Genomic DNA, 57,671 nt, shown 5'->3' on the forward strand with positions numbered 1-57,671 from the left:
GGCTGAACGGCCGAGCATCGATGGAAAAAGTGTGCGCGAAACCAGCACGCCTGTTCTTGTTATCCTCGCCAGCCACAACCCATCTGCTCCTACCGGGGGCCGACGGGTGGCGAGAGGATACCAACGGCAGTGCAGCACACACCGGACACCGGGCTCGTGGCCGCCGCGTCCGCCGGGGACCAGCGGGCCCTGGACGACCTGGTCGCGGAGTGCCTGCCGCTGGTCTACAACGTCGTCGGACGGGCGCTCAGCGGCCATGCCGACGTGGACGACGTGGTGCAGGACACCATGCTGAGCGTGGTCGACAACCTGGACGGGCTGCGCGACGCGGAGCGCTTCCGGTCCTGGCTCGTCTCGATCGCCATGCAGAAGATCCGCGAACGGTGGCGCCGGCAGCAGACCCGGCCCGCTCCCGGCTTCCTCGACGAAGTGCTGGGCGTACCCGATCCGGAAGCGGACTTCGTCGACCTCACCATCGTCCGGCTGGAGCTGTCGGACCAGCGACTGGAGATCGCGGAGGCCACCCGCTGGATCGAGCCGGCCGAACGTGACGTGCTGTCACTGTGGTGGCTGGAGGCCGCCGGCGAGCTCAGCCGGGCCGAGCTCGCCGAGGCGCTCCGGCTCACCCCGCAGCACACGGCGGTACGGGTGCAGCGGGTCAAGGAGCGGCTGGAGGCGGCCCGGGTCGTGGTCCGGGCGCTGCGCTCCACCCCGCCCTGCCCGGAGCTGGCCGCGCTGACCGGGGCCTGGGACGGGATCCCGGCAGCGCTGTGGCGCAAGCGGCTGGTACGGCACACGGCCGACTGCCAGGTCTGCTCCCGGCACCGGCAGAACCTGCTGCCCCCGGAGGGGCTGCTGGCCGGCCTCGCCCTGGTGCCGCTACCGCCGGCCTTCTCGCTGAGCCCGGCCGTCCACGGAACCCTCGGCCATGCCGTCACCTCGCACGGGGTCACCGCCCACGCCGCCGCCCACGCCGCCGCGGGCCTGGGCGGAAAGGCCGCGCATCTGGCGCGGTACCTCATGGCGAAGCCCGTCGCCGCCGCGACGGCGGGCGCCGTGGCGCTGGGCGGCGGTGCCGCGGCCGGGTACGCCGTCCTCGACCGGCCCCCGCACCGGGCGCCGCACCAGGTCACCGCCGCCCGACTGCCCAGCGCTGTCCCGGCGCCCAGCGCCGCGGCCACGTCCGTTGCGTCACCCAGCGCGTCCCCCACCGCCGCACCCGCTCCCGCCGCCCCGGTCTACGGCCGGACCGTGGACCGCCCGGACAGCGCCCCCGCCACCACCGCCAGGCCCGGACCGCTCCCGGTACGCCCGCAGACCGCGCCGCTCTCCCTCTCGGGGACATTCGGCGCCGCGCACCCCGGCCCGACCGGCGAGATGTACGTACTGGACCACCGGGGCGACAACCTCACCGTCACCGGTCGCGGCTACCTCCTGGTGCGCTGGCAGCTGCCCACCCTCGGTCAGATCCTCCCGCCCACCTGGACCGGTCTCACCGGCAAGCTCTTCCATGTCGCCTCCGGCGGCGGTCGGCGGATGGACGACCGCGAACAGGGAACGACCGTCGCCGGCACCTGGATGGGCGACCGCGACCACGGCTACGACACCCTCGTCGCGGGGGGCCAGCAGATGTGGCAGAACGAGTACTACTACCTGGACGGCACCGTCACCCTGCACCTCGACCAGGCAGGCCTCCGCTACTCCCTGATCGTCGCCCCCAGCACCTGGCAGGCCGTCAACGACGACATCGACCACGCCCCCGACCCCGCGGCCGGCCTGGTCCGCTACGGCCTGGTCCGGGACACCGGCGACGACGCCGCGCCGGTGCCGCAGTACCTGACCAGGTCGAGCCCCGCCGACCCCTTCTCGGTTCCCCAGCTGCCCCATCTGTCACAGAATTAACAAAGGCCCGCAGAAACCTGTTATCCCGCGGGCCCCGGCCCCATCTCCCATGGTGAGCGTGGATTCGCGCCGACCGCCGGGAGAAGGAACCGCATGAGCAAGCAGACCGGGACGCACCGGATTCGCCGCGGACGGGTGGTGGTCGCGGGATCGGTGGCACTGGCCGCCGTGGGTGCGCCGCTTCTCGCCTCGCAGCTGCAGGCGTCCGCGGCCACCACCGACATCACGGCCGCGATCAGGGCCGGGCGGAACGTCACCCTCACCGGTGACGCGGTGGTGAACCTACCGACCGGGACGACCACCTACGGCGGCGTGATCAGCGGCACCGGCACCCTCACGGTCAACGCCCCCGGCGGCTCCGGAACCCTGGTACTCACCAAGGACAGCGACTTCACTCTGCCGCCGTCACGCCGGCACCAGACGGTGACCACCGCGGGGGCCCACCCGATGACCACGGTCGCCGACCCCGACGATCCCGCGGTGACCGTCAGCCGCGGCGCCACCCTGCAGTACGGCAGTACCGGCTCCACCGGCATCATCGGCCACTACCCCTACGGCACCCCCGGATACGCGCTCAACGAGGACAACATCCGGGTCGACGGCACGCTGGTGCTGAAGACGGTGAACCGCAACTACAACCTCGGCACCATCAGCGGCTCCGGACTGGTCGTCCAACCGCGGTTCACCTGGGGCACGCTGGACCTGGCCGGCACCCACCCCTTCAGCGGCGTCCTCTACAACGGCACCGGAACGGCCTTCGCCAAACCGTGGTACCCGCTGTCCCTGCCGAACGCCAAGGCCATCGTGAACGAGGGCTCGGCCATCGTCGGCACCCCGTACGACTACACCCTGAGGCTCCGTCAGAACTTCTACGAGGACCAGTACGGCAACGACATCAACTTCCACACCGCCGCCGGCGGATCCGTCGTCGTCAGCGGGGTGTACAGCTACGCCGACCAGGGAGTGCCGGGCAACCCCTCGTTGAGCGACCCCGCACTCAACCTCAGTACGTCCGTGGCCAACCGCAACACCCGCGGCGTCAACATCGAGGGCGCGCACGTCCAGTGGGGCGACGGCAGCACCAGCCGGTTCTTCCTCCCGGCCACGCCCGCCAACTCGTACATCAACATCCACGACAACGGCACGCTGGACTTCGACTACAACGGGCCGGTCACCCTGGACACCCCGATATCCGGCGGCATCTACCACAATTCGCTCAGCACCCCGGCATACGGCGACATCGGCCTGGTGGCCCACCCGGGCAACGCGGTGACCTTCGCGACACCGATGAACTACCACGGCACCACCACCATCGGCACCGGAGCCACCCTGACCCTCGGCACCGGAGCCGCCGGCGGAGACTCCGCCCTGCTCACCGGGACGGCCGCGGACACCGTCGACGACCGGGGCACCCTTGTGGTCCGCAACACCGCCGAGGCCGTGTCGCTGTCCCGGATCAGCGGCCCCGGCTCCCTGGTCCAGGCCGGCTCCGCCGCCACCGCCCTGACCGGGCACACCTCCTATACGGGCGCCACCGTCGTCTCCGCCGGGACCCTGAAGGTCACCGGCGGCAGCCTCGCCACCAGCAGCGGCATCGACCTCACCCGGCCGGGAGCCGTGCTGGACCTGCGGAATGCCGGCGACCAGACCATCCGCAGCCTGTCCGGCGTCCAGGGCAGCACCGTCCTGCTCGGCGCCAACACCCTGACCGTGGACACGACGTCGTCCACGGTCTTCAGCGGCCGCATCGTCGGCGGGACCCTCGACAAGACCGGCAGCGGCTCACTGACCCTCACCGACAAGGCCGTCCCGGCCGGTCACGGCTGGACGACCGGCCCGGCCACCCGGGCCACCGCCGCCGCGCACCCGGCCGCAGGCACAAGCAAGCCCGGCGGCCCGGCCACGGCAGCCGGGGGCGCGGCAGCGACCAACCCGTCCGCTGCTCCCACCACCGCAGCGGCGTCCGGGGATCTGGCACAGACCGGAAGCTCCCTGCCCGCCCTCGGTACGGCCGGTGCGACCGCCGCCCTCCTCGCGACCGGTGCCGCCCTGCTCCTCCGCAACCGGCGCAGGTCGGCGGCCAGGGCCGGCGGCGGCCACCGTCGGGTGACGGGCCGTCAGCGATAGACTCGGACATAGTCGGCCGAGAAGCTGATCGGGCTGGTGGAGGTCGGTGCCGAGTGGTACTCGCCGGCGCTGATCGACAGGTTGAGGATCAGGTAGGCGGACCAGTTGGCGCCGACCCCGGAGCCGTCCGAGTAGACCTTGGCGCCGTTGACGTACCAGTCCACCGAGTTGGCGCCGTAGTAGGTGCCGATGGTGACCCAGCTGCCGGGGGCCACCGAGGAGGCGTTGGTGTAGTAGTCCTGGCCCGACTTGACGTGGTTGGTCAGCTCCAGCAGGTTGGCGTTGTCGGGGTGGTACTCGAAGGAGTCGATCTCCCCATTGCCGTCCTTCCAGGTCCACAGGGCCGGCCAGGCGCCGGTGCCGGTCGGCAGCTTGACCCGGGCCTCGACGTAGTCGCCGGTCTTCACCTGGAAGCCCTCGCTGGACCCCTCGGTGGTGAGCATGCCGGTGGTCCAGGCCTGCCTGCCGTTCTCCAGGGTGTGCGAGGACGGCTGGGCGGTGAACGTGGCCACGCCGCCGGCGACGCTCACATCGTTCTGGTCCAGCCAGTCGAGCTTGTTGTCGTTCGGGTTGTGGGTGCCGTAGGCGTAGGAGCTGCTGGTGCCGCCGACCCAGCGGGAGCCCCAGGAGATCGGGCTGTTGAACTCGTCCGACCAGGTCAGGGACTTCCCGGCGGCCGCTGCGGCGGTGCTCGTCGCGCCGGTCGTCGTCCCGGTCGTCGTGGTCGAGCCGCTGCCGGACGTGCCGGTCGGGGTGCTGGTGGCCGTGGAGCCGGATCCCGCCGCGGCGCCGACCTTCAGCGCCTTGGAGGCCAGGTTGTGCCAGGCTCCGGCGGTGTCCCGCCAGAAGCCGAACTCGGTGTAGGTCCCGGCGGGCAGCTTACGGCTGCCGGTGGTGATCGAGACCCCGCCCGGGCAGATCCGGACATGGGACGCCGAGCCGGGGAAGTCCAGGTTGTCGCCGGCCGAGTCGCGGACGCCGACACCGAGCGTCGCGGCGGTGAAGCAGCGGCTGGAGTGGACGGTGAGTCCGGCCCTCGCGGCGGTGCCCGCGGTCATCGAGGTCGGGGTGAGCCGGTCCTGGGTGACCCTGGTCGCGGCCTGGGCGGGGGTGGCGAGCGAGACGGCGGCCAGCGCGGCGGCGCCGGCCATCCCGACCGCCGCACCGAGGCGTGCGGAGGCTGTGGCAGGTATACGCATGAAAGTGTTCCTCTGCGACGCCTGCGAGGTGAGCTGTCGGGTTCGGGCACGAGGATGCCCGGTCGCGGTCGTGAGTGGAGCGACTTCACCCCTAGCCGGACGGCACCTGATGACGGCGCGTGCACCGGCGACTACCTGGGTCCCCCGCTCCTGCCCGTGGACTGTTTCGAGGTCCTGCCACCGGGTGGACAGGATTCGGCGTCCCGGCGGAGAGGTCCGCGTGCTGCGGAGCCTGCAGGCTAAGCAGGCCTTTCGCCCGGAGGCAATGGAATGTGCCCGGGTTCACATAGGCCTTATACCGGACATCCCCTACCCAGCCGCTTCCCGGTGCGCGGAATGCCGGCGGCCACAGCCCGGTTGTCGTCCCTGCCCCTGCAGTTTTTCGTACGACCGCTTTGACCGATCCAGGAGTCCGCACGTGACCAGCAGTTCCTCCGCCGCCCGGGCGGCCAAGATCCTCTCGCGACCCGCCGTCCTGGGCGGGCTCACCGTCCCGAACCGGATCGTGATGGCCCCGATGACCCGGATGTTCTCCCCCGGGGGCGTCCCCGGTGCGGACGTGGCCGCCTACTACGCCCGCCGCGCCGCCGCCGGTGTAGGGCTGATCGTGACCGAGGGCACATACGTGGACCACGAGTCCGCCGGGCAGAGCGACAGCGTCCCGCGCTTCCACGGCGAGGAGCAGCTGGCCGGCTGGGCGAAGGTCGCCGAGGCCGTGCACGCGGTCGGCGGCAGGATCGTCCCGCAGCTCTGGCACATCGGCATGGTCCGCAGCGCGGGCCAGCCCCCGTTCGCGGACGCTCCCGCGGTCGGCCCCTCCGGCATCCGGCTGGACGGCACCGAGGGCGTTGGCAGGGCGATGACCCAGCAGGACCTGGACGACGTCATCGCCGCGTTCGCCCGGGGCGCCGCCGACGCCGAGCGGATCGGCTTCGACGGCGTCGAGCTGCACGGCGCCCACGGATACCTGATCGACCAGTTCCTCTGGTCCGGCACCAACCGCCGCGCCGACGGCTACGGCGGCGACCCGGCGGCACGTACCCGCTTCGGGGCCGAGATCGTGGCCGCGGTGCGCGCCGCGGTCTCGCCGGACTTCCCGGTGATCTTCCGCTTCTCGCAGTGGAAGTCCGACAACTACGACGCCCGGCTCGCCCACACCCCGGCCGAGCTGGACGCACTGCTCGCCCCGCTGGCCGAGGCCGGCGTGGACGCGTTCCACGCCTCCACCCGGCGCTACTGGCTGCCCGAGTTCGACGGCTCGGAGCTGAACCTGGCCGGCTGGACCAGGAAGCTCACTGGCAAGCCGGTGATCACGGTCGGTTCGATCGGCCTGGACGGCGACTTCATCCGCGGCTTCCAGGGCGAGGGCGCCCCGGTCCGCGGCATCGACGACCTGCTGGACCGGCTGGAGCGGGACGAGTTCGACCTGGTCGCGGTCGGCCGCGCGCTGCTGCAGGACCCGGAGTGGGCCGCCAAGGTCCTGGCGGGCCGTTTCGACGAGCTGGCCCCTTACCACCCGGCGGCCATGCGCAGCCTGGTCTGAGCCGACAGCCACCGAGGCCCTGCCGTCCACCCCCGCCGTTCCGAGCGGACGGGGTGGACGGCAGGGCCTCGTCATGGCCAACCCTCCGACGTGGAAAGGGTTCTACCGGCGGACGACCGGCTCCGGCGGCATCCGTCCGACCCCTTGACTGCGGCCATTGGTCTGGACCATCGTGTGGGAGCCGCGGCTGAACACCCCCACACACCTCAGCAGCACGTGCTCGGTGCTGCCCCCACGCTGAGGAGTCCACGCCGATGAGGCGTTCCCTGCTGTCCTTCACCGCGGCCGCCGCCCTGGCCGCCGCACCCCTGCTGGTCCCCACCAGCGCCCAGGCCGCCTCCGGACTCACCGGGCTGATCGCGAACTTCGCGGTCACCCAGAGCTGGCAGGGCGGCTTCGAGGGCGCCTACACCATCACCAACGACACCAACGCGACGATCAACACCTGGTCCCTCGTCTTCGACCTTCCCGCCGGCGAGGCCGTCACCAGCGCGTGGAACGGCACCCTCACCCGCTCCGGCTCCACCTACACCGTGGCTTCGCCCAGTTGGGCCTCACCACTGGCCCCCGGCGCGACCGCCGACGTGGTCGGCATGGACTTCTCCACCGGCGCCACCCAGACCCCGCCCGCCGACTGCACCATCAACAACCAGCCCTGCCAAGGCGTCCCGGCCGACACGGTCGCGCCGTCAACACCGACCGGACTGACCGTCAGCGGAACCGGCCCGGGCTCCGTCGCGCTGTCCTGGAAGGCCTCCACCGACAATGTCGCGGTGGCCGGCTACCACGTGTACGAGGGCACCGCGCTGGACGCCACGGTCACCGGCACCACCGCGGACCTCACCGGGCTGCTGGCCGGCAGCAGCCACACCGTCAGCGTCGCGGCTTTCGACGCGGCGGGCAACGAGTCGGCCCACTCGGCCGCGGTGACCGGGGTGGCCGGCACCGGATCCGCCCCCGGCGCCTCCGCGCCCTACGTCGACCTCGGCGCGTGGCCCACACCCAGCCTGCCGCAGATCACGGCGGCGACCGGGCTCAAGCAGCTGTCGCTGGGCTTCATCATCAACGGCGGTACCGCCTGCACCGCCAGCTGGTTCGGCGCCTACGACCCGGCCTCCGGCTGGGACAAGGCCGACTTCGACGCGGTCCGGGCGGCCGGCGGCGACATCCGGCCCTCCTTCGGCGGCGAGAACGGCACCGAACTCGCCCAGTCCTGCACCACCGTCGCCGCCTTGGCCGCGCAGTACCAGAAGGTCGTCGACGCCTACGCGCTGGACCGGATCGACTTCGACATCGAGGGCAGCGCGGTCGCCGACCACGCCTCGATCGACCGCAGATCCGCCGCGATCGCCCAGGTGCAGGCGGCCCAGCGGGCCAAGGGCCGGGACCTGAAGGTGACCCTGACGTTGCCGGTGCTGCCCAGCGGGCTGACAGCGGACGGCCTCTACGTGCTGCAGTCCGCCAAGAACGCCGGCGTGGTGGTGAACGCCGTCAATGTCATGGCGATGGACTTCGGCGACTCCACCGCACCCGCCCCCGCAGGCAGGATGGGCGCCTACGCGATCCAGTCCGCGCAGTCCACCCAGGCGCAGATCAAGCAGGTCTGGACCGGACTGACCGACGCCCAGGCCTGGGCGATGGTCGGGGTCACCCCGATGCTGGGCCAGAACGACGCCTCCGACGAGGTGTTCGGCCTGGCCGACGCCCAGCAGCTGATCACCTTCGCCCAGCAGAACCACCTGGGCGAGCTGGCCTTCTGGGAGGTCACCAGGGACGCCAACGCCTGCACCGGCGGGCTCTCCCAGTGCACCGACATCGTCCAGACGCCCTATCAGTTCTCCAAGATGTTCGCCGGCTTCACCGGCTGACGCAGCGCCAGGTGAGCAGGGACTGCGGGCGGCTTCCCCCGGTCCCTGCTCCGAAGGGGTCCGGCCGGACGAGTGCGGTCGGACGAGTGCGGCCGGATGGGTGCGGCCGGATGGGTGCGGCCGGATGGGGTGCAACCACACGGAACCGGCGCGGCACTGGTCCTGGCGCCGCCACCGCTGACTAGCGTCCATCGGGTGATCATCTCCCTCCGCTTCCCCGTGAGCCTGTGCGTGACCGCTCTCGCCGGCGGCCTGCTCCTCGGCCCGTCCGCCGCTGCTCTGACGCCCCCTCAGTTCACCGCCGCCGTGACCACGCGTGCCACCGGCTACAGCGGGAATCCGGTCGCAGGCAGCAAGGGCTTCGGAGTGGTGGTCCAGAAGAACGCGGTGCTGGGCAGCACCGAGTCCGAGGGCCCGATCGCGATCGGCGGCAGTCTGCGCTTCGGCCCCGGCTACAACGTCGCCGTCCACGACGCCGGGAGCTACACCGCCCCGGGCGACAGCAGGCCGACCGCGCTCCTGGTCGACGGCTCGGTCGACTTCGCGGGCAGTTCCCCGAGCGGCGTCCTCAAAGTGCTCTCCGGCGGTTACCTCAAGCTGGGTTCCCTGGCCGGGACCGACGTCCTGAACACCGACAGCAACGGGGCCTCGGTCAACACCCAGGCGGTGGTCTCCGGCGCCGCGTACAACAGCGTGCCGCGCATCGAGCTCAACAGCCAGCAGCCCCTCGCGTCGGTCGGCCCGCACCCCGGCCTGATCGACTTCGACTCGCTGTTCGCCGCCTACCGTGAGCGCTCCACCGCGATGGCCGGCTGCGAAACCAACGTCACCCTGCTGGACGGCAACGAAGTGCCGCTGCCGGACCAGAAGGTGATCCCGGCCGGCTCCAACATCAAGATCCATCTCTCCCGCGCGCACACCAACGTCCTGCACCTGACCGGGGCGATGCTCAACCACATCTCCGAGTTCAACTTCCTGGACCAGCCCAGCAGCAGCGGACCGCTGCTGATCGTGGTGGACACCACCGGCACCGGCGGCACCTTCACCTGGCACACGCCCAATATGGCCGGCCTGCAGAAGAGCGCGATCGGCTCCCTGCTGTGGGACTTCCCCGACGCCACCGACATCACCGTGGCCTCCGGCGACAGCGTCGAGGGGACGATCTATGCGCCACGGGCCAAGCTGACCGACCTCGCCCCCTCCAACATCGAGGGCGACATCATCGTCCGGGAGCTGCTGCACGGACCGCTGGAGGCCTCCGGATCCGCCGTCAACGCGGGCGAACTGCACTACTTCCCCTTCACCGCCACGATCGACTGCGCCGGCAACGACACCGACGGCTCCACCACACCGGGCCCGGTCCCCTCGCGCACCCCCGTCTCCCCCACCAGCGGCCAGAGCACCCCGGGCGTCCCCGACAACGACCAGGACGACCACGGCGACCAGGACCTCACCGGCGGCACCGGTCAGCACCGCCCTGACCTGGCCGCGACCGGCACCGGCAGCACCCAGCTGACCACTGCCCTCGCGGCCGTCGCCCTGTCCGGCCTCGGCGCCACCGCCCTGGTCCTGGTCCGCCGCAGCCGCAGGGGTCGGCACGAGTGACCGCCGGCCGTTCATCCGGGTGAACCAGAACGCTCATTGAGTGTGCATCAAGTGGTTACTGACGGGTATTCCCTTTCGATCCACGAGGCTCTAGCGTCCATGTCGTCCTGAACTTGTCCAGACAAGATGACGATGACGTTTGGAGTCCCGATGATGTCCAGCATCTCCGCGCGCAGGCTCGGCCACGCCCTGACCGCCACCCTCACCGTGGCCGGCCTGGCCGCCGCGCCCGCGCACGCGGCCACCACGGCGACCGCTCCGGCCTCGCTGTCGGTGTTCGCCTGGAACGTGGACCTGGGCACCGCCGTGGTCGACACGGTCGAGAAGGAGAACGCCGCCGGACGCACCCCCACCGTCGAAGCGGTGATCCGCAAGCACTCCGCCGACGTGGTCATCCTCGACGAGGCCTTCAACAACACCTCCGACGGCCAGATCCCGGCCGCCCTCGCCGACCTCTACCCGTACGCGACGCCGGTGGTCGGCAAGACCTGCTCGGGCGGCGGCTGGACCGGCATCAGCGGCGACTGCTCCAACTCGCCGTTCGTCATCAACGGCGGAACGCTGATCCTGTCCAAGTACCCGATCCTGGCCCAGTACGCGCACATCTTCTCCAACTCGACCTCCGGCACCTGGGACTACAACGCCGACAAGGGCGCGGACCTGGTCGAGCTCAATGTGAACGGCGCCCACACCTGGGTGGTCGGCACCCACCTGCAGGCCGACCAGTCGGGCACCTCGACCGCCACCACCCAGCAGACCCGACTGGCCCAGCTCGGCGAGATCCGGACCTGGACCGACCAGATCGCCGGCACCTCCGCACCCGTGCTGATCGGCGGCGACCTTAACGTCGAGTACTACGGCGGCGCCTCCCGCGGCGACTACGCCAACGCCCAGACCGCCGTCGGCGGCGTCCTCGGCTCCCCGGCGCTGGACCCCTCCCAGAGCCTGCGCACCATGGACTGCCCGGTCTCCTCCTGGTGCCAGTACATGTCCGGCGTCGAGTCCTTCTCCAGCACCTACCAGGACGACCTGGACTACCTCGGCTACCTCCAGGACGGCGCCCGCCCGGTCCCGACCGCACTGCCCACCGTCCAGGTCGACTTCGACCCGCAGTCCGGCTGGACCACCGGCCAGCTGGACACCAACGCCCCCAGCGACCACTACCCCGTCCAGGCCACCTACCAGCTCCCCTGAGCCGACCGGCGGTGGGAGCGAGCAGCGCCGAGAGCTCCCCGCACCCACCGCCGCCCAGGCCCGCAACGAACCGCCCCGGTCACCGCACTACCGTGTCCGACCATGAACCCCGAAGCCTGGCTCGCCGAGACCCGCGCCTCCTACGACACCGTCGCCACCAGCTACGCGGACCAGGTGCGCCACCTCCTCGACCAGACACCCTACGAACGCGCGGTCCTGGCAGTCTTCGCCGAACTGGCCCGGACGACGGGCACGGGACCGGTCGCGGACGTGGGCTGCGGACCCGGGAGGATCACGGCGCACCTGAGCGGACTGGGCCTGGACGCCTTCGGCATCGACCTCTCACCCGCGATGGTGGAGGTCGCCCGGCGTGAACACCCCGGCCTGCGATTCGAGGTCGGCTCCATGACGGAGCTCGACCTCCCCGACGCCTCGCTGGCCGGCCTGGCCGCCTGGTACTCGCTGATCCATGTCCCCGACGCCGGGATCACCCCGGTCCTCGCCCACTTCCGACGCGTCCTTCGCCCCGGCGGCCCCCTCCTGATCAGCTTCCACGTCGGCGACGAGTCGCAGCTGAAGACCCAGGGCTACGGCGGCCACCCGATGCACGTCCACGTCCACCGCCGCCGACCCGACCAACTCGCCACCTGGCTCAAGGAGGCCGGTTTCACCGTCGAGGCCCAGCTGACGCTCACCTCGGCCGAGAGCAGGCGCGGAGGAATCCTCTTCGCACGCCGCCGGCCCGACGCCTAGCGAGGTCCAGCACCGCTGGACAGTGCAGGCCGCAGCTCCGCGCGGAGCCTGTTCGTCGTCTCGACGGGCAGGCCAAGGTTCGCATGGCGGAGCTCTGCCGAGTAGGTCGCGATGAGGGCGAGGTCCCGCAGCTGGCGGCGAAGCTCCGCGACGAGCGCCTCGTCGAGGTCGGGAACGTCTCCCCCCTCTTCGGCGAGTCGCTGCAAGGCCTGGTCCACGGCGTCGACCGCTCGGCTGCTCACCACGCCGGCAAGGTCCCGGCAGCCGAACAGGTACGCCATCGCGGCATACAGGGTCGCCGCCGCGGCGTCCTCGTCCGCGTCGTTGGGCCCGTTCTGGCCGTCGTTGTGGCAGTACTCGCTCAGCAGGTATTCGCCAATACCGCGCTTCACCTCGTCGAATGCGGTCGAGTCACCGAGGACGCCCTCCCATACGGCATTCAGCAAGGGACGCAGACCGAGCGTGAACGGCGCCCGCTCGTCCTCGGGCAAGGCCTCGTGCCCGCTCATCAGCCGCTCCGCGACACAGGCGGCGAAAACACAGCGTTCGTCCCACGAAGCGACTTCCAGGCGCTCCGCCACCGTCGTCGCCAGGTCCTGCCAGCTGCCCACCGAAGCCCACCCCAGGGTCGCGAGACCGACGCGCTCGCGCCGGTGACGGCGATCATCGCACCCACCGCCGCAAGGCCGCCCCCGTCGGGGACCGCCGGCCTGCGGCCCCCCGGGTGGGGGGCCGCAGTACGCCGGGCCGCTGGGTGTCAGCTGAGCCGGATCACCTTGTGCATGCCGAGGAAGGCGTGCGGGATGCCCGACTTGTCGTCCGGGATGAAGCACAGCAGGGCGTAGTGACCGCCCCGCGGGTCGAAGTGCAGCAGTTCGATGCGGCCCGGCGACATGGCGGCGGCGCCGCGCTGGGCATTCTCGGCGAAGGGGTTGGGCGCGGTCTTGCCCTGAGCGGTGAGGTCGAAGTACTTCTGCAGGGTGGCGTCGGTGACACCGTTGTTCACTCGCGAGAACAGTGCCTCGTGGATCTCGTCCGCCCGGTTGCGGATCAGGATGGTGGAGTCGGTGTCGATGTGCCGGGGCGCGATGAAACGCGGGCCGTTCTTGGTCTCCACCTGGGTGATCGTCGCGCCGAAGGCGGGGGTGTCGGTGTCGAAGGTGCCGTGGACCAGCAGCTTGTGGGCCGTCACCTTGCCACCGGGCACGAAGAGCTGGTTGAAGTCGAAGAAGTAGTACGTGCCGGCCGTCAGCGGAATGCTCACCGACACGAAGGTGGACGGCTCCACCGCCGCACCGCCGACGACCGTGGCGTCCCGGGCGGCAGCACGGATCCCGGCCGCGGAGGTCGACGGAGTCTGGCTCGTCGCCTGGCGGAGATCGGCGAGCAGGCGGCTGAAGCTGACGCCCTTGTGCAGTTGCACGCCCTGCAGCGTGTGTCCCTGCGCGTCATTGGTGGTGGTCCGGAAATCGATGAACCCGGCATGGACCCGCGAGGGCAGCGAGAAGCCGCTGCTGCTCATGTGCACCTTCACCAGCCGCGGGCCCAGGTCCGCCGTCCACCCCGCAGGCGGCCCGTCGGCGAAGGCGGCAGAAGCCGGCCCGGCGGCGAGCGCGCCCGCGGCGAGCCCGACGGCGAGAGCCCGGGGCAGGCGACGCCCGTTACGGAGAGCGCGCAGACGTCTGCCTCTGAGCAGGGTGGAGAGTGGCATGAAGGGTGTTCCTTTCGAGTAGCTGACCTGACGAGACGTCATCTGCCTTGCATGACGCCTGCGGAGGCGTACCACCGGAGCTACCCTCGCAAATCCTCCGAGCGGGTGAATCAACCCCACGAGCAGTGAACTGATATGACTAATCCCACCTTCCCGATCGGCCTCGGCAGTCCCGGTGGCTCCGGCCGCGCGGGCCAGGCGCATCCCGTGCCGCGGCGGGGGAAGTCGGCAGGTCAGCGCGGGGGCAGGTCTCGCGCACGCCGTTGGTCAAGCTTCCGGCGGCCGACGGTTGTACTTCTCGATGGTGGCCTTCGAGGTGGAGGAGTCCTGGAACACCAGGGACCAGGGGCCCGTGTTGACGTCGAACTCCTTCCCGAAGCCGATCCACTTACCTGTCATGCGTCGGCCGGTCGGTTCAGCCAGGAGCTGAAGGGCACCGTGGTAGCGCGCCCCGGCGTAGTACCCGTCCGTTGCCGTCTGCTCGACCCAGGTGCCGGTCACCACGTTGCGGTCGATCGTGAGGTCCAGTGACAGGGGTGAATCCGGGTTCAGTGACGCGTCCGGAAGCGAGCGGCCGGTGAGGTGGTTGCCGTGCTGCACCAGGACCACATAGTGGCTGCCGCGGAAGGTGTCCCCGCGCCCCGAAGAGAAGTACTCGTACGTGCTCAACCACACCCCGGAGTAGGTGAGTGCACCGGCCGGCACGGAGTGTGCCACCGGCGCGCCAGTGTCACCGCCGCCCTCCAGGTCGTGCCCACCGTGGCCGTCCTCGCGGACCCGGGCCATCACCAGAGGCATCCGGAATCCCAGCGCTTCCACGGACAACCCGGTGAGCGCCATCAGGGCACGGGCGTAGACGGGACGCGGGTAGGCGACCACGCCGGCTTCCCAGCGCTGGACGAGGCGCTTGCTGGCGTCATTCGGCTCCCCCGACTCCCTGCCCACGCGCCGCAGTTCGCGGGCCAGGTCGTCCTGACTCAGTCGTAGTCCTACGCGGACTGCCCGGAGGGTGTCGTTGGGTGTTGCCGTGACAGTTGCCATGCGATCACGGTAGCTCCTCGCACCTGCCCAATGACACCGGTTTGACGCCCCGTCCGACGCCTCACCGACACCAGCACGGACGTCGCGGTTCGACGCCATGGCGCAAGACGCTTGGACCATGGCCGGAAGGCGCCGCATGGCTTGAGGGAGTGTGGAGATGAACGGGTGGACAGGGACGGCGGTGCCGCAGGAGCACGCGGAGAGGGACATGGCCGTCCACCCCACGGGGATACCACATGCGATGTTCGAGCGGAGCCTGGGAGTATGGCGGGCGCTGGCCGACGACGGCACGCTCATCACGGGCACGAACGGCACCCCGCTGGGTTTCCGATGCCTCGACGCGGCCCAGGCCGCTGCCCGTGACCACAACCGAGTACGCACATCTGCGACCCCCGAACTTCCCTCTGTCGGCTCCTACGTCGTAGATATCCGATCCGGCCGCATCGCCGTCCTCCGCGACCTGATCGAGGGCACGCTGTACCTCCGCCCCGGTAACGGCGGCCGCGAATGGGAGGCCATGCCCTCGCACGTTCGGCTGGCAACGCCCCGTGAGTCACTGATGCACAAGGTTCAGGACCTCAACGCGGAGAGCCGCCGTCGGACGGACTGAAGCTTCCTTCCTGGCCTCGTCAGTGGATCGGAGTCGGAACATCGGGTGGCGTCATCAGAGCCAGGATCAGCCGAGGCAGATCGTGTTCAGAAAGTCCTCGAAGGCCTGGTTCGTGCGGTCGGCGTCGCCGGTTGCGTCGAGGTCCATGAGCAGGCCCCGGATTACGGCGAGTACGACAGTGGCCAGCTCGGGACGGCCGAGGGTGCGCATACCCTCCTCCAGCGGGGCGAGCCAGTCGGTGGTCGCGATGCGTCGGAAGCCTGGCCACAGCGGTTCGCCGGCGGTGTCGTGCAGTCGGCCGAACATGCGCAGGTAGGGCTGTCCGTGCGGGCCGGTCATGGTGGACCAGGCGTGACTCAGGGTTGCCGGATAGGGCTCTTCGGGCCGGACTCGCAGGAGGTCGGTGAAGCCCTCGACCTGGCGTTGTCGGGCTCGTTCGAGCACGTCGCGGAGGAGGCCGTCGCGGGTGCCGAAGTGGTAGATCAGCATGCGTTTGGAAGCACCCGTGGCGGTGGCGAGCGGGCCGAGCCGGTCGGGGAGCCCGTGCTCAAGAGCGTAGTCGGTGCACACGTCGAGAAGCCGCTGCCTGATCTGTGGCTCCGGCCGCCTACCCATGCTCGCCACCGTTTCACGTAACAACCGGTACGTCTACCGTTCTCGGTAGCCGACCGGAACAAGACCAGGAGCTCGCGATGAGGGTCGTTTTCGTGCATGGAGCATGCGTCAAGGACGGATCGTGGTGGTGGCACCGCACCGCCGGACTGCTGGCCGAGCGGGGCGTCGCCAGCGAGGCTCCCGCCCTGCCGAGTTGCGGCGAGACGGGTGGGCCGACGGGCGCGCACGGCCCGGGATTGACAGAGGACGTGGCCGCTGTCCGTGAGGTACTGATGGCGAGCGACGAGCCGACCGTCGTGGTCGCCCACAGCTATGGCGGTATCGTCACCGCGGAGGCGGTAGCCGGCGTCGCGGCGGTCCGCCATCTGCTGCTCGTGTCCAGCTACCTGCCCGAGGTCGGCCAGAGCCTCTCCTCGTTCGGAGCCCCTGAGCCCGCCCCCTTCCTCCATCTCGATCCCGAAGGCGGCACGTTCACCGTCCGGCCGGACGCCCTGGCCGGTACGTTCCTCCAGGACTGCGGTCCCGAGATCCAGCGGCAGGCCATGGACAGGACGGCCTGGCAGAGCCTGGCGGTCCTCCAGCAGCCGGTGAAGTCCGCGGCCTGGCAGCACCTCCCCACGACGTACCTCGTCTGCGCACAGGACCGGGGCACGCCCGCCGCGCTGCAACGCGAGTTCGCCGACCGGGCGGACCGCGTTGTGGAACTGGACGCCGGCCACCATCCGTTCCTGTCCCGACCGGCCGCCGTCAGCGACCTGGTAATGAGGGGGCTTGGTACTGCGTAGCGTCGGTGCGATTCGAACGCACACTGGACCGGTCCTGAACCGGCTCCCTCTGCCGTTGGGGTACGACGCCGGGGTGATCGACGGGAATCGAACCCGTGCAACCGCGACCACAGCGCGGTGCTCTACCATTGAGCTACGACCACAGTGCGCCGCCAGGGAATCGAACCCCGCTAGCCCGAAGGCGCAGGCTTTACAGGCCCGCATGTGTCCCAGCACTCAACGCTTGGTGGCACCGGTGGGATTCGAACCCACGACATCCAGGTTATGAGCCTGGCGAGCTGACCGACCTGCTCTACGGTGCTGATGAAAAGCCTACGGACCAGCGCCGTTGCGGGCCACGGATTTTCTGCCGATCCACCCTGACCGGCTGCAGCACCATTGCCGCCGATCGGATGAACTGCTCCCGCACGCCTGAGGCCTAGGGACTCTGCCCCCCGTGCGCGGGGTGATAGTGGTTGCTGGCCGGCGTGGAAAACGCCATGCCGCGCGAACGGCGAGGCTCAGCAGGCCCAGGGCAGTCGCACTGCTTCGAGTTCACCGTCGGCCAGAAGGGCCTCGATCAGGAAGCCGGGCCCGGCGACCTTGGTGGCCCACAGGTCGTAATCGGTGCACACGACCCAGGAACGGTCCTCGGCCCACAGGTTGGACGGGCTGAAGTCGATCTCCGGATGGTCGTACAACTCCTCGGCGTCGCCGAGGACTCCTGCTTGTACGTGCAGGTTGTCGAAGTCGTGTGCTCCGAGCATCAGCGGACTGTAGTAGGCCAGGCAGCGGGTGTCCGCTCCCGCAGGGCTGTGCGCACACAGCAGCCGTACCAGCCGGTTCCAGGACTCGCGGTCCAGACTGCCCTCGGTCGGCGGAGCGATCGAGACGGGCCAGCTGCCGTTGATCCGGACGGAGGGGAAGGAACGAAAGCAGGGCAGGCGGCCCTCAGGGGCCACCGGATCGCCGCTGCGCTCCACCAGCTCGGCCCAGCGCAGCCGCCGCCACCCCTGGCCGGGGTGATCCGCGCGACCCAGTCTGCCCCCGGTGACCGTCGTCTCGGCAGTCAGATCGATGTCACCGACGATCTCCATGGCCGCGGTCCCGTCCGCGACCATGGCTCGATGAACGTCGTCGTACGAGAGGCCGGCAGGGGCGCGGTCGTGTTCGTACATGGCGTTCAGCACCCAGGCCGCATCCGGCAGCGGGGGCGGCATGAAGCCTGTGAGGCCGTCATCCTCGGCGATTTCCCGCAGCCAGTCGGTGGCACTGGACGGCGCGAGCGACCACCTGTCCGAGAACGACATCGACGGCTGATGCATCCCGCCAGGATCGCAGGCTCGGGCGCACAACTCACGCAGCGCAGGCGAGATCGAACATGACAGGGCCACACGATCGAGTGGCTCGCAGGGTCAGAGACCAGGGGCCCTACGCACAGAAGGTGATCACTGAGTCGTCAGGGAACAATTTCAACGGCGTCTCCGAGGCCGGCTATGCCCCCGACGAGGAGCGGAACGCGAACCAGCCGGTCGAGGCCGGCCCGGCCCCGGCCGCGGCCCCGCCCCCGGCCCCGGCCCCGGCCCCCCCGGGCGACCGAGTTGCGGCAGCCCGGTGCGCTGTGATGCTGAGGGGAGCAGGCGGAGCAGGGCGACGCGGTGCCGGTACAGCCGGCAGTTCGGAGACGGAAGGGTGGCCGAGATGTCCGGGAGACCGCCGGCGCCGACCGACACGGCGCTGCTGGACGCCCTTTTCCACGAAGCCCTGTCGGGACTGTTCGTCCTGGACGACGAGCTGCGCGTGGTCCACTTCAACCACTCCGCCCGCGGCATCCGGGGCCTGCCCGACGACGACGTCCGCGGCCACCTGATCGCCGAGGTCGCCCCGGAGCTGATCACCGATGAGGTGACGGATCTCGCCCGTGCGGTGCTCGCCTCCGGCACGGCCGTCCGCGGTCGGCTGGTGCGCGGCTTCCCGCCGACCGACCCGACCCGCGAGATGGTCGCCTCGGTGTCGTTGTTCCGCCTGAGCGACACCGAGGGACAGGTGCTGGGACTGGCAGCCGTGGTCGAGGACGTCACCGAGCGCGAGCAGGCGCTGGAGCGGCTGGCCACGCTGCACGAGGGCCACCGTGCCATCGGCTCCACCCTGGACCCCGCCGCCACCGCGGACGAGCTGGCCGTCGTCGCCGTGCCGAGGTTCGCCGACACCGCGGTGGTGGACCTGCGCGACGACGCGCTCCGCGGCGAGGAGCTGCGGCCGGGACCGGTGGACGCCGCCCTGCCGTTGCGCCGGGTGGCGTACCGGTCCGTCGACGCGGCGCGGGCCGGCAGCGTCGAGCTCGGGGACCTGACCACGGTTCCGTTCCCGACGCCGTTCACCCAGAGCCTGGAGGACCTGCGCCCCCGGCTGCTCACCGGGCTGGACGGCCGGGCCGGTGCCGATCAGTGGCCCTACCTCCGCTCCCCCGGCGCCGGCCAGGTCGACGACGCGACGGTGGACTCGCTGATCGTGGCTCCGCTGGCCGCGCACGGCGTCCTGCTCGGGCTGGTCGGCTTCTACCGCGGCCCGCACCGGGAGCCGTTCACCGGCCTGGACCTGGAGCTGGCCGGGGAGCTGGCGGTCCGGGCGGCGATGAGCGTCGAGCGGGCCCACAGCTTCATCCGGCAGGCCTCCATCGCGACCGCGCTCCAGCGCCACCTGCTGCCCTCCCCGCCACCGCCGCTCGCCGCACTCAGCACCGCCCACCTCTACCTGCCCGCCGGCACCGGCGGCGCCTGGTACGACCTGGTCCCGCTGTCGGGGGCGCGGGTGGCGCTGGTGGTGGGCGAGGTCGGCGGCCACGGCATCGGCACCGCCGCGGCGATGGGGCAGCTGCGCACGGCCGTGCAGACCCTGGCCGCCCAGGACCTGGCTCCGGACGAGCTGCTGGGCCGACTCGACGAGACCATGCAGCGCTTGGCCCGGGACAGCGGCGGCGAGCCGGACACGGCGTCCTGCCTCTACCTGGTCTACGACCCGGTCACCGGCAGCTGCGACGGTGCCAGCGCCGGACACCGCACCCCGCTGGCACTGGGCCCGGACGGCGCCGAGCTCCCGCTCGACGTCCCGATCGGCGCGAGGCTGGGGTCCGGGGAGGCAGGCTACCCCTCGGCCCGTCTGCAACTGCCCCCCGGCACCCTCCTCGCCCTGGCCACGGACGGCCTGCGCACGGACGGCCTGCGCGCCGGCGCCGACAGAGGTGCGGGCGGAGACGGCCAGAACGGAAACGGGCGGAACGGAGAGGGGCAGAACGGAGAGGGGCAGAACGGAGACGGGCGGAACGGAAACAGTCACCGCCTCGCCCAGGTGCTGGCCCAGCCCGAGCACGACCTGCAGGCCCTGTGCGACGCCGCCGCCTACGCCCTGGCCACCGACCGCCCCGAGCAGGACGCCATCCTGCTGCTGGCCCGCACCAGCGTGCTGGACGCCGACCAGGTCGCCCACTGGACCCTCCCGGAGGACAAGTCCATCGTCTCCACCGCAAGGGATCTGACCCGTCATCAACTCACCGCCTGGGGCCTGCACGATCTCGTCGACACGACCGAACTGATCGTCAGCGAGCTGGTCACCAACGCCATCCGCTACGGACAGGGGGCGGTGACCCTGCGCCTGATCCGGGCCGGGACCCTCTCCTGCGAGGTCTCCGACGCCAGCAGCACCGCCCCGCACATGCGGCTGGCGGCCGACGGGGACGAGGGCGGCCGCGGCCTCTTCCTGGTCATGCACTGCAGCAGCCGCTGGGGCACCCGGTACAACCCCCGCGGCAAGACCATCTGGTCCGAGCAGCCCCTGCCCCCGGGCGACCCCGAACCAGCCTGAGGGCGGCCGCCGGACCCCGGAAGCACCAGATCCCGGAGCCGACAGAACCGGAGCCGACGGACGGCCCCCCCAGGGGCCGACGACCCTCGGCCCCCGGAGCTACGGCTCCTCCTCCGCCGCCGGGCCCTCCAGGGGGAACTGGACCGGGCTCAGCAGGTACTGCGACCGCCCCGGGCCGGGTCGGTTGCCCATCCTGGGCACGATGGCCGCGCGCAGCTCGCCGATCAGCTCGTCCAGTTCTGCCGGGCTGAGCCAGAGCGCATGCTGCCGGTACCCGACCTGGTCGGCCACCGGATCGGCCTGCCCCCGGTCCAGGTAGGCGTTGAACTCGGCGATCAGGGCGGTCATCGCGGTGGCGAAGGCCTGCCGGTGGTCCTCCGGGGTGAGCGAGCGGACCGCGTCGGCGCCGATCACGGCCCGGTCCTGCCGCAGCCGGTAGTGGCGCTCCAGTGCGCCGCGCACCTTCCGCTCCTCGGCCACTTCCAGGATCCCGCCTGCCACCAGCAGGTCGATATGCCGGTAGACGGTGGCCTTGGAGGCCTCGGGGATCCGGGCCCGGAGCTGAGTGGTGGTCAGCAGCCGTCCACCCCCCATCGCATGAACGATCCGCAGCCGGATGGGGTGGGCCAGAAGTTCCAGGGAATCCATCCACAGATGGTCTCACATCTGATACCGTTCTCATTCATGAGACAGGATGATGCGAGCCCAGCACGGACACGGAATGTGGCGCGGGACTTCGCCGCACTGCTGCGGACGGAGCGTTTCGCCGACACCGTGAGACTCTTCGCGCCACCGCTGCGAGCCGCGGTCTCCGCGGAAGCGCTGCGGCTGGCCTGGGTCACCCAGACGGCCGCGCAGGGCCCGGTGTGCGCGATCGGCGAGCCGACGGTCCTTCCCGACAGGTCCGCCGGAGCAGACGGAGCGGACGCAGCCGACGGCTCCCCGGTCCGCTTCCGCATCCCGGTGACCTGCGCGGACGGCGGCTTCACCGTCGTGACCTCGGTCGGCGGCGACGACCTGCTGCACGGCCTGCGGTTCGCCCCGCACGGCGACGCCGAGTGGCAGCCGCCGCACTACGCGGACCCGTCCCGCTTCACCGAGCGGGACGTCCAGCTCGGCACCGGCCCGCTCGCCGTGCCCGGCACGCTCAGCCTCCCCGCCGGTCCCGGGCCGTGGCCCGCCGTGGTGCTGCTCAGCGGCGGCGGCGCCTTCGACCGGGACGGGACCAGCGGTGCGAACAAGCCGCTCAAGGACCTCGCCTGGGGTCTCGCCTCACGGCAGGTGGCCGTCCTCCGCTTCGACAAGGCCTCCTTCGCTTACCCGGACCAGATTCCGTCGGACCCCACGATGTCCGGCGAGTACCTTCCGCCGGCCCTCGCCGCCGTCCGGCTGCTCCGGCAGCAGTCCGAGGTGGACCCGCAGCGGATCCACCTGCTCGGCCACAGCATGGGCGGCCGGGTGGCACCCCGGATCGCCGCCGCCGACCCGTCGATCGCCGGCCTGGTCCTGCTCGCCGCGGATGCCCAGCCGATGCACGAAGCAGCCGTCCGGGTGGCCCGCTACCTCGCGACCCTCGACCCCGGCCCGAACGCGGACAACGCGGTCGCGGCCCTGGTCGGGCAGGCCGCACTGGCGGCGAGCCCCGACCTCGCCCTCGACACCCCGTCGGAGCTGCTCCCCTTCGGCTTCCCCGCGGCCTTCTGGCTGGACGGACGCGACTACGACCCGGTGGCTGCGGCGGTCGGGCTCACCGACCTCCCCATGCTGATCCTGCAGGGCGGCCGGGACTACCAGGTCACCGAGGCCGACGACCTGACCCGCTGGCGGCATGCGCTGGCGGACCGACCCGAGGTGACCATCCGGCTGCACCAGGACGCCAACCACTTCTTCTTCGCAGGCAGCGGCCCCGCCACCCCCGCCGAGTACGCCCGGCCCGGGCACGTCGAAGCGGCGGTGGTGGAGGACATCGCCACCTGGCTCACCCGGCGGTAGGAACGGACCGGGCGGACCGACGGGCCGTCGGTCGGCGGCCCGGCCGGCGGGCCGTCAGGGCTTGACCGCGGCCAGGCGCACGGTGATGCGCGTCCCGTGGGCGGCGGTGCTGCCCGGCGCGGGTGACTGGGCGCAGACATGCGCGGGCGCGAATCCACTAACCGGACAGCCGCCGTGCACCACCGCTCCGACCTGGAGTCCGGCCAGTCGGGCACTGGTCCGGGCCTCCAGCAGGGACTTCCCGGACAGGTTCGGGGTGACGCCGTTCGGCTTGGCCCCACCCGCCGCCGCCCCGAGCGCGAGCGCCGCCGCGACGGCGACGGCGAGCACAGCGCCGGACACGGCCACCGCTCGGCGGCGCGATGTCGGTACCGGGCGCCGGGGCGCCTGCTGAACCGTCGACGAGAACGGCTCGCGGACCGTGGGCGGCAGCGGCTCCCGGACCGTCGCTTCATCACGCGGGGTGCGCGCACCGAGCGCCGAGGTCCCGGGCACAGCCGCGGCAGCGGCACCGGAGCCCAGTGCCGCCTCCACGGCCGCGCGCATCTCCGCGGCCGTCCGGAAGCGGTTCTCCCTGTCGCGCGCCAGCGCTCTCAGTACCAGCCGCTCGCAGTCCCCGCTCAGCGCGGAAGCGTGCGACGACGGGGGCGGCGGGTCCTCCCCGAGCCGCCGCCAGGCCACCTCCAGCGGGGTGCCGCCGGCGAACGGAGTACGGCCGGTGAGCAGCTCGTAGAGCAGGCAGCCGGTGGAGTAGAGGTCCGAGCGGGCGTCCACCGGCAGGCCCTCGGCCTGTTCCGGCGAGAGGTAGTCCGCGGTGCCGATGATCATCGAGGCCTGGGTCAGGGCGGTGGCGTCGCCGTTCATCGGCCTGGCGATGCCGAAGTCCATCACCTTGGTCCGGCCGTCGCCGGTGAGCATCACATTCGCCGGTTTGATGTCCCGGTGCACGATCCCGCGGGCATGCGCGTAGTCGAGGGCGTCCAGGATGCCCGCGGCCAGCTCCAGCGCCTCCCGTTCGGGCAGCGGGGCGCTCTCCCTGAGGAGTTCGGCCAGGGTGGAGCCGTGGACGTGCTCCATCACCAGGTACGGGAGCAGCATCCCGTCGACGGTGTCCTCGCCGCAGTCGTACACCGCGACCACGCCGGGGTGGTTCAGCGATGCTGCCGAGAGCGCCTCGCGCCGGAACCTGGCCAGGTACGTGGGGTCGACGGCGATGTCCGGCCGCAGCAGTTTCACCGCGACCGGCCGGTCCAGGCGCAGGTCACGGGCCAGATGCACTTCCGCCATACCACCGCGTCCGAGCAGCCCGGAGACCAGGTAGCGCCCGCCCAGCACATGCTCACCCACCGGATCCGCACCCCTCTGCGCTCGCTCCGCCGACACCGGTGCGGACCGTAGCCGGGGATCTTGTGAAAACCCGGTGGAACGCAGCGGCCCCGCGCAGCGGTTGCTGCGCGGGGCCGCCCGGCTGACGGACCGGCGGGCTGACGGCAGGTCAGCGTGCCGTCAGGGTCCAGAGGTGGTCGGCGGTGCCGTTGTCGTCCCACTGCAGGACCTGGGCGCCGGAGGAGGTGCTCATGTTGCTGACTCCGAGGAGCAGCCCGCTGTTGTAGTTGGCGATCTTGTACTGGCCGCTGCCGGCCGGGATCAGCTGCCACAGGTGGTCGGCGGTCCCGTTGTCACCCCAGATCAGCGCGGTGCCGCCGTCGGAGGTGCCGGCGTTGGTGATGCCGAGCAGCAGCCCGCTCGCCTTGTTGACGATCTTGTAGAGGCCCGATCCGGCGGCGGTCAGGGTCCAGGACTGGTCGGTGCCGGTGCTGGAGGTGGCCTGGTCGACCAGGGTGCCCTGGGCGGTGCCGGCGTTGGTGGTGTCCAGGGCCAGACCGCTGTTGACGTTCTTGATCTGGTAGGTCCCGGCCAGCGAGGTGTCGGTGCCGCTGGGCGTGATCACCAGGTGGTAGCCGTCGGAGGCGTTGGTCGCGACCGGCACGGTGATGGAGCCGCCGCTGACGGTGTAGTCGGCGTCGGAGATGGTGATCGGAGCGGAGACCGCGGTGGTGCGGCCCTTGGACGGGGTGTACTCCAGCTTGGCGTGCACGGTGCCGCCGAACGCGCTGAGCGAGCTCAGACCGTTGACGGTCACCGCGCTGGAACCCGCACCGCCGCCGAAGACCACGCTGACCTGGTTGCCGGCGCTGTTGACCGAGGCCATGCCGTCGATGCCGGTCTGTGCGGGCGGCGTGGTCGTCACCATGTTCCCGCTCATGTCGCCGTACCACTGGTACAGCCAGTAGGCGCCGTTCGGGGAGCCCCCGGTGTCGGTCAGGGTGTCACCGAGGGTGCCGTAGTGGTTCCAGAAGGCCATCTCGGCGTTGTTCACGCCGGCCCGCTCGAACTTGGCGGCGTAGCCGACCAGCGCGCCGGGCACGCCGACCTCGCTGGTGGTCCCGTACTCCTCGATGGCGATCGGCCGCGGGCTGAGGCCGAGGCTGGTCTCCAGGTTGCGGTAGGCGGCGACGTGCGCGGCTATGTTGGCGTCGCCCTGGAGCTCGTGCCAGCTGATGATGTCCGGGACGGTTCCGCTGGCCTTGGCGTCGGTGAGGAAGGTGGTCATCCAGCTGAGGTTCCAGGCCGAGTAGCTCGGGCCCTGGATGGGGGTGCTGGAGTCCTTGGACCTGACCTCCTTGTAGGTGGTGGCCCAACCGGCGTCGAAGCTGCCGGCGTTGGTGGTGTCCCAGGTCCAGTCCGGCTCGTTCCACAGTTCGTAGGCGCTGATGTTGCCGGCGCCGGACGCCTTCACGGAGGCGACCTGGGTGTCGACGGCGGACAGCCAGTTGCTCCAACTCACCCACTTGTAAGGGAAGTTCGGGTACCAGTCCGGCATCCGGACGACCACCTTGGCGCCGGCGCCGGCGGCCTCGGACGCCACCTTCAGCGCGTCGCCCGCCGGGGCGGGCTCGCCGTTGGGCAGCTGGGAGCCGCCCGGAGCCATCTGCACAAAGGTGTTGGGGTGCAGCGGGGCGACCACGCTCGCGGCCGGGGTCCCCGAGTTGGCCAGGCCGTAGAGGCTGCCGGTGGCGACGTGGGTGACGGTGCGGAACGGCTGGTTGGCGTTGACCACCAGGGTGGTGGCGCTGCTGGGGGCCGCGTGCGCCGAGGTGGCGCCGAGGGCGGTGGCCGAGACGGCCATGGCGAGGGTGCCGAGTAGGGCTGTCGCCCTGACTGCGGGGGTACCTGCGGTGGTCACGTGGTGCTCTCCTGACTGGTGCCGGGTGGGGTGGGGGTGGTGCCAATTGCGGAGGAGCGGTACGGGGGGTGCGGCGGCCCGGGACGGGGGGTGCGGGACGGCTGTTTGGCGCGGGTTGTGCATGGTCGGTCGCGCAGTTCCCCGCGCCCCTACGTGGGTGCGACTTTTTCTCAGCGGTTCAGTTGCAGCCCCTCGGGGGCGCGCGGGTGCGCCCCGCGGTCAGTCCTTGACCGCGCCTGCCGTCACGCCCGCGGCGACATAGCGCTGGGCCAGGACGAGCAGCAGGGCCGCCGGGATGGAGGCCACCACGGCGGTGGCCATGATGGCGTTCCACTCCTGGTTGTTGTTGCCGATGTAGCGGTAGATGCCGAGGGTGATCGGCTGCATGGAGCCGCCGCTGTCGAGGGTGTTCGCGAAGACGAAGTCGGACCACGCCCACAGGAAGCTGAACAGCGAGACGGTCACCAGCGCGTTGCGGCTGACCGGCAGGACCACCGACCAGAAGGTGCGGATGCTGCCCGCGCCGTCGATCAGCGCGGCCGCGGTCAGCTCGTCCGGGATGCCCGACATGAACGCGGTGAAGATCATCACGCCGAACGGGACGGCGATGGTGGAGTCGGCGATGATCAGGCCCCACCAGGAGTTCATCAGACCGAAGTTGAGGAAGATCCCGTAGAAGCCCATGGCCATCACGATGCCGGGGATCATCTGCGCGATCAGCAGCACCATCCCCAGTACGCCGCCGCCGCGCGGGCGGAGCTTGGCCAGCGCGTACGCCGCCGGGGCGGAGACCGCGAGGGTCAGCGCGACGGTGCCCAGGCCGATCAGCAGGCTGGTCAGCAGGTACGGCAACTGGTCGTTGAGAACGGCCTGGTAGCCCTGGAAGGTGGGGTGCAGCGGGAACAGGTCCGGCGGGTCCTTGCGCATGTCCTGCTGCGGGGTCAGCGAGACATTGATCATCCAGTAGACCGGGAACAGCATCAGCGCGGTCAGCACGACACCGACTGCGGTCCGGACGCGTGAACGCCGGCGCGGGGCGGACGCGGGAGCGGGTGCGGGGGCCGGGACGGAAGCCGGGGCGGGCACGGTGGCGGCGGTCATGCGGCCTGCCTCCTCTGGACGCGGATGTAGAACAGGCCGAAGACCAGGGCGATCAGGATGAGGATGTTGCCCACCGCCGCCCCGGGGCCGAACTGCGGGAGCAGGGAACCGAATCCGAACCGGTAGGACCAGGTGGCGAGGGTGGAGGAGGCGTTCCCCGGACCGCCCTTGGTCATGATCCAGATCAGGTCGAAGACCTTCAGCGTGTAGACCAGGCCCAGCAGCAGGGTGATCGCCGAGACCGGCCGCAGCAGCGGGAAGGTGATCCGGCGGAACTGCTGCCAGCTCCCCGCGCCGTCCAGCGAGGCCGCCTCGTACAGCTCGCCGGGGATGTTCTGCAGCCCGCTGTAGAGGATGACCAGGTTGAAGGGGATGCCGATCCAGATGTTGGCGATGATCACCGAGGTCAGCGCCCAGTTCGGCGAGGTGAGCCAGTCCACCGGCCCCACGCCCACCAGGTGCAGCCCGTAGTTGACCACGCCGGACTCGCTGTTGAGCATCCAGGCCCAGGTGGACGACGACACGATCAGCGGGAGCAGCCAGGGCACCAGGAACAGTGCCCGCAGCGTTCCGGAGAGCCGGAAGCCCCGGTTGAAGAAGACCGCGAGGGCCAGTCCGGCCGTGTACTGCAGCAGGATCGAGACCAGCGTGAACACCATGGTGTTGCGCATCGCGGGCCAGAAGGTGGGGTCGTGCAGCACCTGAGAGTAGTTGGCCCAGCCCGAGAACGGGGCGTCGTTGTCGACGAAGGAGCGGACCGTGTAGTGGTGCAGACTCAGGTCGAGGTTGCGGTAGAGCGGGTAGACGTAGAAGGCGGCCAGGTAGGCGACCAGGGGCGCGACGAACCCCCAGGCGATGAGCTGGCTGCGGCGGCGCTGTCGGCGCCCACGGGCGCGCGCGCCGGGGTCCGCGGGCTGTGCGGGCCCCGCGGACTCTGCGGGACCGTCGGTCCCTGCGGGGGTCGCCCTGGACGTGGCTGGTGACCGCTGGAGGCGATCGGCTCGTGCGGTGGTCATGCGGATGGCGCTCCTCGATGCGGTGGCGACGTCCAGGGACAGGCCCTCGGGCTGCGGGGCAGGCCCGAGGGCCGGACCTGCTGCTAGCCCTGGTGGTTGGCGACTGCGGTCTGGGCCGCGTCCAGGGCGGCCTGGGGGCTCTTGCCGCCGGAGAGCGCGGACTGCACCGCGGTCCACAGCTGCTCCGAGATCACCGGGTACTTGGTGCCCAGCCCGCCGCTGGTGCGGCCCTTGGCGGCGGCGACCGCGGTCACCCACGGCTTCAGCTCGGCGTTCTTGGCCACCTGCTGGGCCTGCACGGCGCTGGTGGGCGCGATGTAGGACAGCGTGGTGTCGGTGGAGAGCAGGTTGGTGGAGCTGGTCAGGCAGGAGACGATCTTCTTGGTGACGTCGTAGCGGGAGGTGTCCTTCTGCACCGGCACGGTGACGAACTCGCCGCCGGTCGGCGCCGGGGCCGCTCCCCCGTCCTTGGCCGGGATGCTGATGACCCCGTACGGGAAGCCGGCCTTGTCGGCGTTGGCCAGCTGCCAGGTGCCGTTCTCGCCGAAGGCGTACTGGCCGGTGGCGAACTCCTGCCAGCTGGTGGTCTGGGTGTTGCTGAGCACGTCGTTGGGGGCCAGCCCGTCGGAGACCCAGCCCTTCCACAGCGACAGGGCGGCCGTGCCGTTGGCGTTGTTCAGCTTGGTCAGGTCGCCGCCGGCGCCCCAGAACCAGGGCTCGAACTGGAAGCTGCCCTCCTCGGTGCCGATCGCGGAGAAGGTGATGCCCTTCTTCCCGGCCGCCTTGACCTTGTTCAGGGCCGCTGTGAGGGTGGCCCAGTTGGTGATGCCTGCGGCGTCGACCCCGGCGGCCTTGAGGACGTTCTTGTTGTAGTACAGGGCGAGGGTGTTGGCGCCGATCGGGATGCCGTAGGAGGCGCCGTCGACCGTGCCCGCGCCGATGATGTTCGACTGGATCGCGGAGGTGTCCAGTCCCAGGTCGCTTGTCTTGTTCAGGATCCCGGCCTGCACCAGCGTGGACACCACCGGGTTGTCCACCAGCATCACGTCCGGGGCGTTGCCCTGCTGGGCGGCGAGCAGCGCCTTGTTGCCCAGGTCGGTGGTGTCCATCCCGGTGCGCTTGACGGTCACGCCCGCCTGGGTGCCGCAGGAGGCGACCAGCTTGGCCCAGTCCGAGGTGGCGTCGAACTGCGGGTACGGGTCCCAGAAGGTGTAGCCGGCAGCCTTGGCGGTGCCCGATCCGGCCGTGGTGGAACCGCTGGAGGAACAGGCGGCGGCGGAGGCGAGGGTGCCGGTGGCCAGCACGGTGGCCAGCAGGGCGCGGCGCAGGTGTCTCATGGTGGGCCTCGTTGTCTGTGCGGAATGGTCTGTGCGGAGGGTGGTGGTGCGAGGGACGGGCGATTCGGCGCGCTGGGCGGTCAGTCCGTCGGGAGCCAGACGCGCATGGCGCCGCTGCTCCGGTTGGCCCAGGCGTAGTAGGGGATGGCGGTCAGCTCGATGGCCGTGCCGCCGTCAGGGGTGTGCTCGGACGTGTGGTCCGACGTGCTCGTGGCCGACGCCTCCGGGCGGGCCCGGTAGGGCCACCAGCCGGACGCGGTCGGGGCCGGGGTGCGGCGGTGGCCGCCGGCGAGAACGGTGACGACGCCGCCGAGCAGGTCGGGGCGGTCCTTGAGGGTGAGCGGGACGGCGGGATCGATCGACACGTCGTCAAGTCCGCCACCGGGGTGGTCGACCTGCTCCAGGCAGTACACCAGCGGGCCGCGCTCGATCGCCGCGCAGCCGCGCACCGCGTCGACCCGCGGGTCGGCGACCACCAGGCGCGGGGCCAGGTCCAGCTCCAGCACCAGCTCGTCGCCGGCCGCCCAGGTCCGTTCGACCCGCAGCCAGCCCTCCCCCGCAGCGGCCCCGGCCACCGGCGCGCCGGTGTCGGCGTGCCGCAGCGTCCAGCTGTCGCACCACTCCGGGATGCGCAGCGACAGCGTCCACGGCTGCTCCGGGCTCTCCTCGACGGTCAGTCGGATCAGGCCGTCCCGGGGGTATTCGGTGTTAACGCTCACAACTGCTGACGCACCGTCGGCATCGCCGGTGAAGCGGCCCGAGGCGTACTGGTGCAGCTGCAGGCCGTGCCCGTCGGTGGAGCTGAGGTAGTGCTCCAGGCTGGCCAGCAGCCGCATCACGTTCGGCGGGCAGCAGGCGCAGCGGAACCAGCGGGTGCGGCGCGAGGACTGGTCGCCGCCGTCGTCGACATAGCCGTCGCGGACCTGGAGCGGGTTGACGTACAGCCAGGTCTCGCCGTCCAGCGACACCCCGGCCAGGAAGCCGTTGAACAGGGTGCGCTCGATCAGGTCGCTGTACCGGGCGCGGCCGGTGAGCAGCGCCAGCCGCCAGCTGAACTGGATCGAGGCGATGGCGGCGCAGGTCTCGCAGTAGGCGCGCTCGTTGGGGAGCTCGTAGGGGTCGCCGAAGTCCTCCTTGTCGTGGTGCGCGCCGACGCCGCCGGTCAGGTGGGTCTTGGTGGTGGCCATCGCGTGCCAGAGCCGCTCCGACGCCGTGGCCAGGGCCTCCTCGCCGGTCTCCGTCGCCAGGTCGGCGGCGGCGGCCAGCAGGTAGAGCTGCCGTACCGCGTGGCCCTCGACGGTGTCCGCCTCGCGCAGCGGGACCCGGTCCTGGCAGTAGGGCTCGCCGCCCTGCAGGCCGTGGCCGTGCCGGTCGACGAAGTAGCCGGCCAGGTCCAGGTAGCGCTGCTCGCCGGTCTCCCGGTACAGCTCGACCAGGGCGGTCTCCACCTCGGGGTGGGCGTCGAAGCTGTCGATCGGCCGTCCGCTGCCCTCGGGGCCGAAGACGGTGTCGATGTGGTCCGCGAAGCGGCGGGCGACGGTGAGCAGCTGCTCGCCGCCGGTGGCCCGGTGGTGCGCGACAGCCGCCTGGATGAGGTGGCCCGCGCAGTAGAGCTCATGGCCCCAGCGCAGGTCGGAGTAGCGGCCCTCGCCCTTGCCGGCCTGGAACCAGGTGTTGAGGTAGCCGTCCTCCTCCTGCGCGTCGGCGACCAGGCCGATGATCCGCTCGACCTCGGCGGCCAGCTCGCCGGAGCCCGCCCCGCCCTGGGCCAGCTGCCAGGAGGCGGCCTCCAGCCACTTGTAGACGTCGGAGTCGACGAAGGGGTAGTGCCCCTCGAAGGCCCCGTCCTCCTTGCCCGCGACCAGGCGCAGGTTGTGCAGGTTGCCCGCGGATTCGAGCAGTTCGGGGCCCTGCGGGATGCTCACTCCGGCGTTGGTCGACCGCCGGTCGGTCCAGAATCCCGCGGTCACCGTCGGCGCGGCCGTCGGCCGCAGTGCGGCCCGTGCCTGGGGGCCGAGCCGGACCGGGCCGGTCGCAGTGGAGGCGGAGAGGGTGCGGGACATGGAACTCCCAAGATCGTTTTCGGAGCGGTGTCGCAAGCCGGGTCCTAGAAAATTGCGCAAACCTTTTTCAAGCCGGAAACGTAAGGTCAACCCAGCGGGGCGTCAAGGGGGTGCGCAAGATAAGTTTTCGTTGGACTACGACTGGTCAGTGCCGGTCTTCGCTGGCACTATGAGGTTTCCCAGCCCATCTGAGCAAAGGATTGCCCCGTGTCTGACCCGGTTCGCTCTCCCACCAGGACGAGGGCCACCACCCTCACGGACGTGGCGGCGCTCGCCGGCGTGAGCGTCGGGACCGCGTCCAAGGCGTTGAGCGGCAACGGGAGGATGCGCCCCGAGACCCGTCAGCGGGTGCTCGACGCGGCCCAGTCGCTGGACTTCCGTCCCAACCCGCAGGCGCAGAGCCTGCACACCGGCCGCAGCTGGACCGTCGGGCTGATGACCACCGACGGGATCGGCCGGTTCAGCACCCCGGTGCTGCTGGGCGCGGAGGACGCGCTGGGCGCCGGGAAGATCTCGGTGCTGCTCTGCGACACCAGGGGCGACCAGATCCGCGAGCAGCACCACCTCAGCAATCTGATGGACCGTCGGGTGGACGGCATCATCGTCACCGGCCGCCGCACCGATCCGCGACCGCCGCTCTCCGGGGTCAGGGAGATCCCGGTGGTCTACGCACTGTCGCCGTCGACCGATCCGGCCGACACCTCCGTGGTTTCGGACGAGAGGCACGGCTGCCAGCTGGCCGTCGACTACCTGCTCGGCTCCGGCCGCACCCGGATCGCGCATGTCACCGGCCCCGCCCACCACGCCGCCGCCAGCGACCGGGCCCGCTTCACGACGGAGCTGCTGGACCAGGCGTCGCTCCCGCTGGCCACCGGGCGGGTGCACTACGGCGACTGGAGCGAGGCCTGGGGTCGCCGCGCCGCGGACGCGGTGCTGCGCTCGGCACCCGACACCGACGCATTCTTCTGCGGCAACGACCAGATCGCCCGGGGGGTCACCGACACCCTCCGCGAGCGCGGCGTGCCGGTGCCGGAGCAGATCGCGGTGGTGGGCTACGACAACTGGGAGACCATGACGCTGGCCGCCCGCCCGCCGCTGACCACCATCGATGTGGACCTGGCCGAGATCGGACGGATCGCGGCGCTGCGCCTGCTGGAGGCGATGGACACCAATCCGAGCCCGGGGCTGCACCAGGTCCCGTGCCGGCTGGTGGTGCGGGAGTCGGCCTGAATGCCGCCGATAGTTTCGAAAAAATATCCGAAATAGTGTCCGCGCAGGCCTGCCGAAAGGCGGGTCCAAGCCGTTAATATTCCTGCCGTGATCCGCTCTGACATACCCAGTTCGCTGGAATCGAAAGTTTCGAACGTCCACCCGGCGTGGCTACCCGCAGAGGCGTTCCGGGCGATCGGCTCACGCCCGTCCCTGGTGCACGGCGCCGGGATGCTGATCGACACGGTGCGCACGGAGGTCGGGCAGGCTGCGGCCCGCTACGGCGGAAGCACCGCGGCGGGGGGTGAGGACGCGGGCGCCGGGCCGGTCGATCTGGTGCTCGCGCTCACCGGTGCCCCGGAGCGCCCGAACGCCGAGGCCGCGGCCGTTCTGGCGCAGTTCCATGACGACGCGCCCGGGGCCGCCATCGGCGACGAGGGCTTCCTGCTCGGCCGCCGCAACGGTGTCACCGTGGTCCTCGCCGACCACCCCGCCGGACTGCTGTACGGACTGTTCCAGCTGGTCCGCCTCGGCGAGGCCGCCTTCGGCCCGGAACCCGAGCGCGCGGTGGAGCACCACCGCCCCGCCGTGGCCCGACGGATGGTGGACCACTGGGACAACGTCGACGTCCATCCGGTGATGGGCCAGGTCGAGCGCGGGTACTCCGGCGGCTCGATCTTCTGGCGGGACGGCGGTCCGCTCGGCGACCTGGCCCGGGTCCGGGCCTACGCCCGGCTGCTGGCCGCCTGCGGGGTGAACGCGGTCTCGGTCAACAACGTCAATGTGCACGGCACCGCGGTCCGGCTGCTCACCGACCGGCTCGGCGATGTCGCCGCCATCGCCGACGAGCTGCGCCGCTACGGGATCCGGGTGCACCTCTCGGTCAACTTCGCCTCGCCGGTGGTGCTCGGCGCACTGCCCACCGCCGACCCGTTGGACCCGGAGGTCCGTGCCTGGTGGTCCGATGCCGCCGCCCGGGTGTACCGGGCGATCCCGGACTTCGGCGGCTTCGTGGTGAAGGCCGACTCGGAGGGGCAGCCCGGCCCGTTCAGCTACGGCCGCACCCACGCCGACGGAGCCGACATGCTGGGCGAGGCGCTGCTGCCGTTCGGCGGTACGGTCCACTGGCGCGCCTTCGTCTACAACCACCAGCAGGACTGGCGGGACCGCTCCACCGACCGGGCCCGCGCCGCCTTCGACCACTTCGCCCCGCTGGACGGCGAGTTCGGCGCCAATGTGGTGCTGCAGGTCAAGCACGGCCCGATGGACTTCCAGCCGCGCGAACCGCTGTCGCCGGTGATCGCGGGACTGCCGCGGACCCGCCTGGCCGTGGAGTTCCAGGCCACCCAGGAGTACACCGGCCAGCAGCGGCACGTGTGCTACCTGGGACCGATGTGGAGCGAGGTCCTCGGCTTCCGCCCCTGGGGAGCCGACGGCGCGACCGTCGCCGACCGTGCGGCCGGCGGCGACCTGGTCGCCGTCTCCAACGTCGGCGACGACCCCTACTGGACCGGCCACCCGCTCGCCCAGGCCAACCTCTACGCCTTCGGCCGGCTCGCCTGGGACCCGCGGGCGGACCCGATCCGCCTCCTCGACGAGTGGATCGACCTCACCTTCGCCCGCACCGCGACCGCGGACCCGGGACCGCTGCGGGACACCCTGCACGCCCTGATGGACGGCTCCTGGCGCAGCTACGAGCGCTGCACGGCCCCCCTGGGCGTCGGCTTCATGGTCCGCCCCGGCCACCACTACGGCCCGGACGTCGACGGCTACGAGTACACCCCCTGGGGCACCTACCACTTCGCCGACCACGACGGCATCGGCGTCGACCGGACCCGCGCCACCGGCACCGGCTTCACCGGCCAGTACCCGGCCCCCTGGTCCGACGTCTACGAGTCACTCGCGGACTGCCCGGACGAACTCCTGCTCTTCTTCCACCACGTCCCCTACAGTCATGCGCTGAAGTCCGGACGCTCCGTCATCCAGCACATCTACGACACCCACTTCACCGGCGCCGCGGAAGCCGCCGAAGCACGCTCGCGCTGGGAGCGGCTGCCCGCCGAGGGCGTGGTCGACCCGGCACTGCACGCCCGTGTCCTGGAGCGGCTGACCGAGCAGGTCCGCTCCGCCGAGGAGTGGCGCGACCAGGTCAACACCTACTTCTTCCGCAAGTCCGGAGTCCCCGACGCCCGGGGCCGGACCATCTTCTGAGTCCACGGGTCGGCAGGTTCACGGGACGGCACGACAGGGCGCCGACTGCACGGTGCAACCGGCGCCCTGATCGATCGTCAGCCGTCCTCGCGCAGCACCCGCACTCCGCAGGGGGCCAGCGTGATCGGCCGGCCCGGTTCGAAGCGGTCGGCGGTGAGCAGGTCCACGCCCGCGGTGGTCGCGGGGACCTCGATCGGGTCGTCGCCGTGGTTCAGGAGGAAGAGGAGACGGGTGCCGTCCGGAGCGACCCGCAGGGTGGTCTCCAGGGCCGGGAGGTCCGGGTGGCGGGAGGCGATGTCATGGGCCGCCAGCACCTGGCGGACCACCCAGTCGACGCCGGCTTGGTCCAGGCCGGCGGCCACGTACCAACCGTGGCCGGCGCCGAAGGCGTTGCGGGTGACGGCCGGGGTGTCGGCGTAGAAGTCGTCCTGATAGACACCGACCGTCTCCGCGCCCTGGGGGATGACGAGTTCGAAGAGCAGCCGCGACTCGACCGTCAGCGGGTTCGCGTCATCGGCTCCCGCCCGCAGCCGCACCCGGTTGACGAACTCCGGGCCGCGCGCGTCCCACTCGTCGATCCGTACCCCCATCAGCGGTCCGAGCGGGCCGGGCACGTCCATCAGGAACGCGTTGTCGTTCTCGTCCACCCGGCCCGACAGGTAGGTCGCGAGCACCGACCCGCCGCGTCGGGCCACTGCCTCCAGCCGCTGGGCCAGGTCATCCTTCAGCATGTGCAGCGCCGGGGCCACGACGACCTGATAGCCGGTCAGGTCCGCGGTGACCGGGACCACGTCCACGTCGACCCCGGCCTCCCAGAGAGCGCGGTAGTAGCCGAGCACCACCTGCTGGTAGCGCACCAGGCGTGACGGTCCGTCGGAGATCTCCAGCGCCCACCAGCTGTCCCAGTCGAACAGCAGCGCCACCCGGGCGGGGGTACGGGCACCCAGTGCGGCACTGCCCAACTGCTCCAGCTCCGCGCCCAGCCGCGCCACTTCCTGGAACACCCGGGTGTCGTCCCGGCCCGAGTGGCCGATGACCGCGCCGTGGTACTTCTCGCAGGCGCCCCGGGAGGCGCGCATCTGGAAGAAGAGCGCGGCGTCCGCGCCGTGGGCTATCGCCTGCCAGCTCCACAGGCCCATCACCCCGGGCCGCTTCAGCGGGTTGAAGTCCCGGCAGGCGGTGGTGCTGGGGGTCTGCTCCATCAGCCAGAACGGCTCTCCGCCCTTCAGCCCTCGCATCAGGTCGTGGGCCAGCGCCGACCAGGCCGGATGGGCGCCCTCGGGCGGGTAGTTGTCCCAGGAGGCGAAGTCCAGGTGCGGGGCCCAGCGGTGGTAGTCGATCGGGCGGTACATGCCCATGAAGTTGGTGGTGACCGGAGTGTCCGGGCTGTGCCTGCGGATCGCCGCCTTCTCGTCCAGGAAGTCGGCCAGCATCGCGTCGGACATGAAGCGCAGGTAGTCCAGAGTGATGCCCTGGAACGCGGTGTGGTCGGGGCCGCGCCAGTGCTCGGTGAGCGCGGACGGCGGCTCGATCTCGTCCCAGTCGTGGAAGGTGTGCGACCAGAAGGTGGTGTACCAGGCCGAGTTGAGCGCGTCCAGAGTGACGTACCTGGCCCGCAGCCAGTCGCGGAATCCGGCCGCGCACAGCTCGCAGTAGCAGGCGCCGCCGTACTCGTTGCCGATGTGCCAGGCGATGACCGCCGGGTTGTCGGCGTAGCGCTCGGCGATCCGGCCCGCCATCTCGGCGGAGAACCTGCGGAAGACCGGCGAACTCGGGCAGGAGTTGTGCCGCTGCCCGTAGCGGTGCCGACGGCCCTCGAAGTCGGTACGGGTCACCTCCGGGAAGCGGCGGGCCAGCCAGGGCGGCTGGGCGCCGGTGCCGGTGGCCAGGCAGATGCTGCGGCCCTGGGCGGTGGCCTGCTCGACGATCCGGTCCAGCACGGAGAAGTCGAGGACGTCGGGGGCCGGCTGGGTCTGCGCCCAGGCGAAGACGCCGAGGGTGACGGTGTCGATGCGGGCCGCGTCGAACAGCTTGTAATCCTGGGCCCGCACCTCCTCCGGCCACTGCTCGGGGTTGTAGTCCCCGCCGAAGAGGGTCTTTCGAGTGGAGGGGAGGCTCATGCCGTGAATCGCTCTCGGATGTCGGTGGTCATCGGACGGCTGTTCAGCAGGACGCCGGCGGCGAGCACCGACGCCAGCAGTGCCGGGACCGCTTCGGACCAGACCGCCGTCACCGCGGCGGTAGCGGCCAGGACGGCGAGGTTGCCCAGCGTGGTCCGGCCGCAACGGAACAGGTAGTAGACGGCCAGGCGGGCCGTGTCGACCGCACGGAAGCTGAACAGCGAGGCGATGACCAGCGCATTGGCCACCCACAGCGCCGATGCCACGGTGATCACCGCCAGCAGCACCGCCCACCAGGTGGGGACGCCGGCCGCACCGAGGTGGGTGAGGACGGTCCCGGCAGCGGTCATCCAGACCAGCCAGGGCACCCAGATCCGCAGCGCGTCACGGACATTGGCCCGGTAGCCGCGCCAGAACGCCCTGGCCGGCCACAGGTCGGTGAGGTCCCGGTGGCGGTGCTGCCAGACGTACAGCGCCGCGGACCAGGCCGGGCCGAGCGGCAGCAGACAGGCCGCCGCCAGCGGGACGTTGCTCGCGTCGTGGTCGAGCATCGCCTGCAGCAGCAGACAGGGCGCGACCGTGATCAGCAGCAGCAGCTCGATCGACAGCAGGTTGTAGATCAGGGCCGCGGCACGCGCGAGCGGCGTCCGGCCGAACGAGGACTGGCCGACCGAGGACTGGCCGACCGAGGAGTGGCCGAGCGCCGCGTGCCCTGGTGCGGTACCGCTGCTCATGCGTTGCCTCCGTACAGTCGGGCCTCGTCCCACCACGGGGGTGTCTCGTCGCGGACCGGCGTGATCTCCAGCAGGGTCACTTCGTGCAGGCCCAGCGTGATGTCGCAGTCGACCCGACCGCCGTGGACCGGCAGGCTCCGGTGGCTGCGAGCAGGTTCCGCCGCCTCGCGCAGGGCGTCCAACTGCCGGGCGCGCGGCGAGGCGGGCCGTCCCATCTCGTTCCAGGCGGCCCAGGCATTCCCGGCCTCCTCGCTGACGGACGAACGCTGCACATAGACCGCGGCGCAGTCGTCGCCGGACGCTTCCGCCACCGGGAGCGACAACTGCACGGTGTGCGACAGGACCGGCTCCCGGCCGGTGGGGTCCACGGGTGCCCAGGCCAGTACGGTGGTCCGGCCGTCATGATGACGGGTCACCAGATGGTCGGCGCCACTGGCCAGTACCTGGTCGCCCATCCGGGCCATGAAGGCGTACAGGTGGTACGTCGGCTTCTTGATCTGGCGGTGCGTCAGCAGACCGAAGCCCCCGTGGAAGAGCGAGGTCGGGACGCCGACCTCCTCGAACATGTCGCTGAACGTCCAGTACGAGAAGGAGTCGACCAGCTCCCCACCCGCAGCCAGCACCGGTGCCAGATAGGCCGCGTGGAACGCGGTGTCGTGGATCGGGTTGTCGGGCCGGTAGGAGGAGTTGAACTCGGTGATGTGCACCGGCAGGTCCGCGAGCGCTGTCCCCTTCAACTCCTCCCGAGGGGCTGCGAACTGCTCCAGCAGCCGGCTCGCCGGGGCCAGCGTCTGGTGCACCCCGAACGGGACGTGCTGGGCCGGACCGGTGGTGTACGCGTGCCGGCTGACGAAGTCGACGGGCGCCGAGCGGGCGGCGGCGAAGTCGGCGAAGCGGACCAGCCACTCGGGGTCGGCCCCCGGTGCCAGGGCTGGTCCGCCGACCTGGAGCGACGCGTCCACCTCCTTGACGGTGTTCGCGGTGACCTCGTACAGCCGGTGGTAGGCGTCCTGGTCCGCGTCGGCCCAGAACTCCTTGAGGTTGGGCTCGTTCCACACCTCGATCGGCCACTGCCGGACCTGTTCCAGGCCGTAGCGGTCGATGAGGTGCGCGACCAGGGCTCGGACCAGCGCCGCCCACTCGTTCCAGTCCTTCGGCGGGGTGATGTTGCCCAGCCACCAGAATACCGTCCGGTCGCCGGAGGCCAGCCCGGAAGGCATGAACCCCAGCTCCAGGAAGGGCTGGACGCCGAGCCGCAGATAGGCGTCGATCACCTGGTCCACATAGGTGAAGGAGTGCCGGACCCGGCGCTCCCCCTGGTACTCGTAGGGCCGGTGGACGCCCATCCCGTCACTGAGCAGGCCGTGGCCCCGGATGTACCGGAAGCCGATCTCCCGCTGGATCAGCTCCAGCGAGTCCTGGTAGTCGCGCCGCAGCGCGAGTTCGAGCCGGCCCGTGCCGACGCAGAGGCGCCAGGCGTCGGACAGCTGTCCTGTGGGTCGGTCGGGAACGGTGGTCCGCATGGTCTTCCTCTGTTCGGTGCGGGCGGTGCGGCGCGCTACGACTCGTTCCGGGGCGGCGGTCCGGTCAGCCCTTCTTGCCCTTGTAGCGCTGGTAGGCCTTGTTGACGAGGTTGAGGTAGGAGGTCCCGCCCTTGCTCTTGACCTCGCCCACGAAGGCGTCCCACTGGCTCAGCGGGCGGTCCCCGAGCACGAACTTCAGCGTCTGCTGGGTCACGTAGTCCTTCAACGGCGTGTCCCACAACGTCGACTGCTGGCGCTCGTCCTCGGTGAGCGGGTACGGCGGCGGCACCGCGAGCGTCTTCCGGGCCCCCATCGCCTTCTGGAACACCAGCTCCTCGGCGGAGAACATCGAGTCCAGCAGCTTGGTGGCGCCGCCGTAGGCGAAGTTGCCGTTCATGAAGCCGAAGTCCTTCTGCAGGTTCTTCGTCCCCTTCGGGTTCAGCCCGACGTAGTTGACGTCGGGCGTGAACCGGTAGTCACCCGCCGGGTCGACGGTGTAGGTGACGCCCTCGACGCCCCACTTGGCGAGCACCTCGCCCTCGTCCGAGTACCACAGCCAGTCGATGAACTGCATCATCGCGACGAAGTCCGGGCTGTTCCTGGCATTCTTGGTGATCATCAGCCCGTTCTCGAGCCGGCTGCCCATCTTCGTCGCCCCGGCCGGACCCATCGGCACCGGGATCTTGACGACGGTCGCACCGGGAATCGTGGTCGCCAGGGCCGGACGGTAGGTGTTGACCAGTTCCTGCGCATTGGTGCTGATCACGAAGGACTTGCCGGAGGTGAACTTGGCCTTGGCCTGGTCGTCGGTCTGGGTGAAGCTCTCCGGGTCCAGCAGCTTCTCCTGGACCAGCGTGTTGACGTACTGCAGCATCTGCTTGTACTGGTCCATCCCGGCGGTGAGCACGAACTGACCGGCGTTCGGGTCCCAGGTGGCGTTGTTGTAGCCCCAGCCGCCCGCGGTCCCGTAGGACTGGCCCAGGAGGTTCAGCAGGTTGCCGCCCGGGGTGGGGATGCTCCATCGGTCGGACATCGGGTAGGAGTCCGGGTGAGCGGCCTTCATCGCCTTGAGCACGGTGTGCAGCTCGTCCCAGGTGGTCGGCGTCTGCAGGCCCAGCTTCTGCAGGACGTCGGTGCGCACCGCGAGGGAGTAGTCCGGCCAGACGTCCTGGTGCAGACCGGGCAGCACGTAGTACTTCCCGTCGTCCTGCCGCAGCGCGTCCAGGTCGCCCTCAAGATTCCACTTGGCGACCTTGTCCTTGAAGTTGGGCATCAGGTCGGTGTAGTCGCTGACCGGGAGGATCGCCCCGGAAGCGATGAAGGGGACCTCCTGGCCGGGGTAGGTCTTGGGGATGATGGAGGGCGCGGAGCCGGCCCCGATGATCACGCTGCGCTTGGTCTCGTAGTCGCTGTACGGGACGATGGTCGGATTGAGCGTCACGCCGGTCCGCTTGCTGACCTCGGACCAGAACAGCCAGTCCTTGTTGTAGGGGTAGTTGGTGTTGTCGTCGTACAGGGTGGTGAAGGTGAGCGGCTTGCCCGCCTTGAACCGGTCGCCGACGGCGTACGCGGTCATCGAGTCGGCGCTGTTGCCGGACAGGTCCGAGGCCTTCTTGGTACCGCCGCCGGTGCTGCACCCGGCCAGGCCGAGGGCGACGGCGCCGACACCGAAGAGCATGGATCGCCGGGAGAGTTCGGACATGGGGGACTCCCTTCCCGCTGACACGGGGAGTGGTTGAAGGGTGGGGGGTGTGGTCGTGCGGGGAGGACGTCAGCCCTTGACGGCGCCGATCATGACCCCGGAGACGAAGTACCGCTGCACGAACGGGTAGACGGCCAGGATCGGGATCGTGGTGAGCACGATGGTCACCGACTGGATGTTGGCCGCGGCCTGCGCCGCGTCGCTGCCGGTGAAGCCGACCGATCCGGTGCCGCTGGCGCCGGCGATCAGGTTCCGAAGGTAGAGCGTGACCGGGAACAGATTCGGGCGGTCCAGGTAGAGGAACGCGCCGAACCAGGAGTTCCAGAAGGAGACGGCGTAGAAGAGCGTCATCGTGGCGATGACGGCCTTCGACAGCGGCAGCACGATCCGCAGCAGGGTGCCGTACGTGCTCAGGCCGTCGATGGCGGCGGCCTCTTCCAACTCGGTCGGCATGCCCTCGAAGAAGGACTTCATCACCAGCAGGTTGAACACGCTGATGGCGTTGGGCAGCACCAGCGACCAGATGGTGTTGCGCATCCCCAGGCCGCTGATCAGCAGGTAGTTGGGGATCAGGCCACCCGAGAAGAACATGGTGAACACCGCCACGCCGACCAGGAAGGTGCGGCCGCGGAGATTCCTCTTGGACAGCACGTAGGCGTAACAGGTGGTCAGCACCAGCGAGATGGCCGTCCCGACCACCGTGTAGAGCACGGTGTTGCCGTAGTCGGTCCAGAACGTCGAGTCGTGCAGCACCGCCTTGTAGGTCTTGATGTTGAACCCCCTGGGGATGAGGTTCACCTGGCCGGCGTTGATGTAGCCCTCGCCGCTGAACGACCGGGCCACGATGTTGACCAGCGGATAGAGCGTCGCCACCACGACCAGCGTCAGGATGATCGTGTTGCACACCTGGAAGACCCGGTAGCCACGGGTGGGTCGGCCTACCACAGGCTCGTCCCCAGGGTGCGGCGGGAGATCTTGTTAGCGCTCACAATGAGCACCAGGCCGATCAGCGACTCGAAGAGGCCGATCGCCGCGGCATAGCTGAAGTTGTTGGACACCACGCCCATCCGGTACAGGTACGTGGAGACCACGTCCGCGGTCGAGTACGTGAGGGGGTTGTAGAGCAGCATGATCTTCTCGAAGCCGATGGACATGAAGGTGCCGATGTTGAGGATCAGCAGCGTGATCATGGTCGGCCGGATGCCGGGCAGCGTCACGTGCCAGGTCTGCTGCCACCGGTTGGCGCCGTCGATCCGGGCCGCCTCGTAGAGGTCCTGGTCGATCGAGGTGAGGGCGGCAAGGTAGAGGATCGTGCCCCAACCCACGGTCTGCCACAGCTCGGAGGAGACATAGACCGAGCGGAACCAGCCGGGCTGCTGCAGGAACAGGATGGGCGCGTGGCCCACCGCGTGCAGCGCCGAGTTCACCGATCCGTCGGCGGCCAGGAACTCCATCACGATGCCTGCCACGATCACCACTGACAGGAAGTGCGGCAGGTAGGACACCGACTGCACGATCCGTTTGGCGTAGCGGTTGCGCAGCTCGTTCAGCAGCAGCGCCAGGATGATCGGCATCGGGAAGCAGACCACCAGGGTCAGCAGTCCCAGCACCAGGGTGTTGGTGAAGACGTCCCAGAACGTCGGGTCGTTGAGGAACATCCGGATGTACTCGAGGCCGACCCAGTGGTCGCCGAACACACTGCCGCCGGGCTCGAACTGACGGAATGCGATGACATTGCCGATCATCGGCAGATAGCGGAAGACCGCGAAGAACACCAGCGGCACGACGGCCAGTGTGTACAACTGCCAGTCGCGGCGCAGCGACTGACGCCAGCTCCGGCGCCGGGCGGGGACCGGGGAGGTTCCCCCGCCGCCGGGGCTGCGCGCGTCGGGCAGCAGGTCTGCCGTCTTGGTACTGCTCATCCTCGGCTCTCCTGTGCAGGTGGGGAAGGGGCAGCGCAATCGAAAGTTTCGAAACTCTCGCTTAATGTGTCGGAAGCGTAGGGAGGCGGTCCGAACCACGTCAAGAGGGTGAACGCAGAGGATTTGAACCTGGCCTGTCGGAGCCCGGTGGCGTATATTCCTCGCCAACTGGCCTGGAGCGGGCCCGAATCCACAGACAAGTTTCCGAAACTTTAGGGCTGCCATGACCAGTTCCGATCCGCCGGCCGACCCCTCGGCCGAGCCCCGATCGGCCACGATCGCCACCATCGCCCGCGAGGTGGGCGTGTCCGTGGCGACCGTCTCCAAAGTCCTCAACGGACGCGCCGACGTCGCCCCCGAGACCCGGACCAAGGTCGAGGCCAGCCTGGACCGCCACCACTACCGGCGCCGCAGGCGCCGCCAGCCGACCGAGGCCGACCGGCTCTACCTGGTCTTCCACGAGTTCGACTCGGCCTGGTCGATGGAGATCATCCGCGGGGTCGAGGCAGCCGCCTCCGCCTCCGGCATCGAGGTGGTGCTGGCCCAACTCGGCGGACGGCACCGCCCGTCCGACACCTGGCTGGACCGGATGCTTGGCCGCCACCCGCTCGGAGTCCTGTTCGTGGCCTGTGGACTGACGCAGATTCAGAAGGAGCGGATGCGCCGGCAGAACGTCCCCTTCGTGGCCGTGGACACGGACACCGCGACCGCCGAGTCGGTGCCCACCGTCGGCTCCAACAACTGGAACGGCGGCCTGGTCGCCACCAGGCACCTGCTGGAGCTGGGGCACCGCCGGATCGCGGTGATCTCCGGCCCGCAGGACCTGCTGTGCAGCCGGGCCCGCATCGCCGGCTTCCGCTCGGCCCATGACGAGGCCGGGTTGACCGTCGACCCCGAACTGGTGCGCCACGGCGACTTCTACCTCGACGGCGGCTACGCCGAGGGGAAGGCGCTGCTGCAACTGCCGCAGCCGCCGACCGCAGTGTTCGCCGGCTCCGACATCCAGGCGATGGGCGTACTGCGCGCGGCCCGCGAACTGGGACTGCGGATCCCCGCCGACCTCTCGGTGGTCGGCTACGACAACCTCCCGGTCGCCGCCTGGATCGAACCCGCACTGACCACGGTCCACCAGCCGCTGCACGACATGGCCGTCACCGCGACCCGGATGCTGCTCGACCTCTCCGCCGGAACCGACCTGACGACCAGCCGGATCGACCTCGGCACCGAACTGGTCGTCCGCGACAGTACCGCTCGACCCGCCTGACAAGGATTGGACGAAGGACCGTGGCCCTGTTCGACCTCCCCCTGGACCAGCTGGAACGCTACGCCCCCGAGGTGGCGGAACCCGACGACTTCGACGCCTTCTGGAAATCGACGACCGGTCAGGCCGCGGCTCACCCGGTCCTCGTCGACGTCCGTCCGGCCGACTCCGGCCTACGACTGGTCGACTGCTGGGACGTCACCTTCTCCGGCTTCGGCGGCGACCCGGTCCGAGCCTGGTACACCCGCCCCGCCGGAACCGACACCGCACTCCCCGCTGTCGTCGAGTACCTCGGCTACGGCCGCGGCCGCGGACTCCCCCACGAGCGGCTGACCTGGGCCGCGGCCGGCTATGCGCATCTGCTGATGGACAGCAGGGGCCAGGGCGACCAGTACGGCAACGGCGGCGACACCCCCGACCCCGGCAGTGGCGCACTCGGCGGCCCCGGCCCGATGACCCGGGGCATCCGCTCGCCGGAGGACTACTACTACCGCCGTCTGATCACCGACGCGGCCCGAGCCGTGGACGCGCTCCGCGCACTCCCCGGCGTCGACGCCGACCGGGTCGCCGCGCTCGGCAACAGCCAGGGCGGCGGCCTGGCCCTGGCGGCAGCCGGTCTGGTCCCCGACCTCGCCGCGGTCATGGTCTCGGCCCCCTTCCTCTGCCACATCCAGCGCGCCATAGAGATCACCGACGCGGACCCCTTCGGCGAGGTGGTCCGCTACCTGGCCGTCCACCGCGGCGGCGAGCAGCAGGTACGCCGGACCCTCTCCTACGTCGACGCCGTCAACTTCGCCCGCCGGGCCACCGCCCCGCTCCACCTCGGCGTCGGCCTGCGCGACACCGTCTGCCCCCCGAGCACGGTCTTCGCCGCCTACAACCACTACGGCACCGCCGGCGCCACCACCGCCGCGGTGGACCGCACCGTCGAGGTCTACCCCTTCAACCACCACGAAGGCGGCGAAGCCGTCCACACCCGCACCCAACTCCGCTGGCTGGAGGCCCTGCTGAGCCGCGGCAAGCCCCGCCCGACCGCAGCCTGAACGCCGCCCGGGCCCGGCGGCCGCCGCACGTGGCCCAGACGTGTCCGTTTCAGGAGCGGAGGCTCCTCAGGCCGGCGCGGATCTCGCCGACCAGGATCCCGGGCTGCTCGAATGCTGCGAAGTGTCCGCCTTTGCCGGCCTCGCCGTAGTGGATCAGATTGGTGTAGGTGTCCTCGATCCAGCTTCGCGGAAGGCGTGGGATGTCGCGTGGGAACACCGTCACCGCGACCGGCAGCGTCAGCTCGGGGCCGGCGAAGCTCGCCGACTTGTTCTCCCAGTAGATGCGGCCGGACGACGCCGCACTGTTGGTGAACCAGTGGAGCGATATGACGTCGAGCATGTCGTCGGTGCTGAGAGCGTCCTCGGCGAGGCCGTCGTTGTCCGTCTTGGATTGGAACTTCTCATAGATCCAGGCCGCCTGGCCGGCCGGAGAGTCCGCCAGTGCGATGCCGACGGTCTCGGGCTTCGTGCCCTGCAGGTGGTTGGATCCGCCGAGATCGCCGGTGTAGCGGGCCAGGGTCTCCACCGCGTAGCGCTCTTCGGGCGAGAGCGATTCGGGTATCTGCGCGGGGAATGCGTACTGGGTGTTCAGGTGAATCCCGAGAAGGCCCTCAGGACGCATCGCGGCGAGCGCGCTTGTGACGACGGCGCCCCAATCACCGCCTTGAGCGGCCCAGTTCTCATAGCCGAGACGCTTCATGAGTTCGGCCCACGCGCCTGCGACACGTGACACATTCCACCCGGTACCGGTCGGCTTCTGGCTGAACCCGAATCCGGGAAGCGACGGGACCACCACGTCGAACGAGTCCTCGGCATGTCCTCCGAACGCCACGGGGTCGGTCAGCGGGCCGATCAGTTTCAGGAGTTCGACGATCGAACCCGGCCATCCGTGCGTCAGGACGAGGGGCATCGCATTCGGATTCCTGGACCTGACATGGATGAAGTGGATGTCGAGCCCATCGATCTCGGTCAGGAACTGTGGGAACCGATTGAGCTCCGCCTCGAATCGGCGCCAGTCGTATTCCCGCTCCCAGTAGTCGATCAGCGATTTGGCGCTCTCCAGGCGGACGCCCTGCGACCAGTCCGGAACGGTCTCCGGATCCGGCCACCGAGTCCTGGCCAGTCGCTGCTTCAAGTCCTCGATCTCGGCGTCGGAGACCGTGACGGTGAACGGGCGGACGACGGGTGGGGACGGGGGCGCGGGCGTCGATTCGGTCATTGCCTCGTTCTCCTCGGTACTCGCCTCGCGGTGCGGCAACCTGTTGCACGCAGGTGTGCAATGCACACTGCTGTGCAATCTACTCCACTGCACACCGCCGTGCAATGATGGGACGATGCAGACCGAATCCGCCCGGGCGCGCTCCATGAACGAGACCCGGACCCGCATCCTCGACGTCGCACTCGAGGTCCTGGGGCAGAACCCGGAAGCCGGCATGGGCGACATCGCCTCCGCTGCCGGCGTGGTCCGCCGCACCGTCTACGGCCACTTCCCCACCCGCACCGACCTCGTGCGGACCCTCGCGCAACGCGCCGTGGACGAGATCGCAGCCGCGCTCACCGAGGTCGACGCCCCGGAACGGGCCGCCGAAGCGGTGTGGGTCGATTTCATCTCCCACGTATGGCCGTTGGCGCGCCGTTACCGCGTGCTGTTGGTGCTCCGGCGCGGCGAGTACGGCGAGGAGATCCACGCCCTCCTGGAACCGGTCGACCAGATCCTTGCCGACCTCGTGCAACGAGGCCAGGACCGCGGGGAGTTCGGACGACACCTGCCTGCCGGGACCCTCAGCCAGGTGGCCTACGCCGCCGTGTTCGCCATCGCGGACAACGGCCTTTCGGACGGAGCCCTCGACGCCCGCGCGGCCGCCGTCACCAGCCTGCTCGTCCTCGGCGTTCCCGAGGCGCGGGCCACCGCCCTCGTGGACGGACAACCGTGACGCGCGAGGGCCGACCCACCGGGGCCGGGCGACAACGACGACGCCGCGCATGTGGGGGCCGGTCGCACCCCCCGGTCCCCCCAATGACCGCTCCGACGTGCTCACAGGATCCGCACTCCCGATGATGGCCCTACCGACCCTAGGGCCACCCCCGGAGGATCCCCGATGTCGACGTACCTGTTCAGGCTGTCGCGCTTCGCGTTCCGGCGCCGCCGCCTGGTGCTGGCACTGTGGCTGCTGGCCGCCGTCGGGGCGATCCTGCTGGGGCAGCTCAGCGGGGGCAAGACCAACGACAACTTCACCATCCCCGGCACCGAGTCCCAGCATGTCGCGGACCTGCTGAAGCAGAAGGTCCCGGCGCTGAGCGGTGGTCAGACCCAGGTCGTCTTCGCGGCGCCGGCCGGTGCGAAGATCACCGCCGCGCCCTACCAGGCCGGTGTCATGGCGGCTCTCGCGAACCTGAAGACCGTCCCCCAGGTGGTCTCCGTCTCCGACCCCTACACCGCGCACGCGGTCTCCCCGGACGGACGGGTGGCGCTGGGCCAGGTGCAGTACTCGGTCGCCCCGGCGCAGGTGAAGGACGCCAGCCTGGACGCGGTCAAGGCCGCGGTGAAGCCCGCCCAGCAGGCCGGCGTCCAGGTGGAGTACTCCGGCAGCGTCTATCCGGGCTGGCGGCTGGTCCCCTCCGAGGCGCCCGAACTGATCGGCCTGGTCATCGCCTTCTGCATCCTGTCGATCACCTTCGGCGCGCTGATCACCGCCGGGCTGCCGATCCTCACGGCCATCATCGGCGTGGTGATCACCCTGATGGGCGTCACCGCCGTCGCCGCCGTGGTCGACATCGCCTCGGCCTCGACGACCGTCGCCATCATGCTCGGCCTGTCCTGCGGTATCGACTACGGCCTGTTCATCCTCTCCAGGCACCGGAACAACCTGCTCAACGGGCTGAGTGTGGAGGACTCGGCGGCGCTCGCCGCCGGCACCGCCGGCAGCTCGGTGGTCTTCGCCGCCCTCACCGTGATCATCGCCCTGTGCGGACTGTCCGTCGTCGGCATCCCGTTCCTGACGGTCATGGGCCTGAGCGCGGCCGTCGCGGTGCTCATGGCGATGCTGATCGCGCTCACCCTGCTGCCCGCCATGCTCGGCTTCGCCGGGCACAAGGTCACGAAGTTCATCAGCACCCCGCTGCGCCGCGGCCACCACGAGTCCGTCGCCGCCATCGGCGCCACCCAGCCGCACCGCACCTTCGGCGCCCGCTGGGCCCGCTTCGTGGTCCGCTTCCGGATCCCGATGCTGGTCGCCGGGGTGGCCGTCCTGGTGGTGCTGGCGGTGCCGTACTTCAGCATGCAGCTGGGACTGCCCAGCGGCTCGTCCAAGCCGACCTCGGACACCTCGCGCAAGGCCTACGACCTGACCACCGCGAGCTTCGGAGCCGGCTTCAACGGCCCACTGCTGGTCGTCGCGGACGGCAGCAGCGACAGCGCCTCCACCCAGCAGATCGTCGACAACCTGGCCAAGGTCTCCGACGTGGCCACCAGCAGCGTGGCGGTGCAGACTCCGACCACCGCCGTGATCCGGCTGATCCCCAAGACCGGCCCCAACGACCAGGCCACCGCCGACCTGGTGCACGGCATCCGCGACAACCGCGCCGCCGTCGAGGGGACCACCGGCGCCACCGTCCTGGTCGGCGGCACCACCGCCTCCAACATCGACGTGTCCAGCAAGCTCTCCAGCGCGCTGCCGGTCTTCCTGGTCGTGGTGGTCGGGCTCGCCTTCATCCTGCTGACCTTCGCCTTCCGCACCATCCTGGTGCCGATCAAGTCCATCATCGGCTTCCTGCTGTCGGTGCTGGCGGCGCTCGGCGCACAGGTGGCGATCTTTCAGTGGGGATGGGGCCGGCACGTCTTCGGGATCACCCCGAGCGAGACCATCAGCTTCCTGCCGATCCTGATGCTCGCCATCATCTTCGGGCTCTCCAGCGACTACGAGGTCTTCGTGGTCTCCCGGATCAAGGAGGAGTACTCCAGGAGCGGCGACGCCCGCGGCGCCGTCGAGAGCGGCACCGGCCTGGCGGCGCGGGTGGTCACCGCCGCCGCGCTGATCATGTTCGCCATCTTCGTGGCCTTCATGTTCACCAACGACCCCACCATCAAGGCCATCGGCTTCAGCTTCGCCACCGGAGTGCTGCTGGACGCCTTCGTGGTCCGGCTCACCCTGGTGCCGGCGGTGATGGCCGTCATCCGCTCCAAGCTCTGGTACCACCCGCAGTGGTTCGCCAAGTACGTCCCCGACCCGGACATCGAAGGCGAAAGGCTCCAGGAGACCTTCCACCCGACCCCGGAAGCGGCCCCCGTGTCAGCCCCGCCCACTTCCTGACCGTCAGTCAGCCGAGGGTGTCGCAGAGATCCTCGGTGGACCCCCGCGTGCACCAGCACCTGACCGCCGTCGCCCGGGACCTCGGCATCAGCGCCGCCTCCGCCTCCGTCCACGCCCGCACCCTGCGCGCAGCGGGCCTGATCACCACCCGGCGCGACGGCAAGCAGGTCCGCCACCTGTGCACCCCCCTGGGCGCCCGCCTCCTCTCGGAGCGGGCGCCCTGACGGGGCAACGCGTCAGCTCACACCGTGCCCAGCGGATTGAGGACCGTGAAACGCCAGCTGCCGTCGGCAGACCGGCGGGCGACATTCGCCGTCGTTCCGGCGGGGGCGATCCGGGTACCGTCCGGCATGGTCGCTTCGAGGTTCCAGTCGACGACGACCAGCGCCGTGTCGTCCCCCATCAGGCAGAACCTGGCCTTGTTGGTCAGTCGCGCCCCGGCCGCGACCGTACGGAGGGCCTCCCCGCGCAGTTCGTCCGGGCCGGTCAGCACCTCGCCGGTGAGGGTGCGCATGGTGGCCTCCGGGGTGAACAGCGCAAGGAAGGCGTCTACGTCCCCGGCGTTGACCGCGTCCTCGAACGCGAAGGGAAGACGGGCAGGGTCGAGCACCGGCACTGCGTTCATGACTCACTCACTCCTTGATGTGGTTTCCGTTTCCGGGAGACGGCCCTGATGGTCGATCAGCGCCGCCACAACCAGCATCAGTCGGCGACCCCCTCCCGGAGGAGGTGCGCTATGGTCCCGCTATGGTCGATTCCGGACACGATGAGATCGTCGGCCTCGGGTACGACAACCCGGACCGCCCCCGCGTGGGACTCGAGGCGATGACCTTCGCGCAGCTCCGCGCCCGGACGAAGCCCCACGTCGCCGCATCGCCCATCCGTGCCGACTTCCACCAGCTCACCGTGGTCCGCTCCGGTCACGGCGTCGCCATGGTCGATTTCGTCGCCCACGGGTGCGGCCCCGGGACGGTCCTGCACGTACGCCCCGGCCAGGTGCAGCGCCTCCCCGCCCGCCCGGACGGACGCCTCGCCGACCTGGACGCCGTCGTCCTGCTGTTCACCGCGGACTTCCCGTCCTCACGCCTCGACCTCGTCTTCGGCCCGGCCGTACTGTCGGCGCCGCCCGCCGAACACGAGGGCCTCCAGCAGACCGCGGCACAACTCGAGACCGAATACCGCCTCCTGGACACCCGCGACGAGACCGCCGCTCGCCTCACGGTCGAGCTGCTCCGCCAGCTGTTGGCCGTCGCGCTCCTGCGCATCGCAAGGCTCCCGAGCCCACCCGGATCCACTCCGACTGAAGCCACCGACGTCTTCCGCGCCTTCCGACGCGAGGTCGAACGCTCCTTCACCGCCACCCGGGACGTCCAGGACTACGCCGCCCGACTCGGCTACGCCCCCAGAACCCTCACCCGCGCCTGCCTGGCCGCGACCGGCACAACCGCCAAGCAGTTCCTCGACACCCGGGTCACCCTGGAGGCCAAACGCCTACTCGTCCACACCGACCTGCCGGTCACCACCATCGCCCGCGCTGTCGGCTTCAGCGAACCCACCAACTTCGGCAAGTTCTTCGCCCGCGAGACGGGAACGACGCCCGGCGCCTTCCGCTCGCGCGAGCGGACATAGCCCCTGACCCCCGACGGACGGTCGCGCCCCGCAGGTCACGGGGATGTTCGGGCGTGCGAGAGTGTGGGCACCATCGCACCACCGTCAGGCTGGAGACCCCGTGCCAGAGGCCGTCATCATCGGAAGCGAACGCAGCGAGGTCGGGCTGCCGACCGGGCGGGAGGTGCTGGCCCGGGGCGGGTCGGCGCTGGACGCCGTCGAGGCGGCCATGCGCTGCTGCGAGGACAACCCCGCCGACCACTACGTGGGGACCGGCGGGCTGCCGAACGCCCGGGGCGAGGTGGAGCTCGACGCGTCGGTGATGCTGGGTTCCAGCCGCCGGTTCGGGTCCGTGGGGGCGCTGCGCGGGTACCCCAACCCGATCTCGGTGGCCCGGGCGGTGCTGGAGCGGCTGCCGCAGCACTGCATGCTGGTCGGCGAGGGTGCGGCGCTGTTCGCCGAGGAGAACGGGTTCGACACCGCGGAACTGCTCACCGAGGAGTCCCTGGCGCTCTGGCGCGAGCAACTGCAGGCCTCCGGCGAGTCCGTCGAGGGCGAGAACACCGCCGCGCTGGACGGCGACCAGCGCTACCGGCGTGCGGCGCTGGACCTGGTCCGTCGGTTCGCACCGCACGACGGCCCCTGGGGCACCATCAACATCATCGCCCTGGACGCGTCCGGCGAGATGTGCGTGGGGGTCTCCACCTCCGGCTATCCGTTCAAGTACCCCGGCCGGGTGGGCGACACCGCCGTGCCCGGCGCGGGCAACTGGTGCGACCTGCGCGCAGGCGGAGCGGCCTGCACCGGGCGCGGCGAGCTGAGCATGCGCGGCGGCACCGCGCGCAGCATCGTCGACCTGCTCGCCGCCGGCAGCGACCCCGCCGAGGCCTGCCGGACGGCGCTGGCCGACGCCGCGACGCTCCCCGACGACTTCCGCGCCGAGCTGCGCGCCCTGGCGCTCACCCCGGACGGCCGGCACGGCGGCGCGGCGGGCCAGCAGGGCAGCGTCTACGCCGTGATGACGGCGGACTCCCCCGAGCTGCAGACCCACCCCAGGATCGTGCTGTGAAGATCTTCATCTCGACGGACATGGAGGGCACTGCGGGGGTCGTCGACTGGGAGCAGTGCCGTCCCACCGGCGCGGACTACCCCTACTACCGCGACCTGCTCCAGGCCGAGACCAATGCCGCCATCGAGGGGGCGATCGAGGGCGCGGGACAGGACGACGAGATCACCTTCCTGGTCAACGACTCGCACGGGCGGATGGCCAACTTCCGCCCCGACGCCCTGTCCGGCCGGGCCCGCTACCTCTCCGGCCGGCACAAGCCGCTCTACATGATGCAGGGGCTGGACGACTCCTTCGACGCCGTCTTCTTCGTCTCCTACCACGGGTCGATGTCCGCCTCCTCGACCCTCTCGCACACCTACAACCCGCTGGCCGTCAGCGAGGTACGGCTGAACGGCACGGTGGTCGGCGAGAGCGCCGTCAACGCGCTGGTGGCGCTCGGGCACGGGGTCCCGGTGGTGCTGATCACCGGCGACGACACCACCGCGGCCGAGATCGAGCCCTTCTGCCCCGGCATCCGGCCGGCCGTGGTGAAGACCTCGGTCTCCCGCTTCGCCGCGGACAGCCTGCACCCGCAGGACGCCCGCGAGGTGATCCGGGAAGCGGCCCGCCGGGCCGTGGCGGAGGTCGCCACGGCCGCCCCGCCGCGGATCGGGCTGCCCGCCACCCTCTCCGTGCGCTTCCGCAATGCAGACCTCGCCGAGATGGCGACCTGGATCACCGGCGTCGTCGCCGACAAGGACGATCCGACGGTGGCCCATCTCACGGACGACGACCCGATCCGGCTCTACCGCACCTTTGTGACGGTCGTTCTGCTGACCCGGGGCATCGCCGAGTGAGGAGCCCCCGTCGCCCCGGCAGCCGTTGGAGCCGTCAGGTCACTCCGGCAGCGGGATGATCGCTGCCGGGGGCAGCACGGTGTGCCGCAGCGACGGGTCGACCGGGCTGTTGTAGGGCGGGTACTTGGGGCCGCCGGCCTCGCGGCGGTAGACCTCGGTGGAGATCTCCGGGGAGCTGTCGAAGTTGGGGATGACCTGGTCGCCGAAGAGCTCCAGCATCTCCAGGCCCTCCTCGTGCGAGAGGCCGCCGGTGACGCCGAACACCAGTTGGTCGCAGCCCACTTGCTGGTAGGCGGCCACCTGCTCGCAGACCTCGTCCGGGGTCCCGCAGAGCAGGTAGCCGCCGGCGATGAGCTCGTCCAGCAGGTCCTCCCCGCCCAGCGCGCCGAGGTGGATCGGCGGATCCGGCCAGGTGATCTCGTCCAGCGACTTGGGCATGGTGTCGTGGTAGAGGTTGACCAGCGTCACCAGGTAGCCGAGCCCCGCGGACATGGCGATCTCCCGGGCCCGCCGGCGGTCGCTCAGGCAGATCACACCGTTGGTCATCATGACGTTGTTGTTCTGGTAGTCGCCGAGGACCTCGTTGGGGCTCTCCGCAGCCTCCTTGTAGGCCTCGATCCGACCCTTGAGGTTGTAGATGGGCTCGAAGTTGAAGGCGATGGCGCCGATGCCCAGGGATCCGGCCTTCCCGAAGGAACCCGGGTTGCCGCAGGCCATCCAGATCGGCGGGTGCGAGTGGCCGTAGGGCTTGGGCAGGATGTTGTGCGGGGTGGGCACGGTGAAGTGCTCACCGTGGAAGGAGTAGTCGTACTGCTCCCACATCCGGACCACCTCGCGGGAGACCTCGTCCCACTCGGCCCGGGTCGAGTCGGTGTCCATGATGCCGAAGGTGGCCAGCTCGTGGCTGCCCGCGCCGCGACCCGTACCCCACTCGAAGCGGCCCTCGGTGATGTGGTCCAGCATCGCCGCGCGCTCGGCGTAGCGGGCCGGGTGCTCCTTGCGCGGCGAGAGGCTGTTGATGCCCGTGCCCAGGTGGACGCGCTCGGTCCTGGCGGCGACGTAGCCCATCGCCACCTCGGGGGCCGACATGTGGCTGTACTCGGTGAGGGTGTGGTGCTCGCCGAACCACACGTACTTCCAGTTGTGCTTGTCCGCCTTGACGGCCAGGTCCAACTCCCGCTTGAGGGCGAGGTGCTCGGACGCACGGTCGTGCGCGGCCGGGCCGGGCACGAATCCATTCAGGAAGATGCCGAACTCCATCAGGGGCCTCCTGTGCGGTCAGGTCCTGCGGCGGGGCGGCGGAGCCCGCGATCTGACGCTCCGTCAGTTCTCTCCCGGCATAGCTATCACACCCCACCAGCTGCCACAAGGCATCAGGCGGAGATCGGTCCGGCCGGCGGGGCGGCCAGGAAGCGGTGCAGCGACTCCGTCAGGGCGGTGACGAAGGCGTCGGCGGTCGTGGCGTCGACCCGGTCCAGGGAGAGGTACGGGTTGAGGTCCTCCAGTTCGACCAGCAGGAGTTCGCCCTGCCGGGTGCGGCAGGCGTCCACCCGCTGGATCCCGTGGTCCAGGGTGTTCCAGGAGATGAAGCGACGGGCGAAGGCCAGGTCGGCGGCGCTGGGCCGGTAGGGCTCCAGGAGCCAGCGGCGGTCGGGGTCGGGGGCGTTGAGGGCGTATTGGAAGGCGTCGTCGATGAAGTAGAACGACACTTCGTAGGCGAAGTCGATCCACGGCTGGACCAGGAGGCCGCCGTACGGTGACTCGTCCATGCCCTCCATGCCCTCCATGCCCTCCATACCGCCCAGTTCGGCCAGTTCGGCCCGTGGGACGAAGCGCAGGCCGACGGAGTCCGCGCCGGCCTTCGGCTTGACGGCGTACTGCTCGGCCTCGGGCAGTCGCGCCAGGTGCTCCCGCCGGTCCACGGTGGGGATGACCGGGTATCCGGCCGCCGTCAGGTCGAGCAGGTACTGCTTGCCCGCCATGTCCCCGCGTCCGGTCAGCGGGTTGTAGACCCGGGTGCCCCGCAGCCGCACCTGGCGGCGGAAGGCCTGGTAGGCCTCGTGGTAGTGCAGCACCGGGCCGCTGTTGCGGACCACCACCGCGTCGAAGCCGTCCATCAGCGCGGTGGCGTCCAGGGGGTGGCACAGGGCCGTGTCGAAATCGCCCCTGAGCCGCGACGAGAGGGCTATGTCCTCGTCGGAGTAGCGACGTCCCCGGGCCTGGTAGCCGAGGTCGGTGACGAGCAGAACGCTGGGGCGGGCGGACACATGCGGCTCCCTGGGTCGGTGGCGCCCCAACCTACTGGGGCGGCCGGAGCCCCCTGCCCGGGGAGCGGCCCTGCGGCGGGATCTCAGGGCTGTCGAGGTCCGGAAAGCGCAGCTTGCCCCACCAGCGCAGCAGCGTCTCCAGCGGGTGCTCGTCCGCCAGGGGCGAGTCGTCCTCATACCCGTCCTCCGACCCGTCCTCCGCCCTGGGGTTCGACCAGGCGTCGGCCTGCGCGATGAGGCGGTGCAGCGCCAGGTCGTCTTCTTGGTCACTGAATGTCATGGCACCCTGTTTCCCTCACCTCCCTGAATCAACGTCATCAAACGGTCACAAATCCGGGCACCTCGTCACCCCTGGCGAAAACATCCGCGACACGCCCAGCGGCCCGTGCTCTTTCGGGCCAACGCCGCGCCGCCCGCGCACGGCAGGATCCGGCGGTGGCTCCGGGGCGTACGACCGGCGGCCCCGAGCAGCCGGTTCCACTCGAACAGACCTGGGCGGCAGGTCCGGCAAACGAGTGGAGCAGGTGTCGGGACGTGGATGTACTTGCTGCTCAGCGGCTGATACCAAAAACGGGCAAAGAATCTTTTCCGCCGCGGAGGCATAACACCGCCATGACGGCCGCCACCGTCACCCACTGTGACCGCCGACCCGTCCGCACCGGGCCCCGGCACCCGCCGTGGCGCTCGACAACCCTGAAGAGCCCACCCCGTCGTGGCAATACTGGCGGCGATCGACAAGCCCCCGTCATCCAGGCGGGGCGGTCCGCCGGACGCTCAGTCTCGCCGCCGGTCGGACGTCAGCTGCTCACCCACCCACCGGCGAGAGCGGGAGACCCGAGCACGGCGGGACGGCCCGGACAGACCAGGACCGTTCCTTGGGGTGAAGCCACCGCGGTGGCCGGGCAGCCTTTGGAGCCCGAACCCGACAGGACACCTTCCGCAGGCGGTTCCGGAGGAACCCGCGTGACCGAGTCCGCCAGTACCAACGCGCGCCCGCACCAGTGGCGCATCCGAGTCGGCGTCGTCACCGTCGCAACCCTGACCGTCCTCACCGGCGCCGGCCTGGCGCCGCCCGACGCCCAGGCCACGACCCTGCAGGCCAGGGCCCTGAGTGTGGCCGCGTCCAAGCAGGGCGACCCCTACCGCTACGGAGCGTCCGGCCCGGACAGCTTCGACTGCTCAGGCCTGACCTTCTTCGCCTACCGCCAGGCCGGCGCCCGTCTCCCGCGCACCGCCCAGGCCCAGTACGACAGCGCCCACCACCTCTCCAGCGGCGAGCGTCGACCCGGTGACCTGGTCTTCTTCCACTCCGGCGGAAACGTCTACCACGTCGCGATCTACGCCGGCAGCGACATGGTGTGGCATGCCCCGCACCCGGGCGCCAGGGTGCGCAAGGAGCACATCTGGACCAGCGACGTCTGGTACGGCCGCCCCTGAGTCGCGCACTCAGCGCCCTCAGCACCGCGTCGGCCGGGAGCAGCGCCCCGAACCCGGCCCGTCCCGTCGGGGGTGGGCCTGCACGGTGCGGAACGGCGACCGCGGCCATGGTCGCGGTCGCCATGCCCCGGGATCCAACTGTGGGTTCCGGTCACATGTGCCGCCGGTCGCCGCGTTCCTACGGTGTGCGTCATGGACAGCATCCAGAACTCCCTGGCCGGGCGCAGGGCCATGGTCACCGGCGCGGCCGGCGGCATCGGGCGGGCCTGCGCGCGGTCACTGGCGGCCGCGGGCGCCGAGGTCTACGTGGTGGACCGGGCCCCGGAGGCCGCCAAGCGGGTGGCCGAGCAGATCGGCGGCACCGCACTGGTCGTGGACCTGGCCGACGCCGACGCCGTCGACGGCCTGCCCGACGACGTGGACATCCTGGTCAACAACGCCGGTCTGCAGCACATCGCACCGGTGCACGACTTCCCGCCGGAGCGGTTCGCGCTGATCCAGCGGGTCATGGTCGAGGCCCCGTTCCGGATCATCCGCCGCGTGCTGCCGCACATGTACGAGCAGGGCTGGGGACGCATCGTCAACATCTCCTCGGTGCACGGGTTGCGGGCCAGTCCGTTCAAGGTCGCCTATGTCACCGCGAAGCACGGCCTGGAGGGGCTCAGCAAGGTCGTCGCCCTGGAGGCCGCCCCGTACGGGGTGACCAGCAACTGCGTGTGCCCCGGCTATGTCCGCACGCCGCTGGTGGAGGAGCAGATCGCCACCCAGGCGCTGGCCCACGGCATCCCGCACGCCGACGTGGTGGAGCAGGTGCTGCTGGAACGCAGCGCCATCAAGCGCCTGATCGAGCCGTCGGAGGTCGCCGAGGCG

At 70.6% G+C, this 57,671-nt stretch carries 47 protein-coding genes, 3 tRNA genes and 1 riboswitch (1 of these 51 running past the window's edge); of the genes, 23 read left to right on the forward strand and 27 right to left on the reverse strand.

The genetic code is table 11. The annotated features are described in order from the left end of the window. The first annotated feature begins 129 nt into the window (after window positions 1–129). Together TR46_RS26865 and TR46_RS26870 are read left to right on the forward strand one after the other, a co-directional pair. A complete protein-coding gene (locus TR46_RS26865) occupies window positions 130–1,902 on the forward strand; it encodes an RNA polymerase sigma factor (protein ID WP_042405947.1) in 1,773 nt (590 codons plus the stop codon). 93 nt (window positions 1,903–1,995) lie between these two features. After that, complete coding sequence (locus TR46_RS26870; RefSeq protein WP_052433119.1) at window positions 1,996–4,029, forward strand: LPXTG cell wall anchor domain-containing protein; 2,034 nt, start codon at window positions 1,996–1,998, stop codon at window positions 4,027–4,029. Here the strand turns inward: TR46_RS26870 and TR46_RS39925 are convergent. Next, window positions 4,020–5,228, reverse strand: a complete 1,209-nt coding sequence (locus TR46_RS39925) for a glycoside hydrolase family 16 protein (protein WP_084718955.1) — start codon at window positions 5,226–5,228, stop codon at window positions 4,020–4,022. The genes TR46_RS26870 and TR46_RS39925 overlap by 10 nt on opposite strands. Before the next feature lie 3 nt (window positions 5,229–5,231). Next, a riboswitch (cyclic di-AMP (ydaO/yuaA leader) is annotated at window positions 5,232–5,401 on the reverse strand. Between the two features lie 245 nt (window positions 5,402–5,646). Here TR46_RS39925 and TR46_RS26880 point away from each other — a divergent pair. From TR46_RS26880 to TR46_RS26900, 5 genes are all read left to right on the forward strand, one after another. Continuing rightward, complete coding sequence (locus TR46_RS26880; RefSeq protein WP_042405949.1) at window positions 5,647–6,771, forward strand: NADH:flavin oxidoreductase; 1,125 nt, start codon at window positions 5,647–5,649, stop codon at window positions 6,769–6,771. A gap of 254 nt (window positions 6,772–7,025) precedes the next feature. Next, a complete protein-coding gene (locus TR46_RS26885) occupies window positions 7,026–8,639 on the forward strand; it encodes a cellulose binding domain-containing protein (RefSeq protein WP_042405951.1) in 1,614 nt (537 codons plus the stop codon). 195 nt (window positions 8,640–8,834) lie between these two features. Beyond that, the gene (locus tag TR46_RS26890) at window positions 8,835–10,244 is read left to right on the forward strand and encodes a collagen-binding domain-containing protein (protein WP_052433120.1); all 1,410 of its coding nucleotides are present in this window, start codon (window positions 8,835–8,837) and stop codon (window positions 10,242–10,244) included. A 132-nt stretch (window positions 10,245–10,376) separates the two neighbouring features. Beyond that, entirely contained in the window at window positions 10,377–11,438 is a 1,062-nt protein-coding gene (locus tag TR46_RS26895) for a sphingomyelin phosphodiesterase (RefSeq protein ID WP_236655527.1), read from the forward strand. Between the two features lie 102 nt (window positions 11,439–11,540). Beyond that, complete coding sequence (locus tag TR46_RS26900; RefSeq protein WP_042405953.1) at window positions 11,541–12,191, forward strand: class I SAM-dependent DNA methyltransferase; 651 nt, start codon at window positions 11,541–11,543, stop codon at window positions 12,189–12,191. Here TR46_RS26900 and TR46_RS26905 read toward each other — a convergent pair. The 3 genes from TR46_RS26905 to TR46_RS26915 form a co-directional block, all read right to left on the reverse strand. Beyond that, window positions 12,188–12,802 carry a hypothetical protein gene (locus TR46_RS26905; protein ID WP_042405955.1) on the reverse strand — a complete coding sequence of 205 codons (615 nt, stop codon included), beginning with the start codon at window positions 12,800–12,802 and terminating at the stop codon, window positions 12,188–12,190. The genes TR46_RS26900 and TR46_RS26905 overlap by 4 nt on opposite strands. 146 nt (window positions 12,803–12,948) lie before the next feature. Further along, the gene (locus TR46_RS26910) at window positions 12,949–13,902 is read right to left on the reverse strand and encodes a hypothetical protein (protein WP_152626690.1); all 954 of its coding nucleotides are present in this window, start codon (window positions 13,900–13,902) and stop codon (window positions 12,949–12,951) included. Window positions 13,903–14,169: 267 nt separating this feature from the next. Next, the gene (locus tag TR46_RS26915; protein WP_042405959.1) at window positions 14,170–14,943 is read right to left on the reverse strand and encodes a helix-turn-helix domain-containing protein; all 774 of its coding nucleotides are present in this window, start codon (window positions 14,941–14,943) and stop codon (window positions 14,170–14,172) included. A gap of 157 nt (window positions 14,944–15,100) precedes the next feature. Here TR46_RS26915 and TR46_RS44575 point away from each other — a divergent pair, with 157 nt between their 5' ends. Next, window positions 15,101–15,553: a hypothetical protein gene (locus TR46_RS44575; protein WP_236655528.1), complete on the forward strand. Its 453-nt coding sequence runs from the start codon at window positions 15,101–15,103 to the stop codon at window positions 15,551–15,553. Window positions 15,554–15,619: 66 nt separating this feature from the next. On the opposite strand, the gene TR46_RS26925 is transcribed toward TR46_RS44575, so the two are convergent. Further along, a complete protein-coding gene (locus TR46_RS26925; RefSeq protein WP_042405961.1) occupies window positions 15,620–16,168 on the reverse strand; it encodes a TetR/AcrR family transcriptional regulator in 549 nt (182 codons plus the stop codon). 77 nt (window positions 16,169–16,245) lie between these two features. Here TR46_RS26925 and TR46_RS26930 point away from each other — a divergent pair, with 77 nt between their 5' ends. Then, window positions 16,246–16,953, forward strand: a complete 708-nt coding sequence (locus TR46_RS26930) for an alpha/beta hydrolase (protein ID WP_042405963.1) — start codon at window positions 16,246–16,248, stop codon at window positions 16,951–16,953. Here TR46_RS26930 and TR46_RS41400 read toward each other — a convergent pair. The 4 genes from TR46_RS41400 to TR46_RS26945 form a co-directional block, all read right to left on the reverse strand. Further along, window positions 16,951–17,023: transfer RNA gene (locus tag TR46_RS41400), tRNA-Leu, on the reverse strand. The genes TR46_RS26930 and TR46_RS41400 overlap by 3 nt on opposite strands. A 2-nt stretch (window positions 17,024–17,025) precedes the next feature. After that, window positions 17,026–17,096: transfer RNA gene (locus TR46_RS26935), tRNA-His, on the reverse strand. A gap of 81 nt (window positions 17,097–17,177) precedes the next feature. Next, window positions 17,178–17,255, reverse strand: a tRNA-Met gene (locus tag TR46_RS26940). A 198-nt stretch (window positions 17,256–17,453) separates the two neighbouring features. Continuing rightward, window positions 17,454–18,257, reverse strand: coding sequence for a hypothetical protein (locus tag TR46_RS26945; RefSeq protein ID WP_042405965.1), 804 nt, complete (start codon window positions 18,255–18,257; stop codon window positions 17,454–17,456). A gap of 376 nt (window positions 18,258–18,633) precedes the next feature. Between TR46_RS26945 and TR46_RS26950 the strand changes: the two genes are divergently transcribed. After that, window positions 18,634–20,793 (forward strand): SpoIIE family protein phosphatase, encoded by a 2,160-nt coding sequence (locus TR46_RS26950; RefSeq protein ID WP_042405967.1) that lies wholly within the window; start codon window positions 18,634–18,636, stop codon window positions 20,791–20,793. Window positions 20,794–20,892: 99 nt separating this feature from the next. Here the strand turns inward: TR46_RS26950 and TR46_RS26955 are convergent, their stop codons facing one another. Beyond that, window positions 20,893–21,441: a helix-turn-helix domain-containing protein gene (locus tag TR46_RS26955; protein WP_042405969.1), complete on the reverse strand. Its 549-nt coding sequence runs from the start codon at window positions 21,439–21,441 to the stop codon at window positions 20,893–20,895. 75 nt (window positions 21,442–21,516) lie between these two features. On the opposite strand from TR46_RS26955, the gene TR46_RS26960 reads away from it, so the two are divergent. Continuing rightward, on the forward strand, window positions 21,517–22,785 hold the full coding sequence (locus tag TR46_RS26960; protein ID WP_161790203.1) for an alpha/beta hydrolase family protein: 1,269 nt from the start codon (window positions 21,517–21,519) through the stop codon (window positions 22,783–22,785). Window positions 22,786–22,839: 54 nt separating this feature from the next. On the opposite strand, the gene TR46_RS26965 is transcribed toward TR46_RS26960, so the two are convergent. The 6 genes from TR46_RS26965 to TR46_RS26990 all read right to left on the reverse strand — a co-directional run bounded on the left by TR46_RS26965 (window position 22,840) and on the right by TR46_RS26990 (window position 31,549). After that, on the reverse strand, window positions 22,840–24,132 hold the full coding sequence (locus TR46_RS26965) for a protein kinase domain-containing protein (RefSeq protein WP_052433121.1): 1,293 nt from the start codon (window positions 24,130–24,132) through the stop codon (window positions 22,840–22,842). A 148-nt stretch (window positions 24,133–24,280) separates the two neighbouring features. Further along, the gene (locus TR46_RS26970) at window positions 24,281–26,032 is read right to left on the reverse strand and encodes an RICIN domain-containing protein (protein WP_042405971.1); all 1,752 of its coding nucleotides are present in this window, start codon (window positions 26,030–26,032) and stop codon (window positions 24,281–24,283) included. 219 nt (window positions 26,033–26,251) lie between these two features. Next, window positions 26,252–27,013, reverse strand: a complete 762-nt coding sequence (locus tag TR46_RS26975; protein WP_042406044.1) for a carbohydrate ABC transporter permease — start codon at window positions 27,011–27,013, stop codon at window positions 26,252–26,254. A 116-nt stretch (window positions 27,014–27,129) separates the two neighbouring features. After that, on the reverse strand, window positions 27,130–28,149 hold the full coding sequence (locus TR46_RS26980) for a carbohydrate ABC transporter permease (RefSeq protein WP_042405973.1): 1,020 nt from the start codon (window positions 28,147–28,149) through the stop codon (window positions 27,130–27,132). A gap of 83 nt (window positions 28,150–28,232) precedes the next feature. Next, the gene (locus TR46_RS26985; protein WP_042405975.1) at window positions 28,233–29,486 is read right to left on the reverse strand and encodes a sugar ABC transporter substrate-binding protein; all 1,254 of its coding nucleotides are present in this window, start codon (window positions 29,484–29,486) and stop codon (window positions 28,233–28,235) included. 80 nt (window positions 29,487–29,566) lie between these two features. Beyond that, window positions 29,567–31,549, reverse strand: coding sequence for a glycoside hydrolase family 127 protein (locus TR46_RS26990; RefSeq protein ID WP_042405977.1), 1,983 nt, complete (start codon window positions 31,547–31,549; stop codon window positions 29,567–29,569). Between the two features lie 207 nt (window positions 31,550–31,756). On the opposite strand from TR46_RS26990, the gene TR46_RS26995 reads away from it, so the two are divergent. Next, window positions 31,757–32,779: a LacI family DNA-binding transcriptional regulator gene (locus TR46_RS26995; RefSeq protein WP_084718959.1), complete on the forward strand. Its 1,023-nt coding sequence runs from the start codon at window positions 31,757–31,759 to the stop codon at window positions 32,777–32,779. An 87-nt stretch (window positions 32,780–32,866) separates the two neighbouring features. Further along, window positions 32,867–34,969: an alpha-glucuronidase gene (locus TR46_RS27000; protein ID WP_042405979.1), complete on the forward strand. Its 2,103-nt coding sequence runs from the start codon at window positions 32,867–32,869 to the stop codon at window positions 34,967–34,969. Window positions 34,970–35,046: 77 nt separating this feature from the next. On the opposite strand, the gene TR46_RS27005 is transcribed toward TR46_RS27000, so the two are convergent. From TR46_RS27005 to TR46_RS27030, 6 genes are all read right to left on the reverse strand, one after another. Beyond that, complete coding sequence (locus tag TR46_RS27005; protein ID WP_042405983.1) at window positions 35,047–37,089, reverse strand: beta-galactosidase; 2,043 nt, start codon at window positions 37,087–37,089, stop codon at window positions 35,047–35,049. Next, window positions 37,086–37,823: a DUF624 domain-containing protein gene (locus TR46_RS27010; protein WP_042405984.1), complete on the reverse strand. Its 738-nt coding sequence runs from the start codon at window positions 37,821–37,823 to the stop codon at window positions 37,086–37,088. Before TR46_RS27010 ends, TR46_RS27005 begins: the two co-directional genes overlap by 4 nt. Beyond that, window positions 37,820–39,346 carry a GH39 family glycosyl hydrolase gene (locus tag TR46_RS27015; RefSeq protein WP_042405985.1) on the reverse strand — a complete coding sequence of 509 codons (1,527 nt, stop codon included), beginning with the start codon at window positions 39,344–39,346 and terminating at the stop codon, window positions 37,820–37,822. The genes TR46_RS27010 and TR46_RS27015 overlap by 4 nt, the downstream gene beginning before the upstream one ends. A 64-nt stretch (window positions 39,347–39,410) precedes the next feature. Beyond that, window positions 39,411–41,048 (reverse strand): ABC transporter substrate-binding protein, encoded by a 1,638-nt coding sequence (locus TR46_RS27020; RefSeq protein WP_042405988.1) that lies wholly within the window; start codon window positions 41,046–41,048, stop codon window positions 39,411–39,413. A 69-nt stretch (window positions 41,049–41,117) separates the two neighbouring features. Continuing rightward, the gene (locus TR46_RS27025; protein ID WP_042405990.1) at window positions 41,118–41,993 is read right to left on the reverse strand and encodes a carbohydrate ABC transporter permease; all 876 of its coding nucleotides are present in this window, start codon (window positions 41,991–41,993) and stop codon (window positions 41,118–41,120) included. Further along, on the reverse strand, window positions 41,987–42,970 hold the full coding sequence (locus tag TR46_RS27030; protein WP_042405993.1) for an ABC transporter permease: 984 nt from the start codon (window positions 42,968–42,970) through the stop codon (window positions 41,987–41,989). Before TR46_RS27030 ends, TR46_RS27025 begins: the two co-directional genes overlap by 7 nt. A 223-nt stretch (window positions 42,971–43,193) precedes the next feature. Here TR46_RS27030 and TR46_RS27035 point away from each other — a divergent pair, with 223 nt between their 5' ends. Both TR46_RS27035 and TR46_RS27040 read left to right on the forward strand, forming a co-directional pair. Next, window positions 43,194–44,234 (forward strand): LacI family DNA-binding transcriptional regulator, encoded by a 1,041-nt coding sequence (locus TR46_RS27035; RefSeq protein ID WP_042405994.1) that lies wholly within the window; start codon window positions 43,194–43,196, stop codon window positions 44,232–44,234. Window positions 44,235–44,254: 20 nt separating this feature from the next. Then, the gene (locus tag TR46_RS27040) at window positions 44,255–45,274 is read left to right on the forward strand and encodes an acetylxylan esterase (protein WP_042405997.1); all 1,020 of its coding nucleotides are present in this window, start codon (window positions 44,255–44,257) and stop codon (window positions 45,272–45,274) included. Window positions 45,275–45,323: 49 nt separating this feature from the next. On the opposite strand, the gene TR46_RS27045 is transcribed toward TR46_RS27040, so the two are convergent. Then, window positions 45,324–46,493, reverse strand: coding sequence for an epoxide hydrolase family protein (locus tag TR46_RS27045; RefSeq protein ID WP_042405999.1), 1,170 nt, complete (start codon window positions 46,491–46,493; stop codon window positions 45,324–45,326). Between the two features lie 115 nt (window positions 46,494–46,608). On the opposite strand from TR46_RS27045, the gene TR46_RS27050 reads away from it, so the two are divergent. The 3 genes from TR46_RS27050 to TR46_RS42580 all read left to right on the forward strand — a co-directional run bounded on the left by TR46_RS27050 (window position 46,609) and on the right by TR46_RS42580 (window position 49,808). Then, on the forward strand, window positions 46,609–47,208 hold the full coding sequence (locus TR46_RS27050) for a TetR/AcrR family transcriptional regulator (RefSeq protein ID WP_042406001.1): 600 nt from the start codon (window positions 46,609–46,611) through the stop codon (window positions 47,206–47,208). A gap of 165 nt (window positions 47,209–47,373) precedes the next feature. Continuing rightward, the gene (locus TR46_RS27055; protein ID WP_042406003.1) at window positions 47,374–49,584 is read left to right on the forward strand and encodes an MMPL family transporter; all 2,211 of its coding nucleotides are present in this window, start codon (window positions 47,374–47,376) and stop codon (window positions 49,582–49,584) included. Window positions 49,585–49,631: 47 nt separating this feature from the next. Next, window positions 49,632–49,808, forward strand: a complete 177-nt coding sequence (locus tag TR46_RS42580) for a helix-turn-helix domain-containing protein (protein ID WP_161790204.1) — start codon at window positions 49,632–49,634, stop codon at window positions 49,806–49,808. Between the two features lie 17 nt (window positions 49,809–49,825). Here TR46_RS42580 and TR46_RS27060 read toward each other — a convergent pair whose 3' ends face one another. Then, entirely contained in the window at window positions 49,826–50,209 is a 384-nt protein-coding gene (locus TR46_RS27060) for a YybH family protein (protein WP_052433123.1), read from the reverse strand. A 122-nt stretch (window positions 50,210–50,331) separates the two neighbouring features. Here TR46_RS27060 and TR46_RS27065 point away from each other — a divergent pair, with 122 nt between their 5' ends. The 3 genes from TR46_RS27065 (at window position 50,332) to TR46_RS27075 (ending at window position 53,097) form a co-directional block, all read left to right on the forward strand. After that, entirely contained in the window at window positions 50,332–51,213 is an 882-nt protein-coding gene (locus tag TR46_RS27065; protein WP_042406004.1) for a helix-turn-helix domain-containing protein, read from the forward strand. A gap of 100 nt (window positions 51,214–51,313) precedes the next feature. Further along, entirely contained in the window at window positions 51,314–52,261 is a 948-nt protein-coding gene (locus TR46_RS27070) for a glycosylasparaginase (protein WP_052433125.1), read from the forward strand. Beyond that, window positions 52,258–53,097, forward strand: coding sequence for a M55 family metallopeptidase (locus tag TR46_RS27075; protein ID WP_042406006.1), 840 nt, complete (start codon window positions 52,258–52,260; stop codon window positions 53,095–53,097). Before TR46_RS27070 ends, TR46_RS27075 begins: the two co-directional genes overlap by 4 nt. A gap of 39 nt (window positions 53,098–53,136) precedes the next feature. Here TR46_RS27075 and TR46_RS27080 read toward each other — a convergent pair whose 3' ends face one another. The 3 genes from TR46_RS27080 to TR46_RS27090 all read right to left on the reverse strand — a co-directional run bounded on the left by TR46_RS27080 (window position 53,137) and on the right by TR46_RS27090 (window position 55,644). Further along, on the reverse strand, window positions 53,137–54,357 hold the full coding sequence (locus TR46_RS27080; protein WP_052433127.1) for an LLM class flavin-dependent oxidoreductase: 1,221 nt from the start codon (window positions 54,355–54,357) through the stop codon (window positions 53,137–53,139). A 113-nt stretch (window positions 54,358–54,470) separates the two neighbouring features. After that, window positions 54,471–55,364, reverse strand: coding sequence for an ATP-grasp domain-containing protein (locus tag TR46_RS27085; protein ID WP_042406007.1), 894 nt, complete (start codon window positions 55,362–55,364; stop codon window positions 54,471–54,473). Between the two features lie 31 nt (window positions 55,365–55,395). Then, complete coding sequence (locus TR46_RS27090) at window positions 55,396–55,644, reverse strand: hypothetical protein (protein WP_042406009.1); 249 nt, start codon at window positions 55,642–55,644, stop codon at window positions 55,396–55,398. A 683-nt stretch (window positions 55,645–56,327) separates the two neighbouring features. Between TR46_RS27090 and TR46_RS44580 the strand changes: the two genes are divergently transcribed. Together TR46_RS44580 and TR46_RS27100 are read left to right on the forward strand one after the other, a co-directional pair. Then, window positions 56,328–56,801 (forward strand): C40 family peptidase, encoded by a 474-nt coding sequence (locus TR46_RS44580; RefSeq protein WP_063770680.1) that lies wholly within the window; start codon window positions 56,328–56,330, stop codon window positions 56,799–56,801. Between the two features lie 192 nt (window positions 56,802–56,993). Continuing rightward, window positions 56,994–57,671, forward strand: partial view of a 3-hydroxybutyrate dehydrogenase gene (locus TR46_RS27100; protein ID WP_042406011.1) — the 5' portion only. The gene runs 81 nt beyond the window's last position; only the first 678 of its 759 coding nucleotides appear in the window; the start codon lies at window positions 56,994–56,996; the stop codon falls past the right edge of the window.

The sequence above is a fragment of the Streptacidiphilus carbonis genome, from assembly GCF_000787775.1.
Lineage (GTDB): Bacteria > Actinomycetota > Actinomycetes > Streptomycetales > Streptomycetaceae > Streptacidiphilus > Streptacidiphilus carbonis.

Excerpts from the sequence above, each read along its gene's own strand:
- TR46_RS26870 (WP_052433119.1), top strand. The coding sequence starts at position 1,996 with ATGAGCAAGCAGACCGGGACGCACCGGATTCGCCGCGGACGGGTGGTG.
- TR46_RS39925 (WP_084718955.1), bottom strand. The coding sequence starts at position 5,228 with ATGCGTATACCTGCCACAGCCTCCGCACGCCTCGGTGCGGCGGTCGGG.
- TR46_RS26885 (WP_042405951.1), top strand. The coding sequence starts at position 7,026 with ATGAGGCGTTCCCTGCTGTCCTTCACCGCGGCCGCCGCCCTGGCCGCC.
- TR46_RS26895 (WP_236655527.1), top strand. The coding sequence starts at position 10,377 with ATGACGTTTGGAGTCCCGATGATGTCCAGCATCTCCGCGCGCAGGCTC.
- TR46_RS26900 (WP_042405953.1), top strand. The coding sequence starts at position 11,541 with ATGAACCCCGAAGCCTGGCTCGCCGAGACCCGCGCCTCCTACGACACC.
- TR46_RS26910 (WP_152626690.1), bottom strand. The coding sequence starts at position 13,902 with ATGCCACTCTCCACCCTGCTCAGAGGCAGACGTCTGCGCGCTCTCCGT.
- TR46_RS26915 (WP_042405959.1), bottom strand. The coding sequence starts at position 14,943 with ATGGCAACTGTCACGGCAACACCCAACGACACCCTCCGGGCAGTCCGC.
- TR46_RS44575 (WP_236655528.1), top strand. The coding sequence starts at position 15,101 with ATGAACGGGTGGACAGGGACGGCGGTGCCGCAGGAGCACGCGGAGAGG.
- TR46_RS26925 (WP_042405961.1), bottom strand. The coding sequence starts at position 16,168 with ATGGGTAGGCGGCCGGAGCCACAGATCAGGCAGCGGCTTCTCGACGTG.
- TR46_RS26930 (WP_042405963.1), top strand. The coding sequence starts at position 16,246 with ATGAGGGTCGTTTTCGTGCATGGAGCATGCGTCAAGGACGGATCGTGG.
- TR46_RS26945 (WP_042405965.1), bottom strand. The coding sequence starts at position 18,257 with ATGCATCAGCCGTCGATGTCGTTCTCGGACAGGTGGTCGCTCGCGCCG.
- TR46_RS26950 (WP_042405967.1), top strand. The coding sequence starts at position 18,634 with ATGTCCGGGAGACCGCCGGCGCCGACCGACACGGCGCTGCTGGACGCC.
- TR46_RS26955 (WP_042405969.1), bottom strand. The coding sequence starts at position 21,441 with ATGGATTCCCTGGAACTTCTGGCCCACCCCATCCGGCTGCGGATCGTT.
- TR46_RS26975 (WP_042406044.1), bottom strand. The coding sequence starts at position 27,013 with ATGCTGTTCCCGGTCTACTGGATGATCAATGTCTCGCTGACCCCGCAG.
- TR46_RS26980 (WP_042405973.1), bottom strand. The coding sequence starts at position 28,149 with ATGACCACCGCACGAGCCGATCGCCTCCAGCGGTCACCAGCCACGTCC.
- TR46_RS26985 (WP_042405975.1), bottom strand. The coding sequence starts at position 29,486 with ATGAGACACCTGCGCCGCGCCCTGCTGGCCACCGTGCTGGCCACCGGC.
- TR46_RS26990 (WP_042405977.1), bottom strand. The coding sequence starts at position 31,549 with ATGTCCCGCACCCTCTCCGCCTCCACTGCGACCGGCCCGGTCCGGCTC.
- TR46_RS27005 (WP_042405983.1), bottom strand. The coding sequence starts at position 37,089 with ATGAGCCTCCCCTCCACTCGAAAGACCCTCTTCGGCGGGGACTACAAC.
- TR46_RS27010 (WP_042405984.1), bottom strand. The coding sequence starts at position 37,823 with ATGAGCAGCGGTACCGCACCAGGGCACGCGGCGCTCGGCCACTCCTCG.
- TR46_RS27015 (WP_042405985.1), bottom strand. The coding sequence starts at position 39,346 with ATGCGGACCACCGTTCCCGACCGACCCACAGGACAGCTGTCCGACGCC.
- TR46_RS27020 (WP_042405988.1), bottom strand. The coding sequence starts at position 41,048 with ATGTCCGAACTCTCCCGGCGATCCATGCTCTTCGGTGTCGGCGCCGTC.
- TR46_RS27030 (WP_042405993.1), bottom strand. The coding sequence starts at position 42,970 with ATGAGCAGTACCAAGACGGCAGACCTGCTGCCCGACGCGCGCAGCCCC.
- TR46_RS27035 (WP_042405994.1), top strand. The coding sequence starts at position 43,194 with ATGACCAGTTCCGATCCGCCGGCCGACCCCTCGGCCGAGCCCCGATCG.
- TR46_RS27045 (WP_042405999.1), bottom strand. The coding sequence starts at position 46,493 with ATGACCGAATCGACGCCCGCGCCCCCGTCCCCACCCGTCGTCCGCCCG.
- TR46_RS27050 (WP_042406001.1), top strand. The coding sequence starts at position 46,609 with ATGCAGACCGAATCCGCCCGGGCGCGCTCCATGAACGAGACCCGGACC.
- TR46_RS27055 (WP_042406003.1), top strand. The coding sequence starts at position 47,374 with ATGTCGACGTACCTGTTCAGGCTGTCGCGCTTCGCGTTCCGGCGCCGC.
- TR46_RS27060 (WP_052433123.1), bottom strand. The coding sequence starts at position 50,209 with ATGAACGCAGTGCCGGTGCTCGACCCTGCCCGTCTTCCCTTCGCGTTC.
- TR46_RS27065 (WP_042406004.1), top strand. The coding sequence starts at position 50,332 with ATGGTCGATTCCGGACACGATGAGATCGTCGGCCTCGGGTACGACAAC.
- TR46_RS27080 (WP_052433127.1), bottom strand. The coding sequence starts at position 54,357 with ATGGAGTTCGGCATCTTCCTGAATGGATTCGTGCCCGGCCCGGCCGCG.
- TR46_RS27090 (WP_042406009.1), bottom strand. The coding sequence starts at position 55,644 with ATGACATTCAGTGACCAAGAAGACGACCTGGCGCTGCACCGCCTCATC.